Origin of the sequence: Chroococcidiopsis sp. TS-821, from assembly GCF_002939305.1 — a bacterium.
In the GTDB taxonomy this organism is placed as follows: Bacteria; Cyanobacteriota; Cyanobacteriia; order Cyanobacteriales; family Chroococcidiopsidaceae; genus Chroogloeocystis.
On record NZ_MVDI01000004.1, the window covers coordinates 230,686 to 286,443 of the forward strand.

General features: G+C 42.2%; 51 protein-coding genes (1 of these 51 only partly in view). 31 read left to right on the plus strand and 20 right to left on the minus strand.

All coding sequences use genetic code 11. From position 1 onward, the window contains the following. From B1A85_RS13990 to B1A85_RS14065, 17 genes are all read left to right on the plus strand, one after another. Positions 1 to 233 carry the 3' portion of a glycosyltransferase gene (locus tag B1A85_RS13990; protein ID WP_104547518.1) on the plus strand. Its footprint begins 808 nt before the window's first position, so the window shows 233 of its 1,041 coding nt (coding positions 809–1,041); the start codon falls outside the window, past its left edge; the stop codon is at positions 231 to 233. Between the two features lie 50 nt (positions 234 to 283). After that, positions 284 to 427: a glycosyltransferase family 2 protein gene (locus B1A85_RS23635; RefSeq protein WP_146087180.1), complete on the plus strand. Its 144-nt coding sequence runs from the start codon at positions 284 to 286 to the stop codon at positions 425 to 427. A gap of 19 nt (positions 428 to 446) precedes the next feature. Further along, entirely contained in the window at positions 447 to 1,214 is a 768-nt protein-coding gene (locus B1A85_RS13995; protein ID WP_146087181.1) for a hypothetical protein, read from the plus strand. A 75-nt stretch (positions 1,215 to 1,289) separates the two neighbouring features. Then, positions 1,290 to 2,198 carry a glycosyltransferase gene (locus B1A85_RS14000; RefSeq protein ID WP_104547520.1) on the plus strand — a complete coding sequence of 303 codons (909 nt, stop codon included), beginning with the start codon at positions 1,290 to 1,292 and terminating at the stop codon, positions 2,196 to 2,198. Positions 2,199 to 2,248: 50 nt separating this feature from the next. Continuing rightward, entirely contained in the window at positions 2,249 to 3,301 is a 1,053-nt protein-coding gene (locus B1A85_RS14005) for a glycosyltransferase family 2 protein (RefSeq protein WP_104547521.1), read from the plus strand. 50 nt (positions 3,302 to 3,351) lie between these two features. Continuing rightward, positions 3,352 to 4,530 (plus strand): glycosyltransferase family 4 protein, encoded by a 1,179-nt coding sequence (locus tag B1A85_RS14010; protein WP_104547522.1) that lies wholly within the window; start codon positions 3,352 to 3,354, stop codon positions 4,528 to 4,530. A 404-nt stretch (positions 4,531 to 4,934) separates the two neighbouring features. Further along, positions 4,935 to 6,140 carry a glycosyltransferase gene (locus B1A85_RS14015; RefSeq protein ID WP_104547523.1) on the plus strand — a complete coding sequence of 402 codons (1,206 nt, stop codon included), beginning with the start codon at positions 4,935 to 4,937 and terminating at the stop codon, positions 6,138 to 6,140. After that, the gene (locus B1A85_RS14020) at positions 6,137 to 7,156 is read left to right on the plus strand and encodes a glycosyltransferase family 4 protein (RefSeq protein WP_104547524.1); all 1,020 of its coding nucleotides are present in this window, start codon (positions 6,137 to 6,139) and stop codon (positions 7,154 to 7,156) included. The genes B1A85_RS14015 and B1A85_RS14020 overlap by 4 nt, the downstream gene beginning before the upstream one ends. After that, positions 7,153 to 8,382 carry a glycosyltransferase family 4 protein gene (locus B1A85_RS14025; RefSeq protein WP_104547525.1) on the plus strand — a complete coding sequence of 410 codons (1,230 nt, stop codon included), beginning with the start codon at positions 7,153 to 7,155 and terminating at the stop codon, positions 8,380 to 8,382. The genes B1A85_RS14020 and B1A85_RS14025 overlap by 4 nt, the downstream gene beginning before the upstream one ends. Positions 8,383 to 8,402: 20 nt before the next feature. Then, the gene (locus B1A85_RS14030; protein ID WP_146087182.1) at positions 8,403 to 9,737 is read left to right on the plus strand and encodes a hypothetical protein; all 1,335 of its coding nucleotides are present in this window, start codon (positions 8,403 to 8,405) and stop codon (positions 9,735 to 9,737) included. A gap of 1 nt (position 9,738) precedes the next feature. Continuing rightward, on the plus strand, positions 9,739 to 10,848 hold the full coding sequence (locus tag B1A85_RS14035; protein ID WP_104547527.1) for a glycosyltransferase family 1 protein: 1,110 nt from the start codon (positions 9,739 to 9,741) through the stop codon (positions 10,846 to 10,848). Further along, positions 10,845 to 12,005 carry a glycosyltransferase gene (locus B1A85_RS14040; protein WP_104547528.1) on the plus strand — a complete coding sequence of 387 codons (1,161 nt, stop codon included), beginning with the start codon at positions 10,845 to 10,847 and terminating at the stop codon, positions 12,003 to 12,005. The genes B1A85_RS14035 and B1A85_RS14040 overlap by 4 nt, the downstream gene beginning before the upstream one ends. A 61-nt stretch (positions 12,006 to 12,066) precedes the next feature. Then, entirely contained in the window at positions 12,067 to 13,194 is a 1,128-nt protein-coding gene (locus B1A85_RS14045) for a glycosyltransferase family 4 protein (protein WP_104547529.1), read from the plus strand. Next, positions 13,191 to 13,760 (plus strand): DapH/DapD/GlmU-related protein, encoded by a 570-nt coding sequence (locus B1A85_RS14050; protein WP_104547530.1) that lies wholly within the window; start codon positions 13,191 to 13,193, stop codon positions 13,758 to 13,760. The genes B1A85_RS14045 and B1A85_RS14050 overlap by 4 nt, the downstream gene beginning before the upstream one ends. Before the next feature lie 57 nt (positions 13,761 to 13,817). Then, positions 13,818 to 14,723: a glycosyltransferase family 2 protein gene (locus B1A85_RS14055; protein ID WP_104547531.1), complete on the plus strand. Its 906-nt coding sequence runs from the start codon at positions 13,818 to 13,820 to the stop codon at positions 14,721 to 14,723. Between the two features lie 239 nt (positions 14,724 to 14,962). Then, on the plus strand, positions 14,963 to 16,876 hold the full coding sequence (locus tag B1A85_RS14060; RefSeq protein ID WP_104547532.1) for a hypothetical protein: 1,914 nt from the start codon (positions 14,963 to 14,965) through the stop codon (positions 16,874 to 16,876). Between the two features lie 529 nt (positions 16,877 to 17,405). Further along, positions 17,406 to 18,692 (plus strand): glycosyltransferase WbuB, encoded by a 1,287-nt coding sequence (locus tag B1A85_RS14065; RefSeq protein ID WP_210404445.1) that lies wholly within the window; start codon positions 17,406 to 17,408, stop codon positions 18,690 to 18,692. A gap of 267 nt (positions 18,693 to 18,959) precedes the next feature. On the opposite strand, the gene B1A85_RS14070 is transcribed toward B1A85_RS14065, so the two are convergent. Beyond that, a complete protein-coding gene (locus tag B1A85_RS14070; RefSeq protein WP_104547533.1) occupies positions 18,960 to 20,372 on the minus strand; it encodes an NB-ARC domain-containing protein in 1,413 nt (470 codons plus the stop codon). Between the two features lie 1,106 nt (positions 20,373 to 21,478). Here B1A85_RS14070 and B1A85_RS14075 point away from each other — a divergent pair. Together B1A85_RS14075 and B1A85_RS14080 are read left to right on the plus strand one after the other, a co-directional pair. Beyond that, positions 21,479 to 22,849: a MurT ligase domain-containing protein gene (locus B1A85_RS14075; RefSeq protein WP_371681668.1), complete on the plus strand. Its 1,371-nt coding sequence runs from the start codon at positions 21,479 to 21,481 to the stop codon at positions 22,847 to 22,849. Positions 22,850 to 22,913: 64 nt separating this feature from the next. Continuing rightward, positions 22,914 to 23,717 (plus strand): type 1 glutamine amidotransferase, encoded by an 804-nt coding sequence (locus B1A85_RS14080; RefSeq protein WP_104547534.1) that lies wholly within the window; start codon positions 22,914 to 22,916, stop codon positions 23,715 to 23,717. Between the two features lie 825 nt (positions 23,718 to 24,542). Here B1A85_RS14080 and B1A85_RS14085 read toward each other — a convergent pair. Beyond that, the gene (locus B1A85_RS14085; protein WP_104547535.1) at positions 24,543 to 24,749 is read right to left on the minus strand and encodes a hypothetical protein; all 207 of its coding nucleotides are present in this window, start codon (positions 24,747 to 24,749) and stop codon (positions 24,543 to 24,545) included. A gap of 264 nt (positions 24,750 to 25,013) precedes the next feature. Between B1A85_RS14085 and B1A85_RS14090 the strand changes: the two genes are divergently transcribed. The 3 genes from B1A85_RS14090 (at position 25,014) to B1A85_RS14100 (ending at position 26,845) form a co-directional block, all read left to right on the plus strand. Then, complete coding sequence (locus B1A85_RS14090) at positions 25,014 to 25,397, plus strand: helix-turn-helix transcriptional regulator (protein ID WP_104547536.1); 384 nt, start codon at positions 25,014 to 25,016, stop codon at positions 25,395 to 25,397. Between the two features lie 162 nt (positions 25,398 to 25,559). Then, positions 25,560 to 26,252, plus strand: coding sequence for an MBL fold metallo-hydrolase (locus tag B1A85_RS14095; protein WP_104547537.1), 693 nt, complete (start codon positions 25,560 to 25,562; stop codon positions 26,250 to 26,252). 38 nt (positions 26,253 to 26,290) lie between these two features. Then, positions 26,291 to 26,845 (plus strand): rhodanese-like domain-containing protein, encoded by a 555-nt coding sequence (locus B1A85_RS14100; protein ID WP_104547538.1) that lies wholly within the window; start codon positions 26,291 to 26,293, stop codon positions 26,843 to 26,845. Positions 26,846 to 27,101: 256 nt separating this feature from the next. On the opposite strand, the gene B1A85_RS14105 is transcribed toward B1A85_RS14100, so the two are convergent. Beyond that, positions 27,102 to 27,767 carry a Fe2+-dependent dioxygenase gene (locus tag B1A85_RS14105; protein WP_104547539.1) on the minus strand — a complete coding sequence of 222 codons (666 nt, stop codon included), beginning with the start codon at positions 27,765 to 27,767 and terminating at the stop codon, positions 27,102 to 27,104. A gap of 99 nt (positions 27,768 to 27,866) precedes the next feature. Beyond that, entirely contained in the window at positions 27,867 to 28,061 is a 195-nt protein-coding gene (locus B1A85_RS14110; protein ID WP_104547540.1) for a hypothetical protein, read from the minus strand. A 532-nt stretch (positions 28,062 to 28,593) separates the two neighbouring features. On the opposite strand from B1A85_RS14110, the gene dnaK reads away from it, so the two are divergent. The 6 genes from dnaK (at position 28,594) to B1A85_RS14135 (ending at position 33,299) form a co-directional block, all read left to right on the plus strand. Beyond that, positions 28,594 to 30,483, plus strand: coding sequence for a molecular chaperone DnaK (gene dnaK, locus B1A85_RS14115; RefSeq protein ID WP_104547541.1), 1,890 nt, complete (start codon positions 28,594 to 28,596; stop codon positions 30,481 to 30,483). Positions 30,484 to 30,603: 120 nt separating this feature from the next. Next, positions 30,604 to 30,795 (plus strand): hypothetical protein, encoded by a 192-nt coding sequence (locus B1A85_RS23640; protein WP_146087183.1) that lies wholly within the window; start codon positions 30,604 to 30,606, stop codon positions 30,793 to 30,795. Beyond that, positions 30,776 to 31,777: a DnaJ C-terminal domain-containing protein gene (locus B1A85_RS14120; protein WP_104547542.1), complete on the plus strand. Its 1,002-nt coding sequence runs from the start codon at positions 30,776 to 30,778 to the stop codon at positions 31,775 to 31,777. Before B1A85_RS23640 ends, B1A85_RS14120 begins: the two co-directional genes overlap by 20 nt. Further along, entirely contained in the window at positions 31,774 to 32,109 is a 336-nt protein-coding gene (locus tag B1A85_RS14125) for a chaperone modulator CbpM (RefSeq protein WP_104547543.1), read from the plus strand. The genes B1A85_RS14120 and B1A85_RS14125 overlap by 4 nt, the downstream gene beginning before the upstream one ends. A gap of 78 nt (positions 32,110 to 32,187) precedes the next feature. Continuing rightward, on the plus strand, positions 32,188 to 32,586 hold the full coding sequence (locus B1A85_RS14130; RefSeq protein WP_104547544.1) for a hypothetical protein: 399 nt from the start codon (positions 32,188 to 32,190) through the stop codon (positions 32,584 to 32,586). A gap of 479 nt (positions 32,587 to 33,065) precedes the next feature. After that, positions 33,066 to 33,299 (plus strand): DUF2905 domain-containing protein, encoded by a 234-nt coding sequence (locus B1A85_RS14135; RefSeq protein WP_104547545.1) that lies wholly within the window; start codon positions 33,066 to 33,068, stop codon positions 33,297 to 33,299. A gap of 330 nt (positions 33,300 to 33,629) precedes the next feature. On the opposite strand, the gene B1A85_RS14140 is transcribed toward B1A85_RS14135, so the two are convergent. The 5 genes from B1A85_RS14140 to B1A85_RS14160 form a co-directional block, all read right to left on the minus strand. After that, positions 33,630 to 35,492, minus strand: coding sequence for a chloride channel protein (locus tag B1A85_RS14140; RefSeq protein ID WP_104547546.1), 1,863 nt, complete (start codon positions 35,490 to 35,492; stop codon positions 33,630 to 33,632). A gap of 153 nt (positions 35,493 to 35,645) precedes the next feature. Next, positions 35,646 to 36,860 carry an HhoA/HhoB/HtrA family serine endopeptidase gene (locus B1A85_RS14145; protein WP_104547547.1) on the minus strand — a complete coding sequence of 405 codons (1,215 nt, stop codon included), beginning with the start codon at positions 36,858 to 36,860 and terminating at the stop codon, positions 35,646 to 35,648. 674 nt (positions 36,861 to 37,534) lie between these two features. After that, entirely contained in the window at positions 37,535 to 39,172 is a 1,638-nt protein-coding gene (groL, locus tag B1A85_RS14150; RefSeq protein WP_104547548.1) for a chaperonin GroEL, read from the minus strand. 105 nt (positions 39,173 to 39,277) lie between these two features. Beyond that, on the minus strand, positions 39,278 to 39,589 hold the full coding sequence (gene groES, locus B1A85_RS14155) for a co-chaperone GroES (protein ID WP_104547549.1): 312 nt from the start codon (positions 39,587 to 39,589) through the stop codon (positions 39,278 to 39,280). Between the two features lie 165 nt (positions 39,590 to 39,754). Continuing rightward, the gene (locus B1A85_RS14160) at positions 39,755 to 40,273 is read right to left on the minus strand and encodes an Hsp20/alpha crystallin family protein (RefSeq protein ID WP_104547550.1); all 519 of its coding nucleotides are present in this window, start codon (positions 40,271 to 40,273) and stop codon (positions 39,755 to 39,757) included. A gap of 620 nt (positions 40,274 to 40,893) precedes the next feature. On the opposite strand from B1A85_RS14160, the gene B1A85_RS14165 reads away from it, so the two are divergent. After that, complete coding sequence (locus tag B1A85_RS14165; protein ID WP_104547551.1) at positions 40,894 to 41,964, plus strand: glycosyltransferase family 4 protein; 1,071 nt, start codon at positions 40,894 to 40,896, stop codon at positions 41,962 to 41,964. Between the two features lie 647 nt (positions 41,965 to 42,611). Here the strand turns inward: B1A85_RS14165 and B1A85_RS14170 are convergent. Beyond that, entirely contained in the window at positions 42,612 to 43,373 is a 762-nt protein-coding gene (locus tag B1A85_RS14170; RefSeq protein WP_104547552.1) for a photosystem reaction center subunit H, read from the minus strand. Positions 43,374 to 43,956: 583 nt separating this feature from the next. On the opposite strand from B1A85_RS14170, the gene B1A85_RS14175 reads away from it, so the two are divergent. Next, positions 43,957 to 44,478, plus strand: a complete 522-nt coding sequence (locus tag B1A85_RS14175; protein ID WP_104547553.1) for a phosphate-starvation-inducible PsiE family protein — start codon at positions 43,957 to 43,959, stop codon at positions 44,476 to 44,478. A gap of 18 nt (positions 44,479 to 44,496) precedes the next feature. On the opposite strand, the gene ftsH is transcribed toward B1A85_RS14175, so the two are convergent. The 4 genes from ftsH to B1A85_RS14195 all read right to left on the minus strand — a co-directional run bounded on the left by ftsH (position 44,497) and on the right by B1A85_RS14195 (position 51,175). Further along, a complete protein-coding gene (gene ftsH, locus B1A85_RS14180; RefSeq protein WP_104547554.1) occupies positions 44,497 to 46,449 on the minus strand; it encodes an ATP-dependent zinc metalloprotease FtsH in 1,953 nt (650 codons plus the stop codon). Positions 46,450 to 46,620: 171 nt separating this feature from the next. Beyond that, the gene (locus tag B1A85_RS14185; RefSeq protein WP_104547555.1) at positions 46,621 to 47,073 is read right to left on the minus strand and encodes an Hsp20/alpha crystallin family protein; all 453 of its coding nucleotides are present in this window, start codon (positions 47,071 to 47,073) and stop codon (positions 46,621 to 46,623) included. 230 nt (positions 47,074 to 47,303) lie between these two features. Further along, a complete protein-coding gene (gene sbcC / locus B1A85_RS14190; RefSeq protein WP_104547556.1) occupies positions 47,304 to 50,327 on the minus strand; it encodes an exonuclease subunit SbcC in 3,024 nt (1,007 codons plus the stop codon). A 602-nt stretch (positions 50,328 to 50,929) separates the two neighbouring features. Next, complete coding sequence (locus B1A85_RS14195; RefSeq protein WP_104547557.1) at positions 50,930 to 51,175, minus strand: hypothetical protein; 246 nt, start codon at positions 51,173 to 51,175, stop codon at positions 50,930 to 50,932. A 65-nt stretch (positions 51,176 to 51,240) separates the two neighbouring features. On the opposite strand from B1A85_RS14195, the gene B1A85_RS14200 reads away from it, so the two are divergent. Beyond that, entirely contained in the window at positions 51,241 to 52,404 is a 1,164-nt protein-coding gene (locus tag B1A85_RS14200) for a hypothetical protein (RefSeq protein WP_104547558.1), read from the plus strand. Positions 52,405 to 52,567: 163 nt separating this feature from the next. Here B1A85_RS14200 and B1A85_RS14205 read toward each other — a convergent pair whose 3' ends face one another. The 6 genes from B1A85_RS14205 to B1A85_RS14230 form a co-directional block, all read right to left on the minus strand. Beyond that, entirely contained in the window at positions 52,568 to 53,230 is a 663-nt protein-coding gene (locus tag B1A85_RS14205; RefSeq protein ID WP_104547559.1) for a Na(+)/H(+) antiporter subunit B, read from the minus strand. Continuing rightward, positions 53,227 to 53,790, minus strand: coding sequence for a DUF4040 domain-containing protein (locus B1A85_RS14210; RefSeq protein WP_104547560.1), 564 nt, complete (start codon positions 53,788 to 53,790; stop codon positions 53,227 to 53,229). The genes B1A85_RS14205 and B1A85_RS14210 overlap by 4 nt, the downstream gene beginning before the upstream one ends. Further along, on the minus strand, positions 53,783 to 54,061 hold the full coding sequence (locus tag B1A85_RS14215) for a monovalent cation/H(+) antiporter subunit G (protein WP_104547561.1): 279 nt from the start codon (positions 54,059 to 54,061) through the stop codon (positions 53,783 to 53,785). Before B1A85_RS14215 ends, B1A85_RS14210 begins: the two co-directional genes overlap by 8 nt. A gap of 2 nt (positions 54,062 to 54,063) precedes the next feature. After that, positions 54,064 to 54,324, minus strand: a complete 261-nt coding sequence (locus B1A85_RS14220; RefSeq protein WP_104547562.1) for a hypothetical protein — start codon at positions 54,322 to 54,324, stop codon at positions 54,064 to 54,066. Further along, positions 54,321 to 54,710 (minus strand): Na+/H+ antiporter subunit E, encoded by a 390-nt coding sequence (locus B1A85_RS14225; RefSeq protein WP_104547563.1) that lies wholly within the window; start codon positions 54,708 to 54,710, stop codon positions 54,321 to 54,323. Before B1A85_RS14225 ends, B1A85_RS14220 begins: the two co-directional genes overlap by 4 nt. Further along, the coding region (locus B1A85_RS14230; RefSeq protein ID WP_104547564.1) for a cation:proton antiporter at positions 54,707 to 55,758 on the minus strand (1,052 nt) is incomplete at its 5' end. The genes B1A85_RS14225 and B1A85_RS14230, both read right to left, overlap by 4 nt.

Consider the following 55,758-nt stretch of genomic DNA (forward strand, 5'->3'; position numbering starts at 1 on the left):
CCAAAGAAAAATGGGCAATATATGCTTTAGATAACTGGACTTATCAAATTGTTGCCACACAAGATTTTAGTACTGTAAAGAGTCATGTTCGTGAAATATTCAAGTGCAGCCATTCTCCACAAGTATTTCAGCGCTTGGCAAAAACTTTTATTATGCTAGGACTTCGGTACTTTCAGCAAGCATACACCAAGGTAGTACCTCAGACAGGACAACAAGATACAGTAACAAGTTAATGTGATGAGTCAGCATTCAGAGCAAGTTAAACTTTCTCCTTTGGTCAGTCATGGTTCCCACCTACAACCGTGCTAACTATTTACGCGAAACCTTCGCTAACATGTTGGCGCCAAATCTTAGTCCAGAAGCTATGCAAATTGAGGTAGTAGACGATAGTGCTAATAAACTTGCAAAAACAGCATTAAAAAACTAGAAGTATAAGGATATAGCTTATGTCTATGGGAGTCATTTACGTTGCTATTGGCAGTAAATATGTTACTGAAGCACTTAATTCAGCATCAAGCTTAAAGGACAAAGTACCCGGATTGGATGTTACCATCTTTTCAGATGAAAGCGTAAAAGCTCAGTGTATTGATAAATGCATAGTTATAGAAAGTTCTAAGAATGGATATCTAGATAAGATCGTGGGTATGTCTAAGTCACCATACGAGTTTACCCTATATTTAGATTGTGATACATATATATGCGATGATTTTTCTGAATTATTTACACTACTTAAAAAATATGATATAGGCGCAGCCGAAGCAGAAATAAGAGCAGGAAGTAATCTACTTGGTGAAGTTTATAATTATCAGGAAATTAAAGACATCGATGGTCAATTTGTCTTTCCAATATACAATTCTGGTGTGATTTTATATAAAAAGTCTCCTCAAGTCGACCAATTCTTTGCTGATTGGTTAACTTTAGCTGAGAGGCAAATGCAGGAAAAAGGAGTCGCTTATGGCGATCAACCTGCCTTTCAAACAACCCTTCACAAAAGTAATCTTAGGGAAGTCATTCTAACTCCTGAATATAACTGTCGATTCATTTTTCCTGTGTGTGTTTCTGGAAGAGTTAAAATACTTCATGGAAGACATTTAGATATAAAAACGGTAGCTAAAGAAATAAATAGCAGAATTAGTACTAGGATTTTTCATCCAAGGTGGGGATTAATTCCAGACGAAAAGGTGCAGTTGATAACAAAGGTCTTGAGTAAGTAAATTATAAAATTTGTAAAGCTTGCTGTGTACAAAATCTAGAGGTCTCTTCTTAAAGGAAGATTCAGGAATTAAGTTATGGAAATAGCTATAAGTGTCATCATTTGCACCCACAATCCTAATTTGTACTATCTTGATAAAGTATTAATGGCGCTAAAGTCTCAAACACTGGTGCTTGAGCAATGGGAGCTACTATTAGTTGATAATGCCAATAGACAGTTACTTTCTAAAGAAATTGACCTTACTTGGCATCCTCAAGCTCGTCACATTCGGGAAGAAGAATTAGGACTTACCCCAGCACGACTACGTGGAATTAAGGAAGCTCGTGGTCATCTACTAGTTTTTGTTGATGACGATAATGTTTTAGAGCAAAACTATCTAGAAGTAGCATTGCAGATTAGTAAAAATTGGTCTAATTTGGGTGCTTGGGGGGGAATTATCCAACCTGAATTCGAGCAACAACCTCCTGAATGGACGAAGCCTTATTGGATTCACTTGGCTATTAGAGACTTCGATCGAGATAAGTGGTCTAACCTAGCATATCAAAATGAAACGACTCCTTGTGGAGCAGGAATGTGCGTTCGCAAGGTTGTAGCAGAAAAGTATGCTGAATTATTACACAACGATTCGAGGCGATCGCAGCTCGATCGTCGGGGTAAGCAACTTATTAGCTGCGGAGATACGGATCTCGCTTTAACCTCTTGTGATATTGGTCTTGGCACAGGAAATTTCACTGCCTTAAAGTTAACTCACTTAATACCATCAAACAGACTGCAAGAGGACTATCTCGTGAAATTGCTAGAAGGTATAGGGTATTCCGTAATTATATTAGATTTTCTCAGAGGTAAAGTTCCTACACCTTTATCGTGGAAACGCAAATTATTCGCGCAACTTCAGCTATGGCAAATGTCTCAAAAAGATAGATTGCTTATTCAAGCCTTTCAAAAAGGAGAAAGTCGGGCACTCAAAGAAGTTTTAAATACTTAAATTATAGATAAAAAGTCAAGATTTTAGCTTATTTTGTCGTAATAATATTTATGCCGAAGAATACTGCTTCTACTCTTAAAGAACTTCCACCTCCACCACCAGGAAAATCAGGATGGCCTTGGACAGAAGAAATACAATCACTGCCAAAAAATACGTTAGCTCATACTAATTTACCTTTAATTAGTATTGTGACACCAAGCTATAACTACGGACATTTTATTGAAGAAACAATTCGCTCAGTCTTACTCCAAGGTTATCCTAACCTAGAATATATTATTATTGATGGTGGATCTACAGATAATACTATTGAAATTATTCGGAAATATGAGAATTATCTAACTTATTGGGTAAGCGAACCTGATAATGGTCAAACAGATGCTATTAATAAAGGATATCGATATTGCCACGGACAAATATTTACTTGGTTGAATGCAGACGATGCATATTTGAGTCCATATTGTTTACAAGAAGTCAGCCAACTGTACAATCAAGGTTATAACTTCATTGTTGGCGAATGTATTTATGAAAACTTAACTCAAAACCAAGTTAATATTGACGGTTTTAAAGGTAAGTCTACTCCCACTAATTTTAATCAATACTTAAAGTTTTGGTTAGGTAATTTTTTACCGCAACCCTCTGTTTTTTTATCTAAAAACTTTGCAGATAAGGGTTTCCCCCTAGATTTGAGTTTGTACTTTGTCATGGACTACCAATTCTTTTTAAGAGTTTTGAGTCAGAAACCAAAGACAATTTGGGTAGATCAAAAGTGGGTTAAAGCAAGCTTGCATGGCGATAATAAAACAATGCTTCCTCCTCACCAGAAAAAAGCTGAACTATTAGAATTCAGTAAAGTAGCAATAGCAGAGTCGAGTCGACTTCCTTGGATGGCTCGCCAAATAATTCAGATTGATATAAAAGATTATTTAATGCTCAGAGAGTTATTAGATCGAGACCCATCTCCAAATTTTCAGCAAGTAGTTACATTACTACAAAATAGACCTACATTATTACGATGGATTCTGGTTTGGAAAATTTTACTTAAATCTCTTGTTGGTTCGGTAGCTTATTCAAAAATTAAATCGCTTGCTCAAACAGGTAAATAGGAATCGAACCAACCAATTAAGATATTTTAATTAACTTAAAAGCTATTTTTATGAAAATTCTTTTTTGTAGTCAATGTAATTTAACTCGTTCTCTTGGTGGTGCTAAAGTTCTTGTGGAGCTAAGCGAAGAACTCAGTAAACTCGGTTGGGAATGTAAAGCAATTAGTCCATTGGATGTCAGTTCAGTCTCAGGCAAACAATTAACTTGGACTGCAAGACTGAAGCAGTATCCTGAATTTCTGCGGCAATATTTACAAGCACACGCTACGGAGTATGATGTTATAGACTACGATCACGAGTATCTGCCTTATCCTAGAAGTGAATTTTCTAGCCAAACTCTCTTCGTTGCTAGGTCAGTATTACTATTACATCACTTTGGGAAAATTCAAATACCTGAAGAGAGAACTTGGAAATCTAAACTACGCTCTTTTATCAAGAAAAAAGACAATAGCTATTTTGATAAAAGAATAAAAGCGGCACACACAACAATGTGCGAAGCTGATATTATCAATGTATCAAACAACCAAGACTATGATGAGCTAGTTCAAGCAGGTATCGCAAAAGAAAAAATTTATATACTCCCCTTTGGAATCAGCAGTAGTCGTAGGCAACTATTCGATGAAATATCTAGTTTTCCTCCCACAACTCCAACAGTAGCTTTTGTTGGTACATTTGATCCTCGCAAAGGTTCAGTTGAATTTCCAGAAATTGTTAAAGCAATTTGTACTCAGATACCTCAAGTCAAATTTCGCTTATTAGGAACTGCTGGATTGTATCAAACAAAAGCCGAAGTCTTGTCACAATTTCCTGCACACCTAAGAAATAAGCTCGAAATTATTCCTCATTTTTCCCCAGAAACCTTACCTAATCTTTTAGCCCCTTGTTCTGTTGGAATATTTCCCTCTTATGTTGAGGGGTTTCCCTTTGGCGTTCTAGAAATGCTAGCAGCATCTATTCCTGTAATTGCATATAACTCACCTGGTGCACCTATGATGCTACCGTCTGAATATTTAGTTCCACGTGGGGATAGTAAAAGTATGAGTGAGAAGGTCATTCATTTATTGTCGGATAGAGACAAGCTAATCAGTGCGCGAATTTGGGCTAAGCAACACTCTCAGCAGTTTAGTTGGCAAAAAGTTGCAGACCAAACTAGTCAAATTTATCTTGAGCAGTGGCATAAAAAGCAAGTTACAGGTGGCAACTGTACTCTCTTACCCATGAGTTCGTAAGATTTAAATAATACTCTTAAACTTGTTTTACTGATTAATTTACTTAACTATAACTAATCAAAAGGCGAGTGGTTATATGCAATTGCTATAGCATTGGAAGCTCGACAATAATATAGCGTCGCCAGTAGTTTCTCAAAACTATACCAATTTATAGATTTGTTGATAAAATTTAGCAATTGTTAGCAGGAGTCTTTGAGCGATCGCCTTTCATTAACTTATGCATCGCATTAGCTAAAAATGACTTTTTCATAACTTATATACGATCTTTTGGGGAATGAGAAGAATTGTATTTTTTTTGTTTATAAGCTAATTTTATACAAGATAAAAATAATAAGATCCTTTATCCACCTCCTGAGAAGTAGGCAACAAAAAACTAAAGTAAACACGATTAACCGCTGAGCAGCATGAAAATTGCTTTCATTACCGGCTGTCTAGAACCTGGTAGGGATGGAGTTGGTGACTACACGCGTTTATTAGCAGAGGAATGCATGCGGCAAAAGCATCAGTGCTGTCTAATTGCATTGAGCGATCGCTATTTACAACAACTCAATACAAATTCTCAGGAAACGGCTGAGTTTATGCTACGCTTACCTGCAAACATGCCTTGGGAAAACCGCGCTAAATACGCTCAACAGTTTTTAGCTAAATTCAATCCTGATTGGGTAAGTTTACAATTTGTACCGTACGGCTATCAAGACAAAGGAATTGTTGCAGAGTTCAGTCGTTGGCTACGTCTTATAGTGCAAGGGCGTAAGTTGCACGTCATGTTCCATGAATTATGGATAGGGGAAAACGTTGGCGCACCATTAAAAGAGAAGTTAGTCGGCAAAATTCAACGTTTTTTTATTTCTCGTGTAATAAAGAATCTTCAACCAGCAGTTATTCACACAAGTAATCCAGCCTACGTAATAATGTTGCAGCAGCTTGGAGTTTCAGCAAAATGTTTACCGCTGTTTAGCAATATTCCAATTTCAGCAAGGAACGCTGATGACTGGCTTTTGCCACAATTACGCGGTCTAGGATTAAAAATTTATCCAGGAAATCGAGATCAATTTTGGTTATTTGGGCTTTTTGGTACCATACATCCAGTGTGGTCAGCAGAACCATTATTTACTTACTTAAATCAAGCAGCAGTCCAACACGATCGCCAGATTATTATTCTCTCAATTGGACGATTAGGTTATGGCGAAATGCTTTGGAAACAAATATCTCAAAAGTATTGTCATCAGTTTAGCTTCTTACAATTAAATGAGCAACCACCTAGCAAAATATCAGAATTCCTTAACTCGATTGACTTTGGAATTTCTACTTCACCATATCTACTAGTTGGTAAAAGTGGTACGACTACTGCCATGCTAGAACACGGAATACCAGTGATCGTGAATCGCGATGATTTTAAACTATCATCAAATTTTGCAATTCATTATGAAGATCCACTTTTATACAGGATGGACGCTAATTTACCTAACGTCTTGATGAATCAGCTTAAGCGAAAAGCACCTTGTTTAAGATTGCGAGATATTACAAATAACTTTATCAGTGATTTAACTAGGATGAATGATTTGAAACCAGACGATTTGCCAAATTTAGTAACCAGTTTAACTACATGAAAATTTTGTTGGCATCTCATGTATTTTACCCAAGTATAGGGGGAATTGAAACGGTTTCCTCAATGCTTGCTCATGAGTTTGTAGAACTAGGACATGAAGTAAAATTAGTGACGCAAACTCCAGCGAGCGCCGAAAGTAACAAAAAATTTTCTTTTGAAATCATCCGCAAACCAAAACCACACCAACTTATTCAACTACTGAGATGGTGTGATGTTTTTTTCCAAAATAATATTAGCCTCCAAACCTGGTGGGCTACCCTCTTTGTTCGCAAACCCTGGTTTGTAACCCATCAAACTTGGATTAGGCGTGTTAATGGTAGTGTGGGTTGGCAAGATCGCGTTAAGTGCTTTCTGCTCGAGTTCGCTACTTGTATATCAATTAGCCAAAGTATTGCCAAGCACTTAAAAACACCGTCTATTGTTATCGGTAATCCATATCAGGATGACTTATTTTATGAACTACCAGAAGTAAGTCGCGATCGCGAACTTGTTTTTCTCGGTCGTTTAGTTTCTGACAAAGGCGTCGATTTACTAATTACTGCGTTAGGTAACTTAAAGAAAGAGTATAGCTTAACTCCTCGTTTAACTATCATTGGTGCAGGTCCAGAAGAAAACTTATTACGTAATTTAGCTGCAACATTAGAGGTATCTAGCCAAGTTAACTTTGTTGGGACTAAAACTGGTACAGAGTTAGTAAAGCTTTTAAACTCTCACAAAATTATGGTAGTACCTTCACGATGGAGTGAACCATTCGGTGTTGTAGCGTTAGAGGGAATTGCTTGTGGATGTGTGGTTGTTGGTTCAGAAGGAGGAGGCTTAAAAGATGCAATTGGTCCTTGTGGGATAACATTTCCTAATGGTGACGTGAAAGCCCTCACTCAAATACTCGCTAAATTATTAACTGATCGCCAGGCGTTAGCCGTTTATAGATCTCACTCTCATACACATTTATCGCAATTTAAAAAACAGTCTGTAGCCCAAGCATACCTAAAACTATTTGAGGGTGCTATTAAGTGATATTTGTAAGCCATCCAACAGGAAATACAAATGTTAGATCGGTACTAACAGCTTTAGAACAAGCAGAAATGTTAAGCTGTTTTCAAACAACAGTAGCCGCACAAACGTCCGATTGGTATCTACATTTGCTACCAAAGAAATTATGCAGCGAGCTACTAAGACGTAGTTACGATGTTCCCAAATCAAAAATAGTTACACGACCTTATAGAGAGTTAATTCGCCTTGGAGCGTCAAAATTACAAATTAATTTTTTTACACAACACGAGATAGGTTGGGCATCAATTGATTCAGTTTATCGCAGTTTAGATAGCTATGTTGCTAGGAGACTTTCTATTCGTCACAGTCAAAGTCGTCTCTCTGCTGTTTATTGCTACGAAGATGCTGCACTGCAAACTTTTAAAGCAGCCAAAACTTTAGGCTTGAAATGTTTTTACGACCTACCCATAGGTTATTGGCGCACGGGTCATATGATTCAACAAGAAGAAGCCAAGTTAAACCCAGAATGGGCATCAACGCTACAAGCAAATTTTGATAGTCCAGAGAAACTAGCTCGTAAAGATATTGAGCTACAACTATCAGACGTTATTTTTGTTGCTAGTAGTTTTACTAAACAAACATTACAGTTAGCTTTTAACTTAAAAGCGCCTATAATTTGTATTCCTTATGGAGCACCGCCAGTTAAGAGTATAGAAATGTCCAAACCAAGCTCGCAAAAGCTACGCGTTTTATTTGTAGGTAGTCTTAGTCAGCGTAAGGGTATTTCTTACTTACTTGATGCAGTAAACTTACTGGGGTCTCGAATAGAGTTGACATTGATCGGTAGAACGACAGGTTATTGCCCTCCTCTAGAAAAAGCCTTAAAAACTCATCACTGGATTCCATCGTTACCACACTACAAGATCTTAGAGGAAATGCAGCGTCATGATGTGTTCGTATTTCCTTCATTGTTTGAAGGCTTCGGTTTAGTGATATTAGAAGCTATGTCACAAGGATTACCTGTAATTACAACACCACACACTGCAGGACCTGATGTCATCACAGATGCTAAGGATGGGTTTATTGTACCAATTCGCTCAGCAGAAGCGATCGCCGCAAAATTAGATTTACTCGCCTCTGATAGAACATTACTCTTAGAAATGAGCCAAGCAGCTCAACAGAAAGCATCTCAATTTTCTTGGAAGAAGTATGGAGAGTCTTTAGTAGAAACTATTAATACTTGTTTGTAAATACCATTACAGTAATCAAAATGGCTAGCAGTGTTAATTTTTATCCCAAAATCAATTCAGACACTAAAAGCATTCAAATTTTAGTTTGGTTGTATTTTTGGTTACTTATATTTGAAGGCGCTTTAAGAAAGTGGATAGTCCCTCAATTGTCTACACCTTTACTAATCATTAGAGATCCAGTTCTGATAGGAGTTTATTTTCTTGCGCTCCGACAAGGGCTTTTCAAAAAAAATATTTTTATAAAAATTATTATTTTTATTGCTTTTATTACATTTTTAGGAGGGTTACTTACAGTTATAACTTCCGGTAGCAATTTATTTGCAACTCTCTATGGAGTCAGGACAAATTTTCTTCACTTACCATTAATCTTTTTAATGGCTAAAGTCTTTAACAAAGACGACTCACTTAAAATTGGTAAATGGATATTACTATTATCTCTGCCAATGGCAGTGTTAATGGTTTTTCAATTCAACGCCCCACCAGATGCTTTTATTAATAGAACTGCTGGAATGGGAGAAGGACAGCAACTGAGCTCAGCAATGGGAAGAATTCGCCCTCCAGGCACTTTCTCTTTTATTACTGGAGTTGCTCAATATTTTGCGCTTGTTGCCGCTTTTCTTTTCTATGGATTATTTGAAAGAAAAGTATATTCTAATTTATTACTTACTCTTGCTGGATTTGGCTTAGTTATTGGCTTAGCTGTGTCAGGTAGTCGCATAGCAGTTGCAGCAGTAGGAGTTGTGCTTTTATTTTTATTAGCTATTTTAATAATTAAGCCTCGCTTAGCTGCAAAATCCTACCAGTTTTTCCTCATAGCTGGTGTAATAGCTGTTAGTTTAAACTTTATTCCTATTTTCAGTGAAGGTATTGAAGTTCTAAGTTCAAGAGCTGAAATAGCTGGAGCACATGAGGCTAAAACTGGTGGTTTTATGGCTAGGTTTTTGAGGAGCTTCTTAAAACCATTTGAAAATATTGAACAAATTCCCTTACTCGGACACGGGCTAGGTATGGGAACAAATGTAGGAGCAGTTTTATCAACTGGAAAATTACAGTTTCTCTTAGCAGAAGGAGAATGGGAAAGGATAGTTCTTGAAAGTGGATTATTTTTAGGTTTACTGTATATTATGTTAAGGATATTAATTGCTTTTTGGCTTGGTAAAGTTTGTATTGAAAGTGTCTATACTAATAACAATATTTTACCCTTACTGATTTTTGGAAGCTGCATCATTGATATTTTAATAGGACAATTTGGAACGCCATCAACCTTAGGTTTTGCTGTATTCGGAGGCGGTTTGTGTTTAGCAGCTTGTCGCGATCCTTTGTCAAAAAGAATGGCGAAAGAATCTAAAAACTAAAATGAAAATTTTATTAATTGGTAACTATTTACCCGATTGTCAAGAAAGTATGCAGCGGTTTGCAGATATGTTGCATACTGGTTTGATCCAACTAAATTATGAAGTACGCCTGCTTAAACCACAGCCTTTTTTTGGGAAACTAAAAGTATCTAATCAAGGATTAAGTAAATGGTTGGGCTATGTAGATAAGTTTGTGTTGTTTCCTCAAACAATACAGCAAGCAATAACGTGGGCAGATATTGTCCACATCTGCGATCACTCCAATTCAATTTATACGAAGTACTTACAGCGCGTACCACACGTAGTAACTTGTCATGACTTATTAGCAGTTCGCTCTGCGCTTGGTGAAATTAAAGAAAACCCCACAAAGTGGAGTGGTAGGAAATTACAGCAGATGATTCTAAGAGGACTTGAGCGATCGCAGCGGATAGTTTGCGTTTCTCAACAAACAAAAAAAGATTTGTTACGTATAACTTCTATTGAGCCGAGTACTATTTCTGTGATCTACGATGGTCTAAACTATCCATACGCCCCTGTACCCAAGGTCGAGATGTTTGCGCGTTGTCAGGCGCTGGGTATTGATATCAATTTCCCATTTTTGTTGCATGTTGGCGGAAACCATTGGTATAAAAACCGCTTAGGTGTTTTAGCAGTATTTCACCATCTCAAGCAACATAACTCAAATATATTTTTAGTTATGGTTGGCAAGCCCTTTACTTGGGAAATGCAGCAATTTATTCAAGAGCGAGGTTTAGAAACTCACGTCAAAGAATTAGTGGCAATAGAAAATAACGACTTACGAGCACTATATTCGGCGGCGACAGCTTTACTATTTCCTTCACTACAAGAGGGTTTTGGTTGGCCAATAGCTGAAGCGCAAGCATGTGGTTGTCCTGTAATCACCTCGAATCGTCCACCAATGACAGAAGTCGCTGGTAATGCAGCAATTTATATTGATCCAGAAAATCCCAAAGCAGCAGCTCAGGAGATAGCTCAACACCTACCAACTATATCAAAACTCAAGCAAGCCGGATTCGTTAATGTACAACGATTTGCACCACAAAAAATGCTTGAGTCTTACATTGATGTTTATCAGGAGATTTGCAAGTGAAAATTCTGCAAATCATATCGTCCGTAGAGCCTAGCGGCGGGGGACCAGTAGAGGCGATCGCCCAACTCGGTCAAGTTTTCTTGCATCAAGGACACGCGGTCGAAGTTGCTTGTCTCGATCCGCCAGATGCACCTTGGTTGAAGACGTTTCCTTTAAAAGTTCACGCTTTAGGACCAGGAATAACAGGCTATGGCTATTCGCCAAATTTTGTACCGTGGTTAAAACACAATGCTGGTAATTATGATTGTGCGATCGCCAACGGTATTTGGCAATATTCAAGCTTTGGTACGTGGTTAGCCCTACAGAAAACAAGCACGCCTTACTATGTCTTTACCCACGGAATGCTCGATCCCTGGTTTAAGCGTACCTATCCACTCAAACATCTCAAAAAATGGTTTTACTGGCCTTGGGCAGAATACAAAGTTCTGCGCGATGCACAAGCTGTATTATTCACTTGTGAAGAAGAACGCATTCTAGCTCGCCAATCGTTTTGGTTATACAAATGTCGCGAGATAGTTGTTAACTTTGGTACTGCTGCGCCTGAAGGAAATCCTCTAACCCAGCGCCAATTTTTTCTTAATCGGTTTCCCCAGCTACGCGGTAAACGTTTATTATTGTTTCTGAGTAGAATTCACGTCAAAAAGGGCTGCGATCTTCTCATTAAATCTTTTGCCAAAGTAGCCCACTTAGATAATTCACTACATTTAGTCATTGCAGGTCCCGATCAAACAGGCTGGCAATCCGAATTACAAAAAATAGCTGAAACTCTAGGTATACAACAAAAAATCACCTGGACAGGAATGCTCTCAGGAGATCTAAAATGGGGAGCCTTCTATGCATCTGAGGTTCTCGTACTTCCTTCCCACCAAGAAAACTTTGGCATTGTTGTTGCAGAAGCATTAGCTTGTGGTGTTCCAGTGCTAATTTCTAACAAAGTTAACATCTGGCGAGAAGTAGTTACAGAAGGCGCGGGCTTAGCTGCAAATGACGATTTAGAAGGTACTACTCAGCTACTTCAGGATTGGTTAGCCCTGTCACCAAACCAACAGCAAGTAATGCAGCAAAATGCGCAAAGATGCTTTCTCAAGCATTTTGAAGTCAACCAGTCTGCACAATCACTGATAAAAATCTGGAAGAGTCAAGGTACTCAACGGTGAGAAAACTCAATTTTTCACTTAGAGAAGTTATAAACGATACTAATATGGAGAATAATTAGTTATGCGAATCACCATTGTCCAAGGAGCTTTTTTACCAGTTCCTCCGCTCATGGGCGGTGCAGTGGAAAAAGTTTGGTTTGCGCTAGGTAAAGAATTTGCCCAAAGAGGACATCAAGTCACTCATATTTCACGTTGTTATGAAAATCTACCTCAAGACGAAATAATCGATGGCGTACGCTATTTACGCGTCGCAGGATTTGATACTCCTAAATCAATAACAACTTTAAAGTTTTTCGATTTCATCTATTCTTTACGAGTACTAAAAATTTTACCAAAAGCTGATATTTTAGTAACAAATACTTTTTGGTTACCAATTTTATCAAGAAATCTAGCACATGGTCTAGTTTACGTTCATGTAGCCCGCTACCCTAAAGGTCAAATGAAACTTTACAAGCACGTTGCACGACTACAAACTGTTTCAAGTCCAATTGCTGAAGCTATCAAACAAGAAGCTCCACAAAGTATTTCAAAGGTTCGTGTTATTCCTTACCCGCGACAAGAAAATATTGGTATTCATCAGCAGCAACCTTTAAATAAGCAAGAAAAAAATATTTTATATGTTGGAAGAATTCATCCAGAAAAAGGAATAGAAATCTTAATTCATGCTTTTCAAAAACTTGTTAGTTTTGGTTGTCATGACTGGAAATTAGTTGTTGTTGGTCCTTGGGAGACCAAACTAGGAGGAGGTGGCAATACCTATTATCAACATTTAAGAAACCAGGCTCAAGCGCTAGGTGATAAGATAGAATGGGTTGGTTCAGTTTTTGACCCTCTAAAATTACAGTCTTATTATCGTCAAGCGAAATTATTTGTTTATCCCTCACTTGCTGAGCGAGGAGAGACATTTGGTTTGGCAGCTCTAGAAGCAATGTCTCATGAATGTGCTACTCTTGTTTCTAATTTAAAGTGTTTTCAAGATTATATTACAGACGGTAAAACAGGATTCATTTTTGACCATCAGTCTAAAGATCCAGTGGCAACATTAGCTGAAAAGATAAAAATGCTAATTAGTTCACAAAGCCAACTTGAAAAGATAGGTCATAACGGTTATAAAAAATCTTTAGAATATACTCTCCCTCGCATAGCTGACCTTTATCTTTCTGACTTTACATCCTTAATTCAAGTATGACTACCACAGATATTAAAGTACATCAACAAACTTCTCCTTATAATTCACCTTGGTCTTTCTCAGAGCGAGTTGGTCTACTAATTTGGCATATTTGTTGGACACTTTTTTGTAGTTGGACTCCTAAACCCTTAAATTCATGGAGATTATTATGGTTACGTCTATTTGGATGTAAAATCTCTGGAAAACCTTTTGTTCATCAGCGGGCAAGAATTCAAATACCTTGGAATCTGAGTTTAGGCGATCGCGCTTGTCTTGGAGATAGAGCTAATGCTTATTCGTTAGGCTTAATCGAGATTAAAAATGCAGCTACCGTAGCTCAAGAAGCTTACCTTTGTACAGGAACTCATGATTTTTCCAAGCCAAATTTACCACTAGTAACTGCAAAAATAATCATTGAAGAAGATGCTTTTATTGGTGCTCGTGCTTTTATTATGCCTGGCATAAAAATCGGTAAAAAAGTAGTTGTTGGTGCTTGTTCTGTTGTGACAAAAGACCTTCCAGAGAACACAATTTGTGTAGGACAGCCATGTCAACCAATAAAGTATAGACCAACAAATGATAGTTAATGATTCTATTCGTCTAGCTGGCGAATTATTTAAATAGACTATATATCTAAGAAATATATGAAAAAGCAAATTGTATTAAATAATATCGTGCAAGCAAAGCATGAATATTCAAAATTAGTAATCATTATTTTAACATTTAACTCAGAAAATTCAATTGGTGAAGTAGTAAATTCGTGTTACGAAATTGCTTCTAAGATTTTAGTAGTAGATTCTTATAGCTCTGACAATACAGTTGAAATTGCCAAAGATTTAGGTTGTGAAGTAGTACAACATGAATTTGAGAACTATTCTAAGCAAAGAAATTGGGCACAATCCTATGCATCATTATCTCCAGAAGAGTGGGTATTACACATAGATAGTGACGAGGTTGTATCTCCAGAATTAGCTAGTAGCATCCGTACAGTTATGAGTAGTCCCGATAAAGAATATGACGGATATTTAGTACGCAGACTCTCTTACTTTTTGGGTCATCCCATTAGATTTGGACATATTAATCCTAGTTGGCACTTAAGACTGTATAAAGCAGGAAAAGGAATTTGTGAAGATAGGCTTTACGACCAACATTTTATAGTTCCTGGTAAGACTGGTAAGTTACAAGGAATGCTTTTAGATTTACAGTTAACCACGATTGAAAAATGGACAGCCTCACATAATAAGTGGTCAAGTGCTGAGGCTTTAGAATTTATCTATTCTCGTAATGTTGATAAAACTCAGACACTTCCTGCTTCATTGCAGGGAGATTTAAGGATGCAAAAAAGATGGTTGAAGAATAACCTATACTATCGCAGCCCTGTTTTATTAAGAGCATTTGCGTTCTTTATTTATAGTTATTTTCTCCGCTTAGGATTCCTAGATGGAAAAGTAGGATTAATTTATCATGTATTACAAGCATTCTGGTTTAGGTTTTTGACAGACGCTAAAATTGTTGAGAGGCAAATGTCTATATCTAAAAAAGACAATTAAATTTCAGCAAAATAATTCATAAGTGTATCTACTGAAATAAGATTGAAGAAAATATCAAATAGTTTTGATTTTTAAGTAGAACTACAGTTACACAGACTTGCTTATAATTATTAAGCTTGGCTGACAAAGTCAAGTTCTTAATTTTGTGTTCTATTGCTTGCATGGATGTTATGGCGATCGCTTGTATTGCCAAACCTTGAATAGAACATAAATCTTAAATTGTTAGTTTCTAAAAGCACATGTCTGTTTCTCGTCGTCAAATTATTAAGTTAGCTAGTAGTTTTGTTGCTGGAGCAGCCGTTTTTGGTGTACAAAAAAGAGGAACTGCGATTGATTTACAAAGCTGGCAGCGCAAGGCGATTGCAAAAAGACCTATGCAATCTCACAATAAATGGGTTGAAAAAATTCTTAATAGTGACGGCACGATAAACTGGCAGATGTACACTTATGTTGCCAATAATTACAATCGTCGCGACATAATCGACTATAGGCTTGGTCCCGACTATAACTTTTATCACTCTAGTTCGGAAAACATACCTAAACTATGGGGAGCAACTAACGACGGTTTTATTGGTAACTGCAGCACTGTCAAAGCTGGTAGTAGTATCGGTAATAGCGACTGGTTTGCTATGTCCGGTCAGTTAATATTTTCGCCAGATTCTACTGCCCCAAGCGAATACCAGCCAGGAGTAATGCGGGCACGAAATGGTTCGATTTATCTTTTTGCTGGTGCCAGCCCTGAATATTGCTTTGATATGCGCGTTCAATGGACTCCTGATGCTGGTAATTATTACAACACTAACCCAGATGTGGCTGTGCAACAGCAATCGTGGAAAAAAGCTTCTGGTGGTAGTGTACCCGCACCGCCCATTGCCACAGTCCGGACAAAAGCATCAGCTGGGGTAACTGGCTTTTTACTTTTTACAAATGGATTAATCGGTGCCACTGGTACAGGCAATGATGGATATATCGGTTGCTGTAGTAATCCCTTGCCATATCCATTTGTCAGGTTACCTAAAGGTAAAGTACCAACATCTGGAGCGATTACACCCAATAATGAATTTTTACTTGTGACCGTTTGGGATACGGTTAATCGTAAAGGTCAAGTTGCTGTTATTGCCATCAAAGGTTTTGTTGTCACGTCTAATAATTTATATCTTTGGGGATTCCCTAACTGGCCTACGATCGAGAAGATGAAGATCCTTGGTTACGTAGACTTGCCCTTTGCTGCCCCAACAGCAATTCAAACCTCCATAGATATGCCGAGTAATTCCGGTCGCGGTCACGGCGATAACTACTTTATGGATCTGAACTCTCAAGCCGAGCGCGATACCTGGTACAACTGGAGTGGTAGCTTCTACAAAAAAACTGCACGCTGCGGTTACGCAGTGGTCATTTCGCGTGCAGAAAATCGAGCAGCTTTTATAGACTTACAACCGCTATTGCAGTACTACCGCAAAATGTACTTTACCACTCAAGCAAACTACGACCAGACGAAGAATGAAGGTGCGGCTTTTGATCGATGGCCTTACACATTCTCGCACGCACCTGAGCAAAAACCAAAAGTGGTCTCAACAATTGTTGTGAACAAACCGACTGCAGTTGCTGCAGGGTTACCTTGGTGTACCATGTACTGGCGCGATCGCAACCATGTTTTTCAGGAAAATGCTTACATTGCAACAATGGATGGTGAGTTGCGTATTTACAAAGTAGGCAATCTCATGACTACTGCTCCTGCGGGTACCATTGGTCAGCCTTTTAAGATTGTAAAAATTGGCAAAAACCCAACTAACATTGACTATGGTCGGGGTGGGGAAGTTGGTAACGACCTGTTTGTGAACTGTCGAGGAGACAAAACCATTTACTATCTATATTACGACGGTAGAATTCATGCCCGCCTCCGCGATGCTCGATTGCAAGACCCAGTATATGTTGCCGTATCGAGTAATGGTCGGGATAAATACAATAGTCCAATTTTATCAATTATGGATTTTCGCGGAAAACAGGTAGTGAACTATCGGTATCAAAATGATGTACCTGAAGCACTTCGCACTCCAGTAGGCAATCCTCCTGGTACTTCTGTCTTTGAATATGGCTATGCAACGCCTTTACCTGGTCAACCCTTTATGTTTACTTCGGCAGAGGTAATTTGACACTAAGGACTGTTAATAGTTAATAGTCAAGGCATTAAATTTTAACTGAATTGTAGGAGTTACTCAGCGATCCCACACCACCGCGTGTGGGATTTTTAGTTAAGTTTTTTTAAATTAGTCATAGAAATAGATCTCTGATGCGCAGAGAAAGTCTTGGATGACTAACATCTGATCTTCCTATGATCTAATAATGAGATTGCCTACTTGTATAAATTAGTAAAGCAAAATAAGCTTTTTAACAGTTGAAAACTACTCCTTCTGTACAGTTATTTAGCGATCGCTACTACACAAGTCTTTATAGTTTGCGCTTGATAAATAATTGCTCAAAGCAGAACGTCGCAGAACGGCTTAAGCATCACCTACCCATAACGAAAAAGCTTGCCTTGAGAACATTTTGGACATCCATGTGCAGCCGACCAATCACTTTTAGTTACGCACAGCAACTTTATTCGCCATCAACATAAGACGATGAGCTAGGCAGAAACCTCTGCGTTGATTTATGCAAATTTTCACAAATTGACGAAAATCTATGATGCGTATACTTATATACGGACTTAACTATACCCCTGAATTGACCGGTGTTGGAAAATATACAGGAGAGATGGCGGAGTGGCTTGCAGCGCAAGGACATGAAGTTCGAGTGGTGACAGCATTACCTTATTATCCAGCATGGCAAATAGACCCCCGTTTTTCCCCTTGGCGTTACTGTACTGAGTCTATTAAAGATGTCAAGGTATGGCGCTGTCCTTTATGGGTTCCGCAAAAACCAACAGGATTGAAAAGAATTTTACATCTAGCCTCTTTTGCGCTCTCCAGTCTTCCTGTTGTTTTGTGGCAAGGATTAACCTGGCAACCTGACATTGTGTTTGTGGTGGAGCCTGCTTTTTTCTGTGTCGTAGGTGCATTGCTTGCTAGTCGTATCAGCGGTGCTAAGGCGTGGCTGCACATTCAAGATTTTGAAATTGATGCAGGCTTCGACTTGGGACTTTTACCATCTTCAGGAATAATTCGCTCCTCGATATCAATCATCGAGCGTTGGCTGACAAATCGCTTCGATCGCGTCTCTACAATCTCTGAACGGATGCTGGAAAGACTCAAGTCTAAAGGAGTGTTCGCACAAAAATGCGTTTATTTTCCTAATTGGGTAGATACAACAAAAATTTATCCTCTACCAAACTCGAGTCTCCTGCGCCAAAAATTGGGGATCGCATCAGATACGTTCGTTGCCTTGTACTCCGGTAGTATGGGAGAAAAGCAAGGGCTAGAAATTTTACTAGCTGCTGCACAACTACTCGCTACTGACTATCCCAATATACTGTTTGTCTTATGCGGCGAAGGCTCTGCTAAAGAGCAACTACAAAAATCGGCAAAAAAATTGCCAAATGTGCGTTTTTTGAATCTACAACCTGTTGATAAACTTAACGATTTATTAAATCTTGCCGACGTTCACTTATTGCCTCAGTTATGTAATGCTGCAGACTTAGTCATGCCTTCCAAACTGCAAGGTATGTGTGCTTCAGGAAGACCAGTAATCGCTACTGTACTTCCAGATACTCAAATTGCTCAAGTTCTACAAAATTGTGGTCTTACAGTTATGCCAGGAGATACTACAGCTTTAACTGAGTCAATCATTTATCTTGCAACACACCCAAAACGATGTCTAGAATTAGGTAAAGCTGCACGTAAGTTTACCATTAATAATTGGCAACAAGCAAAAATTTTGCAACAGCTAGAACAAAAGTTTGATTTGCTATGCTTGACGCCAAAGCTTGAGATCGATGGCGCGCGGCTAGAGCAATCCTTAAAATCTGATTAATTAGTCTACCGTTAAACCTGGAATACGGTTAAGTTCTCATAGACATTCTTCTCAACTTTACAATCAGGGTGATTATGACATACACTACGAGCTGTCGAACTATCGTAAAAAGTCATCGCATTTCTGAATTAGTTGGTAAATACCTTCTATCCAGAAATAATATTGATTGTTAAAATTTTAGCTAAAAATAACTCTAAATATTCTACTGTAGGAAAAAAACATTGAGACTTAAATGATAATTACCCAATTTAAACACCGTATAAACTTTTAACTTTGATTTTTGGTAAAAACCGGTAAATGACTTAAACCTGAAGACACAGTAGCAAATTTAAGTATACTGGATTCATTTTTATAGTGCGTAACTTCCCTAATGTATTCTAAAATCATGTTCGGATGAGTGAAATATAGAGAGTCATTTTTAATGAGCGATCGCCGTTGCAAGGATTGTAAAGCTTCTAATACAACTCTTGTCGATAATCCAGGCAAGTGCTTTTCATCTAGCTTGAGTAAATGCCATTGTTCTTGATAATTTGTTAACCACAGTAGTACTTGCTTTTCGTGGTTTGACAGGCGATTAAACTGCTGTTCTAACAAATCCCAAATTTCACCAAAGACGATTCGACCTTGAGACAAAAACTCAGAAACGCCTTGTTTATATATGGATTGAATTGATGTTGCTGCAATTTTTAAGGCAAGTGGATTACCTGAATAGCAATTACTTAACTTTTGTAATTCTTCATCAGTACAAACCAAACCTTTTGCTTTTAAAACTTCGCAAACTGGCTCCAAAGATAAACCACCCAACTGTAGCGATCGTACTGGTAAACTATAACCTTCTTTGACATTCAAACTACTAGGCATTTCCCTAGTTGTCAGTAACAAGCAGCTTTGATGTTTTTCATCTGCTATTTGTCTTAATAGTTGACCATATCCTTCGTATTTACAGCGATAGTGTCCAGCTTTTTTGCCACTTTCTAATACCGATTCATAGTTATCTAGGATCAGTAAACAACGATGTTGTCTAAAGTAATTCATTAAAGTTGCTAGTAATCCATCTACTGTTTGGGGTAAATTTACTGTTGGCTGTGGCGATAAAAATAAGATAATTTCTGTTAACAGTTCTTTAATAGGTTGAGCATTGCGTATATTGCGCCAAATAAGATACTCAAACTCATTTTGCATCTGTTCCACACAAACTGCAGCTAAAGATGTTTTGCCAATACCTGGCATACCATAAAGCGAGACTAAACGACAGCGATCGCCAATAATCCACTGCTTGATAATACCTATTTCACTGGTACGACCAAAAAAACTAGAAATGTCGATAACTTCTTTCCGATCTTGCTTTTGATGTGTTAAGTGCTGTTGGCAAGTAGCTAAATTTAATTCAGGTAACTGGTTTTCTAACTTTGGATATGTTTTAGTTAATTTGTATTGATTGATAACTCGCTGGAAGTTAGTTTTTGTAATCTTTTGACCAAAAGCTTTTGAAAGCAATTGCCACAGTTTATGCCCGACATCTCTTATGTATCCTAGTTGATATCCAGAGTTTTTGGCAATTTCTTGGTAAGAGCAACCCTCCCAGCATTGACGAAATACAATTTCTTGTACTTTACTTAAACCACCTTGCTGGGTAACTCTGTCGACTATTTCTAATGCTTCTTCTACTGATATTTTCATTGTCTTCAAGGATATTTTTTAAGTTTTCAGTACTTATTTAGTAGAATTTTCTTAACTTAACAAAACTTTACAATTAGGCAGGCTAGACGACAAGCAGTAGTGTTCGCTAGCTTTTGAAGATAAAAGTCTTACATCCTAGCACGTCGCTCCTAATGTAAATTTTCTTACGCAACTAAATATTTATTAACCCAAGTCAATTGATAAACATTTATTTATTATTCAAGTCACTCAAATTCAAATTGCTGAGATTTGAATTTCAATTAAGCTAGATAAAGTCATACAACAATTAAAAAGTATCGCGGTTTATCTATACAGCATATAAGTAAATCCTATAAATTTAATAAAGACATCTTAACTTTACATTTGCTAATCTCTTTCTAGTTTACTTGTACTAAATGCACAAGTACTGCAAAGATAGTTTATTCCTTTGCAACATACTTTTTTTTAAAATGTTATTTTTAGTATGTTTTATATCTTGTCTTTATCACATATATTAATATGTTGTCAAATCTATTATGTTAAAGATTACATCACAAAACCTAAAGAATGTTGTATTACAAAATACGAAAAGTATGATAACTGTAAACAAATAAATAGAAATAAATTTCAATAGAACTTTTCCTATCAATATATACTAAAGTAGTACCTAGTAGCTATTTTCCTAAAAAAACTCTATAGCGCGTTGTTGAAACATTTACAACAGCTAGTAATTTATTATTGACAGTCGACGTTTACCAAATTACACAAAAGATGATTTTTTGACTGGCGATACGATTGCTCTCGAAAGTCAATTTTTCTCAGGATAGGGGAATTTTAGCACTAAACCATATGTTGTTGACTGCAGAACGCAGTGTACTGTTCCCAGGTATTACCAATATATCGTTTTTATATATTTGCTTTGCAGTCGACCGATACATATCCATAGTCAGTTATGAGCTATCCTTAGTAGATATTCCTAACTCAAAAACCTCAACAATTGAGCGAACAATACACAGAAGTTCAACTCTGATGGAAGAGCGTTCGCCGCATAAAGGCAATCAACTATCAGATATCTCAAGAAAGTGCAAAAATATAAGCGCGAGTGAAGTTTAGCTGTGGTTGCTTCTATGGATGTAGTGGGAGAAATGGCAAAAATTCAGATTAAGGATAGACTGCAACTTGGTTTAGCAGTATTAAGCGCAAAGGCAGTTACCTTTGGAGTGCGATCGCTGAAACTTGGTGCAGCAAGTGTCTTACCAGGCGAAATCGCTCGTCGCCTACAACCGCAGCTACTACAATTACTCAGTCGCCAAGTTAAGCAGGGAGTGATTTTGATCGCCGGAACCAACGGTAAAACGACAACATCGCTACTGTTGCGCACAATGCTAGAACGTCAAGGGAAGCGCGTTGCGCACAATGCAACTGGTGCAAATTTAGAAAATGGCTTAATCAGTGCTTTACTTGCAAACACTAATTTGGTAGGTACGCTCGATGTCGATTATGCAATTTTAGAAGTCGATGAAAACGTTGTTCCTAGAGTTTTAGCAGCAATTGAACCGAAGATCATTTTGTGCTTAAACTTATTTCGCGACCAACTCGATCGCTATGGTGAAGTAGACGCGATTAGTCAGCGCTGGAGTAAGGCGATCGCCACGCTACCGCCAGATACAATCATTATTCCGAATGCCGACGATCCAACGCTTTCTTACCTAGGTCAACAACTGCCGCAAAAAGTCCTTTTCTTCGGTTTAAGCGAACCCGAACAGTATCTTGAGGAGATTCCCCACGCTGTAGACTCGATTTACTGTCCTAACTGCGGGCATTCGCTCGATTACAAAGGAGTTTATCTATCGCATTTAGGAGATTTTCACTGTCCCAACTGCGGCTTTCACAAAGCACCTGTTGCAATTAACAGCCAAGAATATCCCCAAATTTTAATTGGATTATATAACAAGTACAACACTTTAGCCGCAGTCTTAGCCGCGCAACAACTTGGCGTTGATGAAGCAACAATCCGCGATACAATCAACAATTTTCAAGCAGCCTTTGGACGCGCCGAAGAATTACACGTTAACGGCAAACACGTACGCATTCTGTTATCTAAGAATCCTGTAGGAATGAACGAAACAATTCGCGCGGTGAACCAAGTACGGCAACAAACGCCCTCCGCACAACTAGCACCAGTGTTGTTCGTACTAAATGATCGCATTCCTGATGGCACAGATGTCTCGTGGATTTGGGATGTCGATACCGAAAAACTCGTCGCCCAAGGCGGAACATTCATTGTGAGCGGCGATCGCGTTTATGACATGGCGCTACGATTGCGCTACTCACAGCCAGAAGATAACAGTCTGCAACTCATCGTCAAGGAAGATTTACGCGAAGCGATCGCAACTGCATTAGAGCATACCCCACGCGATCGAACACTGCACATTCTCCCCACCTACTCAGCAATGCTTGAAGTGCGAGAAATCCTCACAGGGCGTAAGATTCTATAAGTCATTACTATATTTCACCAATTACCCATTACCGATTACCATCCCACAACGTAGCCTGAATTTTATGAACCAAGAACAAATCGAACTGACAATCGGCTGGTTGTATCCCACCTTGATGAGTACTTACGGCGACCGGGGTAACGTGATTTGTCTGCAAAAACGCTGTGAATGGCGTGGATACACAGTTAAAATCTTACCACTAGATGAAAATGCCACAGCCGCAGACTTTCAGCGCGTTGATATCATTGTCGGTGGTGGTGCGCAAGACCGACAACAAGAAATTGTCATGCGCGATTTACAAGGTACGAAAGCCGCAGCACTCCGCGAAAGAATTGATAGTGGAACTCCTGGCGTGTTTACCTGCGGTGCGCCGCAATTACTCGGACACTACTACGAACCTGCACTAGGACAACGAATCGAAGGCTTAGGATTATTTGATTTTGTCTCTGTACATCCTGGTGCAAACGCCCGCCGTTGTATTGGTAATCTCGTTGTCGAAGTCACTGCTCAACGATTAGCACAAGAACTCGCAGCCATTTGCGGTTCCCCTACATACCTAATCGGCTTTGAAAATCACGGGGGACGCACCAAGTTAGGACAAGTCGAACCTTTAGGGCGCGTTGTCCAAGGTTTAGGTAACAACGGCGAAGATGGAACAGAAGGTGCATTTTACCAAAATGCGATCGCTACTTATTCACACGGTCCATTATTGCCCAAAAATCCCTTTGTCGCCGACTGGCTGATTCAAACTGCATTGCGGCAAAAATATCAAGCTCCAATCGTGCTGAAACCTCTCGAAGATCCTTTTGCTACCCAAGCAAGACAAGCAATGTTTCAACGCTTACGTATTAATGTCCCTACTGGATAAGAGTGGTTAGAAATCTCAATGAAAATTTTGGTGACAATATCACAATAATCAAAGGAAAAGTTAGGACGATCGAAAAGCCTAGAAACCTTGCTTTAGCTTTTAGCCCTGACTTCTGCTATACTTTACATTCTTGGGGAAGCGGAAAATAATTTGAGTTAGAGTTGATAAGCTTTATTACCACTTTGCAAAGTTATAAATTGGGTCAACTCAAAACTCTCAAGATGACAATGTACAAAGTGTCACCCTTGCTCCTCTTGCTCATAATTAAAAATCTTAGACTTATTTGTGTGAGGAGTGAACTGGATTGAAAAGGCTCTTGGGATCGAAACACGGAAAGTTCCCAAGAGCTTACTCTTTTGTTTTATGCGTTTTATGCAGTGGCTGCTACGGGTAATTTTGTCACTTTCTACGCTATCCACGACCCAGGAATTTTCGTTACTTCCTCAAATCCATGCTTTTTAAGCAGACTCGCTGTAATTGAAGCACGGAAACCGCTACCGCAATATGTTGCTATTTCTTATATTCCTCTAAATGAGCTACAAAGATATGCTTTGCTCTTGGAGCAGTACCATTTTGATATTCATCATCACCGGGAACATCTAGCACCAAGATACCAAGATTGTCTATGTGTTGGTGCAACTCGTGTACTATCCGCTCAACAACGTACTGTAAAGGTGAACCCACATTCGCCAAGTTGTCATGCCATCATGCAGATAACCACCTAAACGAGCGTACCCAAGGCGAAACCATGTTCAGTCGCAAGTTTTACATCACATTCGCTTTCCATAACCAGTAACACAGTTTTGTCAGGATCGATCGTCTAGTCTAGCTAGTTGGAAAACTCTGAACCCAGTGCAATATCGAACGCGCATCGATTACCGTAACGTTTGGTTGTTGCATCGCGTGTTGAAATTCTTTCGGTGTTAATGGTTGCAATCTAGGAACGCAGACCATCACTTCAGCACCTTTAGCGTTTACTTTCTTAAGACGTGCATAGTAATGTGGTGGTTCTGGTATGTCCCGACCGCCCACTCCACAAATTCAGTTTAGCTACGTTCCTGCAACGCAGGATTGTAAATAGCACTCGTTACTAATTATACTATGGCAGCGATCGCTGATTGACTTAACGTACGCTAAACCTGCACCATGTAATCATATAGTGAGATATATCTCAGGTAAGGTTCGTACCAAACGAGCCAGGCGGTTAAACTTGCGGTTGTGGAGATTTACGCGATCGCTGCATCAAAATCGTGTTATTATATGAGTAATTGGCTATATAACAATTTCTAATTTACTATGACACAGCAATCAAGCAAAGCAAAGCAAATTACAGATGAAACCTCTTTGCTATCGCCAGCAGCGTTAGGGCTAGTCGCTGAGTTCTTTAAGGTTCTATCTGAAGTGAGCCGTTTGCAAATTGTTTGCTCGCTCAAGTCAGGAGCCAAAAATGTCAGCGAGATAATTGAAGCAACAGGGTTAGGACAAGCTAACGTCTCCAAGCACCTAAGAATCCTTACGCAAGCAGGTATTGTCTCCCGCGAGCAGCAGGGTGTATGCGTTTACTACGAAATCGCTAATCCCATTTTATTTGACCTTTGCGAGATGGTTTGTGACGCACTCTCAACTCAAATCTCTCAGCAAAGCGAACAACTAGAGCAGTTAAGTTTGCTTCGCTCTTGATACAGCGTTAGTACGTACAAAAATTACCAGTATGGTAAAGTTGCTATTTTTGTCTTTTTTGTTTACTATATAGTAATATAATAATTGATCGAAAGATATTGCCAATGGTTTTTATAATCTAGGCGCACAGTACTGAATTCTCAACAATCGGAGTCAACGCAGATGCTATTTCGTCAACTATTCGATCAAAATACTGGAACCTATACTTATCTAATTGCCTCTCAATCAAAAGACGCAGTACTTGTCGATCCCGTTGTGGAGCAAGTCGAGCGCGATCGCAAGCTGATTGAGGAACTCGGTCTAACATTACGCTATTGTCTCGAAACTCACATTCACGCTGACCATATCACGGGGACTGCAAAACTTCGCGAACTCACAGGTTGTCAGGGAGTTGTCCCCGAAAACGCAAATGCAACTTGTGCAGATCGCTTTATTCGAGACGGAGAAACATTGCAGATTGGTGATGTTCGCATTCAGGCGATTGCAACTCCTGGACATACCGATAGCCACTTCGCCTATCTCATCAACGACACGCATTTATTAACCGGCGATGCACTGTTTATTCGCGGTTGTGGGCGCACCGATTTTCAAAGTGGTAATGCAGGAACGTTGTACGACTCGGTAACACAGCGACTATTCACTTTACCAGACGACACGTTAGTTTATCCAGGACACGATTATCGCGGACACACAGTATCCACGATTGGAGAAGAAAAGCAGTGGAACCCGCGATTTGTAGGACGCACGCGCGATAGTTTCATCGAGTTTATGAATAATCTCAACTTGCCTAATCCTCAAAAGATTATGGAAGCAGTTCCCGCAAACGAACGCTGCGGTAATTTACTAGCAGTATAAAAATACACGCTCAACTTGTATACACTTAGGAGAAATTTATGATTACAACTAAAAGAGTAGGCGATCGCCTACAAACCGTTGACGCTCAAACTTTAAAACATTGGCTGGACGCAGGTACAGTCGATCTCATTGATGTCCGCGAACCAGCAGAATATGCAGGCGAACACATTCCTGGTGCTATCCTCCTTCCTCTATCCAAATTTGACATTAGTCAAATACCAACAAACACTCACAAAAAATTAGTTTTACATTGTCAATCAGGCAATCGTTCAGCGCAAGCTGCACAAAAATTACTTGCAAACGGGGTTGAGCAAGTGACTCATCTTGAAGGCGGACTTACAGCTTGGAAACAAGCTGGTTATCCCACAGAAGTAAACAAAAACGCACCAATTAGCCTCATGCGACAAGTTCAAATTGTTGCAGGATCGCTAGTCTTACTTGGCACTTTACTGGGTGCATTCGTTTCTCCCTGGTTTTTAATTCTCAGTGGCTTCGTTGGTGCAGGATTAACATTTGCGGGAATCACAGGAAACTGCACGCTAGCAATGCTCCTAAGTAAACTTCCCTACAACCGTAATATTCCATCCAGTTGAATAGTGATAACAAAAACGGTCAGTAAAGGTGAAGAGTGTCTGGTGACTAGTCACTAGTAGATAACCAATAATCTGGTTATCTAGCCGAAGATGATACGATGAAAGACTAATAGCAATGGTCTGGACAATCGGGCAGTTGACTATTTTCATTCGCGATCGCTGCTATAGCAATCGAACAGAAGGTTATGACATTCTAAAAGCTCAAAAACCTTCTCTAGTTGGCTTTTCACCCTGACCTCTGACCCCTGCCATAACATTAAACCTCAACCCATTTGCGAAGCAAGTTTGCATGCGATTTACAAATAAGATCGAATTCTGGTGTTTTACCGTATTTCTCATACATAACTTGTTTGACCGTATTCAACTCAAATAAAATCTCGCGTTCGCCAGGATCGCGGATGAAGCTTTGTATCCAGGTTACCGCAGCCAGTCGAATTCCAGTTTTCACAACTTCAACGCGATGTAAAGTTGTAGAAGGATAAGCGATCGCTGAACCCGCAGCCAGTTTAAAAGCCTGTTCGCCTAATGAAGTTTCAATGACAAGTTCGCCACCTTCATAGGTGTCTGGAGGATTCAGAAACAGAGTTAACGATACATCTGAACGCATTGACGGTGTCCCCATTAATGCATTATCAATGTGATAACCGTAGTACATCCCTGGCTCGTAACAACTAAATAATACGGGACGTATTGCTTTTGGATGTACCGCAGCTTGAAACAACTGATTGCGTTGTAGTGCTTGCTCGACGATTGACCGCAATTCCTGTGTTATTGCGGTTTTCCCTAAAAGTTGCGTATTATTTTTTACTTCTTTTGCGTGCCATCCCGCTGTGAGTTTACCATCAACAAACTCAGCATCTTTCAGTTTAGCGTTGATTTGTGCAAGTTCTTCAGGAGTAAGAACATCGATACATAAAATCATAGCGAATATAATGCGCGATCGCAGACATTAACATGTTATGCAGGACAATTATGCATAAGTATCAAAGATAACTGCCCTGCATCAGCTGGTTATTTTCGGTTAGTTTTCGCCGCCTTCACCAGCTTCACCCGCTTCACCAGCCTCTCCACCAGGAGTTGGTTGCGTTTGTGTTGGTTGTGGTGTTCCTACTTCACCCGCTTCACCACCAGGAGTTGTTGTTGTACCACCGTTACAAGCTGAAACAGTAGCAGCAAGCCCTAGTGCAAGAAACATTTCAATTGCTCTGGAACGCACGATCGATACTCCTCAAATTCAAAACTACCTGCTTTATTATCCTAGTGGAGTGCAAGATTTTAACGGTGTTGCATAATAAACGATAAAAATAACGCTACAGAACCAGCCATGCTGTACCCTTATTGTCATAGAGATTGCTACAGTACTGTCGTTGATTAGAAATAATCTCTTCAATAGACTGGCTGTATAAATACTTAGCGAATTTACTCGCGACTAAATAAGCTTTATCCATCGTTGTGGACTTCCTCATCTCTACAGTAGAACAAGCATCGCGAGTTCGGGAACAGGAACCTATCGCATCTGAAAAACCGATCCCTTTCACTTTTTCAAAGTCTTACTATTGATGGATAGACACTGGTATTTAATGATGGTGCTTTTCCAATATTATTTTTTTTGTCATCGGATGCCGCATTGATATCAGGAGTTGACACAATTTTAGATAACCTGCATTTTTCTGCATACAAATCGGGTGGGAGTGACCAAACCAAGTTCAGCAAGATTCAATTGATGAATTTTCAGGAGGTTACTAACGATGGCAAAAGTCGTTGGAATCGACTTAGGAACAACAAATTCCTGTGTTGCCGTCATGGAAGGCGGGCACCCCGTTGTGATTGCTAACGCTGAAGGTAGCCGTACGACTCCATCGGTAGTTGCTTATACCAAAACGGGTGATAAGTTGGTAGGGCAAATTGCTAAACGGCAAGCCGTGATGAACCCTGAAAACACGTTTTATTCAGTAAAGCGGTTCATTGGGCGCAAGTATGATGAAGTCACAGGCGAATCCAAACAAGTTTCTTACAAGGTGCTGCGCGATAGCAACGGCAACGTCAAACTCGACTGCCCAATTCTCAAGAAACAGTTTGCTCCCGAAGAAATCTCAGCAGAGGTACTGCGAAAACTAGTAGATGACGCGAGCAAATATATAGGCGAACCCGTCAAGCAAGCCGTAATTACTGTTCCTGCATATTTCAACGATTCACAGCGGCAAGCTACCAAAGACGCCGGACGCATTGCGGGAATTGAAGTATTGCGAATCATCAACGAACCAACTGCTGCGGCGCTAGCCTATGGACTCGATAAAAAGAGCAACGAGACTATTTTAGTCTTCGACTTAGGAGGCGGTACTTTTGACGTGTCCATCTTAGAAGTGGGTGAAGGTGTATTTGAGGTGAAATCCACCAGTGGCGATACCCACTTGGGTGGCGATGACTTTGATAAAAAGATTGTTGATTGGCTAGCAACAGAATTTCAGCGCAACGAAGGTGTTGACCTGCGCAAAGATAAGCAAGCTTTGCAACGTCTTACTGAAGCTGCCGAAAAAGCCAAGATTGAACTGTCAGGGGCAACACAAACAAACATTAACTTGCCCTTCATCACAGCAACGCAAGAAGGTCCTAAACATCTAGACATGACGCTGACGCGATCGCAGTTTGAGCAAATGTGCAGTGACTTGCTCGATCGCTGCCGGATACCCGTCAATCAGGCTCTGCGCGATGCTAACCTCACAGCTGCTGACATTGATGAAGTCGTATTAGTTGGTGGTTCAACGCGCATTCCGGCTGTACAGCAATTGGTACGGCAAATCACAAATAAAGAACCGTGCCAGGGCGTGAACCCAGATGAAGTCGTTGCAGTAGGTGCAGCAATTCAAGCGGGAGTATTGGCAGGCGATGTGAAAGACATCTTGCTGTTAGACGTGACGCCCCTATCACTAGGTGTAGAAACGTTGGGCGGCGTGATGACCAAAATCATTTCCCGCAACACGACAATTCCCGTCAAAAAATCCGAAATCTTTTCCACGGCAGCCGACGGGCAAACGAACGTAGAAATTCACGTCTTGCAAGGCGAGCGGGAAATGGCAGCCGATAACAAGAGTCTGGGCACCTTCCGGCTCGATGGCATTCCCCCAGCACCGCGCGGTATCCCGCAAATTGAGGTGACATTTGACATTGATGCCAATGGCATTTTGTCCGTGTCTGCAAAAGATAAAGCTAGTGGTAAAGAGCAATCAATTACCATCACAGGTGCATCAACGCTCGATAAAGCTGAGGTTGAACGCATGGTCAAAGATGCAGAACGCAATGCCGCAGAAGACCGCAGACGACGCGATCGCGTGGATACAAAGAACACCGCAGATTCTGTTGCCTACCAAGCCGAGAAGCAACTCAAAGACTTGGGCGACAAGGTGCCAAGTGCCGACAAAACTCGTCTAGAAGGTATGATCCAAGACCTGCGGCAGGCGATCGCACAAGAAAACTACGACCGCATGAAATCGCTCACTAACGATATCCAACAAGCCCTCATGCAGATTGGCAGTGCCGTTTATGCTCAAGCAGGTAGCACCTCCACAAGCAGTAGCAGTTCTACCAACGGCAAAGGCGGTGACGATGTCATCGATGCTGACTTTGTCGAACACAAGTAAGCTGTGAAACATTTAAGTTGCGAGTTTAGGCGGCAGAAAAGCTTCAGATGCAGGAGTTGACCCCAATTCCCGCTGCGTTCAGCAAATTTGCAGCCAACAGCCTCGAACTTCGACTAGAACTTGTCGATAGATATCAGGCGATCGGTGGGAGCCTGGCTAGAAGCTGCTAGTTACTGTGTTTGTGCGGTAAATGCAGGCACTGCCGATCGTCGGCAGTGTACCGTTTACTTCAGCTTTTCCAGAAAGCGAGCCACCCGTCTTAAGTATCCAACTCTAATCTCAGGAGGTGTCGATGGCTGCAACGGATTTTAAAGACTATTACGCAATTCTAGGCGTAAGTAAAACTGCAACGCCAGAGGAAATCAAGAAAGCCTACCGGAAATTAGCGCGGAAATATCACCCCGATCTCAATCCAGGCGATCGCGAGGCGGAAGCACGGTTTAAGGAAATCAACGAAGCCCACGAAGTTCTCTCTGACCCAGAAAAACGCCAGAAATACGATCAGTTTGGTCAATACTGGAAGCAAGCCGCAGCTGGTGCAGCTCCTCCGACAGGCGCAGCTGGCTTTGAAACGATGGATTTTGGTCAGTACGGCAGCTTTGATGATTTCATTAATGAGCTGCTAGGACGGTTTGGTCGCGGCGATCGTCGCACGGGACGGCGAGTGTATACCTACCGCACCACCACAGAACCAGAGAGCTTCCGGTATGTAGAATTTGGCGGTGAAGATCCTTTTAGTCGCTTCACTGATATTTCTACACAGGATACAGAAGCCGCGATCGCGCTTACCTTTGCCGAAGCGTTTCACGGCACCCAAAAACGTCTCCAAATCGATAGTGAAACTATCACCGTTCGCATTCCTCCGGGAGCCAAATCCGGCAGTCGCGTCCGCGTCAAAGGTAAAGGGCAGATGAGTCCCTTCAGTCAGCAACGAGGCGATTTGTATCTGACGATCGAGTTATTACCTCACCGGTTCTTCAGATTTGAAGGTGACAATATTACCTGTGAAATCCCGATCAGTCCAGAGGAAGCAGTACTCGGCACCCAAATTGACGTACCCACGCCCGATGGCAAGGTGACGATGACTATTCCTTCCGGGGTAGACTCTGGACAAACTCTACGGTTGCGAGGTAAGGGCTGGCGCGATCCTCAAGGCAAGCGGACAGACTTGCTGGTGCGGCTGAAAATTGTCACCCCTAAAGACCTCAGTTCCAAAGAACGAGAGTGTTATGAAAAATTACGGCAAGCTAGCAGTTTTAATCCCCGTTCTGGGTTAGCGGAGGTACAATTATGAGTTCCAACCCCAGTTTGTCTCTTGTCGTATCGTTGCCAAGAGGCGCGATCGCAGTTTCTCCACAAAAGGAAGTTCGCCTTTATAGCTTCGAGCAAGCTGCGTACTTTACCAAAACTTCCGTTGCCCTGCTTGAGCGGTTTGCCGCTCTCGGACTGATTGAACCTACCGAATCGATGCTGCGTCGCCAAGATCTGATTCGGGTGGTGAAAATTCAACGACTGCGTCGCGATCTGGGTTTGAACCTGGTAGGTGCAGCAATGGTGTTGGATATGGCATCTGAAATTGCACAACTCAAAGCTCAATTACGTGCCTATCGCACGGCTCAAAGTTAAACAAATTAAACAAGCTTCTTTTGTGTATTTCCTCTGTACAGTTTTTCCACTTAGCATCCCGCGCGGAGGATTAAAATTATGAATGAAAACACTCAAAACCAGCAATCTAGTATTGTTGTTAGTCCAGAGACAGATGCTCTAGTCGAACAAGCACAAGCAATAGCTGAACAAGATGCCGATCTCAAACAAGAAACAAAAGCTCTGGTAGAGGCAATCAAAAAGCGCGCCCAGGCAGAGATTCAAGCAGCTGAAGAACTCACTCGCGAGGCTTATCTATCGGCAGTGCGTCGAGCTAAAGAAGCGATCGCGCAAACACAACTTATTGCTCCCGATCGCATCGAACAATCGGTACAACGCATTCAACGAGAAACGCAGCAAAACTGGCAGTCAATTGTAAATGAAATTCATCAATTAGGCGATCGCCTTGGTGATGCAGCGAAAGCTGCTTGGGCAGCGCTAACGCGTTCTAAATCTTAGTTTCAACTTGGCAATCCGCATCCACTAGTTAGCAACTGTATTGCTGTCAATGTATTGAGGATGGAATTCTAGCAGCGATCGCCCAAATTGGACTCGCTCTTCTGCCGACTGCAGTGGCGATCGCTATACAGAACACTGGTATTTTGCCCACAAATCATGAATGGCGAAGAAGCAATTCCTTACATCCTGTTTTAGATTAGAAGTGGCGCTCATCAGCTGTGGAAAATTTTCTTGATACTGGCAATCTGGTAGTTCCGGCACTAAAAATTAGCAACTAACGTTTTGCAAATTCAAACCGAAATAAGTTTTATAATCTACATCTTTTCTGATTGTGTTCGCCTACTTATTTCTCATAGATACTTTGACATCGCTGTCAGCTTTAAAAATTGCATTATTTTATCCACAGGCAATTATCTTCAAGAGTCCTGAATTAACTATTATGGCAAATCGAAGACTCAAACTTTAGAGGAGACCCAGATATGATGTCTGAATTGGGCAAAACACTTGTTGTTATTGGATTAGGCATTTTTCTTCTAGGTGGCTTACTTTGGCTTAGCGGTGGGACGCTGAAAAACTTCCCTATTGGTCGCTTACCAGGAGATATTTTGATTCAAAACGGGCACTTTACCTTCTATTTTCCCCTGACTACTTGCATTTTGCTGAGCATTGGCTTGAGTGCTTTACTTTGGCTTGGGCAAGCTATCACCCGTTAGTTTCCTTATCTACTAGTGAGTTTATAAATAAAGGAGACGCAATGTCACTTATAGCTAGTATGTCAACGAGGTAATTCTTACCGAAGACTACTTAGGTTTATTATTTTGTTACTGACTAGAAACTCTCTTTGGATTTTCACCTTCCAAGCAAATAAATTAAAATTAAAAGCTCATCGTAAGAGTAAGCTACCAATTGTAGTGCAAGTTGACTCAATTAAGATCATGCTACCGCTAAATAAGACTTGATATGGCGGCAGCGCTCGTTATGGAACAGTGAAGTTTTTGTTTATCTACATGTTCCAGTATTTTAGGCAACGCGGTCATCTTCCACTAACTATTTGCTAAATAAGGTTGAAGCGCGGCTTCTGTCATTGCTAAATTGCTAGCCAAGGCAATTCGATGTTGCTCAATGACACCTAAAACTTTTCGAGGATTATCCCGTGCCACGACAGGTAACAGATAAAGTCCTCTGGCTCCCATTCGCTCTAATGCTTCTAAGACCGGCTCATCTTCGTAAGCATAGAGAACCTCTGCGGTACAAATGTCGTTAAGGGTTTGGGTAATTTCATTCTTTTGATGCGATTCACTGGCAGTTTGGACGACTGCCCGTCTAATATCAGCTAGGGTTACAATTCCAAGCAGTTGCTCAGTTTCATCTAGGACTAAAGCAGTATGGCATTTATTTTGAAGCATTGTCTTTCCTGCCTGCAGCAATGACATTGATGCTGGCAGTGCTAGATACGATCGCTCCATCACAACTGCAATTGACACTTGCTGCAATACCTCAAATTCATTCTGGGGTTGCAAGTTTACGCCCATCTGCTGTAGGTTCAATCCCTGAATTGCTTGGCTAGATTTGAACAATTCCACACCCCAAACACTGACCCCAACAGCTGCCATCAAGGGTAAAACAATTAGGTAATTCTGCGTCAATTCAAATAGTAAGAGAATCGAGGTAAGAGGAGCTTTGACGCTGCCAGCTAATACGGCTGCCATTCCTACCATGGCATACGCAGGAGGTGGAGCAATTTCTGACAGTTCAGGAGGTAAGATCGCGAGCAAGCAATTTCCGTAGATTGCTCCTAGGCACGCTCCTAAAAACATTGCCGGAGCAAAAACTCCCCCAACTAAGCCACTGCCCAAACTAATCGATGTCGCGATCAGTTTTGCTACGAGTAACACACCTAACAATGACAAGGGAAAGCGATCGCCGCACAGAATAGCTTCGAGCACTCCGTAGCCAATTCCTAGAATTTGAGGCAATTGCAGCGCTATAACGCCAATGCAAGCACCGCCAACAACAGGATGCAGTGCTTTAGGAAGCTTTCCCAGCCAAGCAAAACCCACCACTTCCCCTTGGAAACACGCCTGAACTAATTTGATCGCTTGGGTGTAAATGGTGGAAACAACGCTAGCCAGCAATCCTAAGCCAACGTAATATATCCATTCCCAATGACTTAAAACTTGATAGACAGGTAGCTCGAATGCAGGGTGAATGCCCAAGAGAGTCTGAGCAATCAGCGCAGAAATCACTGCAGACAGCAAGATGAGGCTGGCGGCTGGTGTTGTAAATGCGGTGCCAAGAACGACCTCTAGCGCAAAGAAAACTCCAGCAATGGGCGCATTAAAGCCCGCGGCTAAACCTGCTGCTGCACCTGCACCAATCAGCAATCGATATCGATCTTTGGAAACTTGAAACGATTGCCCCAACAGAATGCCGATATTTGAGCCAAGCTCCACGCTCGGTCCTTCAGGACCCAAAGAAGCTCCTGTTCCTAAAGAGACAGCAGCTGCTAATAGTTTGATTGCAGGTCGCAGCGGTGAAATTTTCTGTACCCTAGTGCTACTAAGTAGCGCAGAAAACTCTTGCCCTAAAAAGTCTGGAAAACGCCAACGCAGAAATCCAACAACCAAGCCGCCTAAGATAGGAATAAAGGCTAATGTCCAGCTTCCCCAAACCAACATTTGCCCCATGAGGGTTTTAAACGTTAGGCTTTGGCAAAGCTCGATAGAGTATTTGAACAAGACGATCGCTAACCCTGAACCACCCCCAATTAACAGAGCAGAAGCGATCGCTAAAACTTCTGACGATGGTTGTAGACGATTGAGAAGACTCGTCAGGCGATCGCTTATAGAAGGAGGTTTGAATCGTTGGGGCTGTAGCACCCTTGAGGTAGAAACTGTTGTTGTCATTGGCAAGTAGAAGCTATCAGGGCTAAAAAGTCCTCTCAAATAGGGGGTGGTTAATCCTCCGGCTTTTTTGCGTTGCCACAGGATGACAGCCTGCCCTTGTAGTTAATTGTCAATTAAGAACTCAAGTTTTGTCTGCTTAATTATGTTGACCTTTTACAGACGAGGTGCATCCTGTAACTCTCCTGGACGAACAGTTAATGACAAGATTTGTTCGCCGCGTTGCACTTGAAACCGCAATGGTTGACCAATACGGCTGTTTTCGACTGCGACTTGTAACTGTTCAGCCGTCGTTACAGGTTTGCCATCGATTTCGACAATGACATCCCCTCGGCGCAAGCCTGCCGCAGCAGCTGGACTTGAAGGCATGACTTGTACTACAAGCACTCCTCTAATTTCTGGTACGGTGAAAGGCGTATTGGGGTCGCGGTTTGACTGTTTCGCTAACTCTGGGGTAAGCGTCAGCATCCGAATCCCAATGTAAGGGTGAGGGATTTTTTCGCCGCGAGCGAGTGCGTCTTTAATTGCCTTGGCTTTATCAATCGGAATCGCAAACCCAATTCCTTGAGCTTCTGCGCGAATCGCGGTGTTGATGCCAATGACTTCGCCGCGAGCATTCAAAAGTGGACCGCCAGAGTTACCAGGATTGATTGCGGCATCAGTTTGTATGAAGTCTAGACGCTTGTCAGGTATACCTGCCTGAGCGCTGGAACGATTGAGGGTACTGATAATTCCTAAAGTTACAGTATTGTCTAAACCTAAAGGGTTACCAACCGCGATCGCCCAGTCTCCTACCTGCACTGACTGCGAATTTCCCAAGGGAGCTGTAGGCAGGTTTTGTCCGTCAATTTTGACGACGGCTAAGTCTGAAGGTTCGTCAATTCCCCGAACATCTCCTCTAAAGCTGCGCCCATCCTTGAGCGTCACTTTCACTGTGTCGGCACCGCTGACAACATGAGCGTTGGTGAGTATCATACCGTTGCGGTCAATAATAAAGCCTGACCCCTGCCCCCGCAGGTGATACTCTTGTGGCAGTCTAGGAAAAATGTCCTCGCCGAAGAAACGGCGAAAGAAAGGGTCGTCAAAGAAGGGATCGGGGTAATTTGTTGCAATCGTGCGCTCGGTGTCGATTCGCACTACAGCCGGTCCAACTCGATTGACAGCAGTAGTCACAAAGCTGCGGTTATTGTCGTCGGATTGCACCTCAGACGCAACTGCTTGCACCTCAGGAGTATTGACGAGATAGTTGGCAATTAATGGTGTAGGAAAGACCCGTACTGCAAGCAAAGTCAAGGCAATACTCAAAAGAGCAGTAAAAACATAGTTAGCAATTTGGCGCAGTGGTGGAAAGCGTTGTTTAGAGACTGACATAAAAAAGCGACCTCCGATTTATAGAGTCTTTAGCAAATAGCAGCAGATGTTGAGCATCAAGTGCGATCGCCTCGTGAATCCCCCATCTTAGGCACTTCAACTTTTGTTTTTTCAGATCGTAATGGATACAAAAAGTTTTATTGAGCCAATAGTATAAATGAGCTACCGCGTTTGCGATCGCCAGGACAATAATTAGGATTTGCAACAAGTACGAATATAAGCGCCAAAAAAGCCAATTAGGGTAATGCGAAAGTTCACCTTTCCAAACAAGGTAAAACTTCTAACATTACCCAATCCTGGAGAAAATTGAGTTAGACTCAACGTCTACCCATCAATTCACCTAGAGCGACTAGAACATTAAATTAACCGCGCTCCAATAAGCTCCAAGAAACATAAAAGTAGCAAGCCAAAGGATAAACTTGTTTGGACGTTGGAGATTAAAAGTCTTCATAGTTCGCCTCACTTATGTGTTTTATAGCGTCTGAGCTTCCTCGCTACAATTGCTATACGCAGTCAGTTGAGAACAAATTTGTGAAAACTCCTCACACCAACTCACAAATGAGAACGCTTTGTTAGAAGAAGGGGAAGATTAAGTTTTCCCCTATTTTCAACTTTCTAGTGACAGCACGACGACTGCATTGCTGTTTTCGTCTAGATGGAATGTTCAGTAATAATTAGTAATCGAGATCTTCGCCACCCATGCCAGCACCAGCAGGTGATTTAGCTTTGGGAGGTTCTGGTTTGTCTACAACAATGCACTCAGTCGTTAGTACCATACCAGCAATCGAAGCTGCGTTCTGTAGCGCGCTGCGCGTCACCTTAGCGGGGTCAACGATACCAGCTTCAAACATATCAACGAAGCGATCGTTCGCAGCATCATAGCCAACATTAAACTCTTTCTCCTTGAGACGCTCTGCGATAATCGCACCGTTTTGACCAGCATTTTCTGCAATGCGGATGAGCGGAGCATACAAAGCGCGAGTAACAATCATCGCACCAATGAGTTCTTCACTTTGTAAGTGATCCGCTGCCCAATTTTCCAATTGTGGAGCTAAGTGTACCAAAGTTGTACCGCCACCAGGAACGATGCCTTCCTCCACAGCAGCTTTGGTTGCGTTGATCGCATCTTCTAAGCGCAGCTTGCGGTCTTTCATTTCGGTTTCTGTCGCTGCACCTACTTTCACTACGGCAACACCACCAGCGAGTTTCGCAAGGCGCTCTTGCAGTTTTTCCTTATCGTAGGAAGAATCAGTTTCTTCGATTTGACGGCGGATTTGTTCGCAACGCGCCTTAACTGCCTTTTCGTTGCCCTCAGCAACAATCGTGGTGTGCTCTTTCGTAATCGTGACACGACGGGCTTTGCCCAGCATCTCCAGCTTGACGTTTTCTAGCTTCAAACCAGCGTCTTCTGTAATCACTTGACCGCCAGTGAGTACAGCAATATCTTCGAGCATCGCTTTGCGGCGATCGCCAAAGCCAGGAGCTTTTACCGCAGCAACGTTGAGGACACCACGCAGCTTGTTCACCACCAAAGTAGCCAAGGCTTCTTTTTCGATGTCTTCGGCAATAATCAGCAGCGGCTTACCACTCCGCGCCACTTGCTCTAGCACTGGTACTAAGTCTTGTACCAAGGTAATTTTCTTATCTGTAAGCAGGACGTACGGCTCTTCTAAAGATGCTTCCATCCGCTCAGTATCGGTAGCGAAGTAAGGCGAGATATAGCCTTTATCAAAGCGCATACCTTCGGTGATTTCAAGTTCGGTGGTCATCGACTTCCCTTCTTCAAGGGAAATCACGCCCTCTTTACCGACTTTATCCATCGCATCGGCAATCATCTGACCGACTTCTTCGTCGTTACCTGCACTGATTGCAGCAACTTGGGCGATCGCCTTCGAGTCATTGACAGGTTTAGCGTGTTCGGAGATGCGATCGAGTAAGTAATGAGTAGCTCGATCGATTCCTCGTTTCAGTGCAATGGGATTAGCGCCGGCGGCTACATTACGCAGTCCCGCCTTCACCATCGCATGCGCTAGAACCGTCGCTGTAGTAGTTCCGTCGCCCGCTGCATCATTGGTTTTTGCAGCTGCTTGGCGAATGAGGGATACACCGGTGTTTTCAATATGGTCTTCGAGTTCAATTTCTTTAGCGATCGTCACGCCATCATTAATAATCTGGGGTGCACCAAATTTCTTCTCTAGAACCACGTTGCGCCCTTTAGGACCAAGGGTAACGGCTACAGCTTCTGCTAAAATATCCATTCCTTTCTCTAGAGCACGACGTGCCTGTTCGTCATAAACAATTTGCTTAGCCATGAATTTCCTCCAGAACTCAAGAATTTTGATGCTGAAGACGACTTACGGAGTTTTATGACTTAATCAACAGCGAGTTAGAAGCTGGAAACTTCTCACTCTCAACTTTTAAGCAAGCGTTGCTAGAATGTCCTTTTCTGAAAGCAGAACGTATTCTTCGCTACCTAGCTTGATGTCGGTTCCGGCATATTTGGAGTAAAGGACTTTATCGCCAATTTGAACTTCCATCGTTTGGCGCGAACCATCGTCATTCCGTTTGCCAGGACCAACCGCAACGACTTCTCCGATTTGGGGCTTTTCTTTTGCAGTGTCAGGTAGAAGAATGCCACCAGCAGTTTTTTCTTCGGCTTCGTGTACTTTCACGAATACGCGATCGCCAAGCGGTTTTACCGTAGAAACGCTTAAAGCTACAGTTGCCATTTTCTATTTTCCCTTCTTACTTTAAATGTCAAGTTTTCCCAAAGTGACTCACTCTCATCGCACCGGGGCTGGGCAAGTTAGGATTCTACACAAGGATTGGTTTGACAAAAACTCAAGCGCTTCCCTGTCGCTTCCAGCCCCAAAACGCTGACTTTGATGATTACATCAAGTAGCAGTTGCCATAGCAGCGCTGCTCTCGCTTGACATTGACTCACTAGAAGCTTCTAAAGTAGTCGTTGGTGCTGCTGATGCCATCTCGCCGAGGTTGATTTTGACAACCCGATGACGATACTCTTCCGACTTAGGTAAAATTAAGGTCAGGATCCCATTAGAGAACTGTGCGTTAGCTTGCTCGTGCTGTACGGGTAAAGGCAGCGACACAACCCGATGAAACTTGCCGTAAGGAAATTCAGAACGGAAGTAGCCTCGATCTTCAGCACCTGCGGGATAATGACGCTCCCCTGCGATTGAGACAGTGTCGCGGGTTACTTGAATATCGATATCGTTGCGATCGATACCAGGAAGTAGTGCTCGCAAAATGAGATTCTCTGGGGTATCCTGCAACTCAACTGCTGGTACCCAATTAGAATACTCGTTACTTAATCTGAACTCATCAAATACTTGGTCAATTTGACGACGCAGGTTTTCCATTGCTTCTATTGGTTGCCAACGCCGGATCATCATAGATTTTCACCTCTACAACAATCTTGAGTTTCAAGTGAATTTAGGGATAGCAGGTTTAATACATTTGACCTTTCAACCAAACAACGTGATGAGTTAAATACTAAAAATTTATAGTGAGGTTGAAAGACTATCTCAAGTTGCTGCTTTTCGACATCTGCGTTTTGGTGATTTGTCACCTGTTCTTCTCAAAGAAATAGAGGAATACACCTTTTCAGAGTATCTAATTGAGCAGGTAACAGAAGCACCTTTACCAGATGTCATCATTTAGATTTGGATTAGCACTCTCCATATCTAGGTGCTAATCTAGCGAAGGAATTTGCGAAATGGCAAGCTACTTTCGTGTGTAGTTTTCCGAACAAAATATTTTTCGGATCTCCGTACTGCTAGGGAATTTTCAAAACTCTAAAGTTTTTATTAAATTTGATTAGAATCTTCTATGAATTTTTTTTATAAGTACAAAAAAAGAAAAAGCTTTGATGGTTAATCGTGAAGACTGCAAGACTAGTGGTAGTGAAGCCTGCTGCCGGAATTGAGCTGTGTTTACTTAATGAGTATTGAAGAGTAGCTAAAGAGCGTTCTCGATCTAATTTTACCCAGATTTGCAACAGGAGGAACGTGCAATGCGGATTGCCCAAGTAGCTCCGTTGTGGGAGCGAGTCCCACCTCCAGCCTATGGAGGAATTGAACTAGTTGTTGGATTGCTTACCGATGAGCTTGTCAGGCGCGGACATGAAGTCACCTTGTTTGCGAGTGGAGATTCGATTACGCTTGCTAAACTAGAATCCGTCCATCCCCAAGCACTGCGCCTAGATACCACAGTCAAGGAGTATGATGTCTATGCAATGCTACAACTGAGTAAGGTGTACGAGCGAGCATCAGAGTTTGACATTATTCACTCTCACATGGGTCATGCCGCGTTGCCTTACGCTAATCTGGTGAAAACGCCTACTGTCCACACGCTGCATGGCGTTTTTACTCCGGACAATGAGAAGTTATTTATGCATGCCCGCCATCAGCCTTTCGTCAGTATCTCTAACGCCCAGCGGGAACCAAAACTAAATCTGAACTATATCGCTACAGTCTACAACGGTATTGACTTAAATAACTACGAATTTTACCCGCGATCGCAAGATCCTCCTTATTTAGCGTTTCTGGGGCGACTATCTCCAGAAAAAGGACCGCATATAGCAATCGAAATCGCCAAGCGTTCTGGTTGGCGCTTGAAAATGGCAGGTAAGATAGATGTCGTCGATCGCGACTACTTTGAGCGCGAAATCAAACCTCACATAGATGGCAAACAGATTGAGTATCTTGGCGAGGCGAACCACGCTCAAAAATGCGAACTGATGGGCGGTGCAGTCGCTACCCTGTTTCCGATTACTTGGCGCGAACCGTTTGGCTTAGTAATGATTGAGTCAATGGCAACAGGAACGCCAGTAATTGCTATGGAACTCGGCTCGACACCAGAAATCATTGTTCGCGGACAGACAGGCTTTTTGTGTCGAACGATTGATGAGTGCATTGCAGCGATCGATAAAGCACCGCAGTTGAATCGTTTTGTTTGTCGAGAGCATGTCGTCAAAAACTTCAGCGTGCAGCGCATGACGGATGGTTACGAAGCAGTTTATCAGCAAATCCTTGCCGAGCGTTTTGCCCAAAATGGACGCGTTCAGAGTACGATTCGAGTGTAATTGCGTAGGTGGAGCCAGATGGTATCCACCCTATTTCTGATCTAGATATGTGGAGTTTGTGCAAGCACATAACTCTACACTTAGTTTGCTAAGGAAGATGTAAATACTTAGCGTACGACAAGCATATTCTTTTTGAGATTAGGCGAGGGAATTCTCAGAAGAATTAGCTTGCTTATATCAGCCGATAGCGATCGCAAAAGGCAAAACTTTCTTCAAGGTATAGCAGGGGTCAGAGGTCAGAGATCGGGGTTAACCCCCCTCAGAGGGATCGTTATAAGCTTCTACAATGTCCTAACTTTACTGACTAGGGCTATAACAACAGCGTAACGATGAGGAATACTGTTACGCAGCAAAGTTAGCGGCATCTTTGCTAAGAGTTATGAAGAATACTAGGTGAATCAACAGCAGTTTAGCACGAGAGTTCTACTACTGTAGAATGTACTATTCAGCTCCCGCAGGCAGCCTTACTGTTATTCATCCCGGTGAAATTCATGCTGTACGCAATTTATAAAGATTGCATGTCCTGCATTTTTGTCACAGGAATAGCAGCAGAAAATCTTAGGCACAGTGATGCCCAACCCCTCGTTGGATTTGGATAATATTGCGTTCTGCCTTTGGATAACAGGAAATCGCCTCAGCAATAGCTTTTATGATTTTTTGCTAGTGCGGTTCCATGCAGCATCGAGGGCGCGTTTGACACGCTCGCTTGCTCGGTTGAGACTCTGCTGAAAGCTTTCCCATTCGTCTTGCAGAAACTCGGTTGCTTGTTGCAAGGCATTTTTATCGTGCTGTCCAGACGCTGCAAGTTCGTCACTTACTTCTTTTATCTTCACGCGCACGACTTCTGGTCGATCGTGAGGTGATACTAGCGATTGAAGGCGGTGTGCGATCGTCTTGACCAAGTTTTTAACCTGTTGCGATTTTTCGCTCAAAAACCCCTTCAGTCCTTCTGGTTCGCTCTTGAGGCGTTCTTGCGCCCCTTCACGTAGCACGACCGCTTCTGCTTCAATGACTTCCACATCTTCTGGATACAACACTGCCCGTCCGCCAAAAGGAGCGGCAATATCTCCACTCAAGATAAATGCAGCGATGTTGCCAGTCTCCCAATCAAACAAAAAATCTTCTACCCATCCCAAAGCATCTGTCATCGACAAGCGGACTGGCAATCGGTACAGGCGGCGGAGATTGAGCGCGGTTTGAGGCAAGAGTGTAGGGCTGTAAGTTAATACCGCATCAGGACCAATAACAGACACTTGTTCGAGCGGCGTATATCCTTCGCTGGTGCCTAGGTAAACTACCTGACCGCGATCGTCAATCCAAACCTCTTCAACTGTACCGAACCGAGAGGCAGTGGCACTGTCTAATTCCATTAAACCAAGTATTTGGCTGCGACGTACAACATTAATCATGGCTTTGTTTTCCTCAAAATTCTCGTTGCTTTAGTTTGGTATACTTGCAAATCGAAGCTCTTACAGGTCTATCTAGCCATACCAATGCGCTACATTTACTACCTCATTATTCAAAGATGAGAGTTTATCAAAGGAATTGTTTTTCTCGGGTAATTCAAATATTGTTGAGTTGTGTAAAGAACGCTGTTTTTAGCCAAGTGTAAGCCAGGCAACAATCAGGAAGAAACATGCTAAATCGACTAAGGAGTTATTATTTTGTGTCAGCTAGGATTGTGAATTTTGTAGCAACATACTGCCGCTACCTTTTAGTTTAAAACTGTTAAGATTCTAGCAGATAGAGGGGTTTTCTTTATTTTCCTCCTTAAATAACTAAAGTAATTTTAGCATTATTTAGAAACTCAAATGCAATTATAATTGCGGTCATGCATGCTTGAAGCAAAACCAAGTAAATTACAACAAAATATGTAACATTCTGCGTACAATTTCTTAGAAATTAATTGCTATAACAAGCAGAGCAATATGTTTTTGAGAAGCCCCTTGGATTGAATTTTGGCGGAGAACGCTTTAGATAGGAGAAAACATTATGTCTACAAGCATTGATAGACAGCATAAGCAACGGCATCCGTGGTTTGAGTTAGAGCAAGTTATTCAGCGTTTAGAAACAATTCAGAATGTCATCGTAGTCATACTATCCATTGCTCTATTTTGTTTTATGGTCATTCGACTAGGAGATCTATTTCTCTCTATGCTGGTTCCGCTTGGATTCCAAAAAGTTACCTCTGACATTTTATTTATTTTGATTTTGGTAGAGTTATTCCGGCTACTGATTATTTATTTAAAAGAGCAACGAATATCTGTAGGAGTAGCGGTGGAAGTTTCAATTGTATCTGTGCTGCGAGAAGTTATTATTCGAGGAGCACTGGAGATTGCTTGGCAACAAATCTTGGCAATTTGCGCTTTTTTATTAGTTTTGGGAGGGTTGTTATTAATTCGCGCTTGGATGGCACGAATTTTCAATAGAATAGAAATGGAAAAAAAACAAGCTGTACGAGACAATCAAGTCGTTGAGGAAGATCGTTTACTGTTCGACGATATGGTTCGCTAAATCTATTAGGATAGATTTTCAATGATGTAGGGTGTGGTGAAGACTGTCTACTTGTAAGTGGGCAACACTTTCTAAGAGTTTACCTGCGTGCAGATACTGTGTTAATTCAGCTGGAGCGATCGCTAATTTAAGTTGTTCTTGTAGTTCAGATCCTTCCAAGACTTCCTTGTGTAAGAGAAGTTGGGCTGTTTCTTCTAGTAAGTTCTGGTTCGTCCTCAAAATCAATAAAGCCATCTGATGGGCACTTTCCACAATTTCCTGCACTTCTCGGTCAATCTCCTCAGCCGTTTTGGGACTGACTGGACGACGCGGGTTGCTAAAACCATCAAGAAACTGGCTTTGTTGAATTTTCTCAAAGGCTACAGGACCTAAATCATCACTCATACCATAAAGAGTGACAAACCGTTCAGCTAAGTCAGTTGCCTTCTGAATATCATCGCTAGCTCCTGTAGATATTCTGCGAAAAATCAGTTCTTCTGCTGCGCGACCAGCTAATAGAGTTGCAATTCGTCCGCGAATTTCATCCTCCATCATTAAAAAGCGGTCTTCCTCTGGCATCTGCACAGTGTAGCCTAAAGCACCCACTCCACGAGGCACAACCGAGATCTTCTCGACTTTTCCCGCACCAGGCATCAAGCTGGCGACGATCGCATGACCCACTTCATGATATGCAACGGTTTTTTTCTCAGTTTCATTCAAAACGCGAGATTTTTTCTCCAGTCCTGCGACAACACGCTCGATCGCTTCATTAAAATCTGCCATTGTCACCGCAGTGCGATTCTGACGCGCCGCCAGTAAAGCTGCCTCGTTGACAAGATTAGCCAAATCTGCTCCAGCAAAACCTGGGGTTCGCGCTGCAATCTTTGCCAGATCGACATCATCAGCAAGCTTCACATTCTTAACATGGACTTTCAAAATAGCTTCTCGTCCGTTTTTGTCAGGGCGATCGACAACAACCTGACGGTCAAAACGACCAGGGCGACGTAAGGCTGGGTCAAGGACATCTGGACGGTTAGTAGCAGCAAGGATAATGACACCTGTATTAGCATCAAAACCATCCATTTCTGTTAATAACTGGTTGAGAGTTTGTTCGCGTTCGTCATTCCCACCCATAAAGGGACTATTACCGCCACGAGACTTACCCAACGCATCTAATTCGTCAATAAACACAATACAAGGGGCTTGTTGCTTCGCCTGTTCAAACAAATCGCGCACCCGCGCTGCACCTACCCCAACGAATAATTCGATAAACTCGGAACCAGAAATACTAAAAAATGGCACCCCCGCTTCTCCAGCAATTGCTTTAGCAAGTAACGTCTTACCAGTACCTGGTGGTCCAACAAGTAACACCCCCTTGGGAATTTTGGCACCTATGCGGATATATTTATTCGGGTTTTTGAGGAACTCAACAATTTCTTGGAGTTCCACTTTGGCTTCATCGACTCCAGCAACATCGTCAAACTTGACTCCAGTACTGCCTTCTGAATAGATACGTGCTTTGCTCTTGCCTACGGTTAAAGCCGCTGGACCGCCAGCTTGACTGCGGCTAATCAGCCATCCCCAAATGCCAAAGAAGACCAAAGGAGGCACAATCCAACTCAGCAAAGTTGTAATCCATCCAGTATTATCAGGAGGTGGGGCGGCAAACTTGACTTGGTTCTCGCGCAGAATTCTTGGCAAATCAAGATCTAAAGCTATTGGTGTTGTTGTGAATACTCTAGGAGATTCTGATGGGTTATCGGATTTGAGCACGTACTGAATCCGATCCGACCCGATAATTGCACGGTCAACTTTCCCTGCTTCTACTTGATCGATAAAATCACTATAAGCAACTTCTGGATAGCGAGTGCCTAGACTGGGAATAATAGCTAAGTTAAATAGTAAAAGCGCCGTTAAAAAGATCAGAAAGCTCTCGCCGATCTGCCTTGGCTTTGGTAATTTTGGTGCATTGCGGCTGTTTTCTACTGGCATTTAGATCCGCTCCTGAAGTAATTAGTGTATATAGGACAAATGACACTGCCAAGTTCTGAATTGTCGTGCAACTGGATGAAATTGATCGCGCTAGTGAGGGCGATCGCCCTCACTCACGAGCAGCGATCGCCTTTGCTAGCTGCTTTTCTAGCTTTGGTGAGTTTGAATAGCTTATTGACTATTTGCCAAGTTGACCTTAACAACTCGGCGGCGAGCTTCTTCTGCCTTCGGCATTGTTAGCGTCAAAATACCATTCTTAAACTCAGCTTGCACTTGGTCGTGCTTCACAGGTGCAGGTAAATCGATCTGACGCTGGAACTTGCCGTAGCGCAATTCCGAACGGAAATATCCTTGCTCTGCAATGCGGTTTTCATGACGGTGTTCGCCCGCAATAGAAACGCCTTCCCGACTGACTTGAATGTCGAGATCCTTGCCTTCGACACCAGGAATTTCTGCCTTCAAAATTACGTTCTCGTCCGTCTCTTCAAGTTCAATCGCGGGCATCCAATTCAACTTGCGCCGCCTGGAATCGTCGTTGAACTCAACTAATTCATCAAATAATTCGTTTATCTGGCGACGCAGAGTTTCCATTTCTTGAAATGGTTGCCAACGTACTAATGCCATATAGGTTTCACCTCCAAGTTAAAACATGGAAGATATGAAGCGTCAGTTTTTCTCAAAGGGTATACTCAGAAAATCGCGCTAGCTAACTTGGCTCATTAACCTCTATCTGTAGTATCTATAGATTTGCTTTTAAATCAACCATTTCGTCAGTAGGGAAAACCATACTGATGTAGTAGTACTTTCTTCCAGATAGAGATTCTCTATGCTTCTGGGTTACCTTATGACGTTATTTAACTTGCTAAACTGAGACGCGAACCGTTTTGGGTTTTAGCAACTTCAATTCGGGCTTGGAAAGCTTCTTTGAAGTAGGGCATATGCGTCACAGTGAGAATGCACGCAAAATCGCTTGCGATCGCATTGATCGCTGCAATTAAGCGATCGCATCCTTCTTGATCTTGAGTACCAAATCCTTCATCAATAATCAGTAACTGTAGTGCGGCTCCGGCGCGTTGCGCAAGCAGTTTAGCTAACGCCAAACGAATCGCAAAGTTAATCCGAAACGCTTCCCCTCCTGAGTAAGTTTCATAAGGTCTTGTGCCGCGTGCATCAGCGATGAGAATATCAAGCGTATCGATCATTTTAGTCGCTTTTTTGCGCGTTCCACTCCGCCCTGCTTTTTGCGTGACAAATTGCACGTGCAATTGATTCGCACTCAACCGCGCCAAGAGGTGATTCGTTTCAGCTTCGAGTTGTGGCAAGACATTCTCAATCATTAATGCCTGAATGCCATTTTTGCCAAAGGCTTGCGCTAATTCTTGATAAATGCGGTACTGCTGTTTGGTTGCTTGTAGTTGTTGTTTTCCTTGTTCGTATTGTGTTTGTAGGGCTTCGAGTTGGTTAAGCTGTTGCTGAAGTTGTCCTAAATGACTGAGTTGTTCGTCAAGCTGTCGCCGACGAAACGCTAGCTGCTGTTCTAAGGCTTGAATTTCTGCTATTGGTAAAGGTGTTTGTTCGAGTTGCTGCGTCAGGGACTCGATTTGCGCAACCAGAACTTGACGTTCCGCGCTTCTTGCTTGAATCGCTTCTTTGAGGTCTTGCGATCGCGCTTGCAATTGTGGATACTGCTCTTGCGCATTTTTTAGCTGTTGATAGCGAATTTGCCATGTTTGCGCCTGACGCAAGGCGACACGGAGCGCGTTATGCTGTTCAGGTGCATAATTAATGGTTTTGATTTTTGCGTCTAAAGCCGCAATTTGGCGCGCGCATTCAGAATGCGTTTGCTGCTCGACGATTTTTTGATTTAACTGTGCAATTTGTGTTTCGATCTGTGGTTTTCGCTGTAAAATTTGTGACAAACGCTTTTGTGCATCTTTTAATTGTCCTTGGCGAATCTCTGCCCAGCGCCACCGCTCAATTTCACTGCGAGCTAAGGCATGATCTTGCTCGTTGTAATTTAACTGTTGTAGTTGTTGTTCAATTTGTTGCAGTTCTGCTTGTCGATCGAGTGCGTAGTCACCTTCAGCTAGCGATCGCTCAAGTTGCTGTTTTTCTGCAATAATCTGTTGCAAATGGCGCTGCAAGTCATCGGTTGCTTCGAGTTGCGCGGCGAGTTGTCCGCGTTGTTCTCTTAACGCATCGTAGCCTGCAAGTTGTTGCGAGATTTCGCGATATTCTTGACGCAGTACTTGAATTTCGCGTTCAGATACTGCCATTTGCTCGCGGATGACCCACAACTGTTGTTGAATTTCTTGCTGTTCGGTTTGGGTTTTTTCGACGACACGTTGCCAATGATGTTCTGTTAAAGGGCGATCGCATAACGGACACTTTGCATCGGGGTTTTGCAACATTTGCAGCTTTTGCTCTAATTCCCCCATCTGTTTTTCGTAGTCGCGTTGATGCGCTTGTAGGCGTTCCATAAAATGACGCCGTTCTTGTCCTTTTTCGCGGACTCGTTCGAGGTAAACGCGCTTTTTCTCGAGTTGTTCGAGTTGAATGGCGACATCCATCACCGCTTGTTGAAGTTGCGGTTGGCGTTGCTGTTGATGAGTAAGTTGATTTTGAGAAGCTTGCAGTTCTTCAAGTCGTGCTTGCATTCGTGCTTGAACGCGTTCGAGTTGCGTTTGCAGCGATGTGCGGTATTGCAGTAGCGGTGTCACTTGCAATTGCAGTTGATCCAACTGTTTTAACCGATCGCGCGCGACCTCTAGTTGTGCTAACGCTGCTTCAACTTCGCTCGATTTTTGCAATGTTTGCTGAATTTCTTGTTCTTGCTGCTGTAAGGCGACAAGTTGTCCTTCAGCGTGTTGGAGTGAGGAGCGAATTTCATTGACTTGCTGCGTGAGTTGCTGCTGTAAGTGCTGAAGTTGCACGGTAGCGCGGGAATGTTCTTGGAATTTGGCAGAAAGCGTTTCTTCCTCAGTTTGCAAGCTTTCGTACTTAGCATAGCCTGCGTAAATTTCGTCGGTATGACTCAGCGTTTCTTCAATCGCTGATAGCTGTTCGTTAATAGCGCGACGTTCTTCCGCTAGGCGATCGCTATCTTGCGTCAAGTTTTGGTATTGCTGTTGTAAAAATCCTAACTGTTGTTCCCAAGTTTGTCGCTGGTGTTGAATGACTTGTAAGCTTTGCAGTTGAATTGTGTCAAATGCCTGCTGTTGTTGTAGCTGGTTGTGTTGTGCTTCTAACTCGGCGCGTTCTTGTGCGATCGCTTCTTTGTGCTGCAACTGGTTTTGCATTCCTTCTAAAGTGCGCTCTAGTTGTTCTGCTTGCGCTTTAAACGAGCGCGATAAGTCTTTTGCTCTTTCCTCTAGATCGTCGTATTGATTGAGTTTGAGCAACTCTGCTAATATTTCTTTGCGCTCGGTTGGACGCTTGAGCATAAATTCGTCAGCGCGTCCTTGGCGGAGGTACGCCGAATTAATAAACGTATCGTAGTCAAGTTTGATATGTTCTAAAATTAATTGCTGCGTAGCTCTTACACCGCGTTCTGTCAAAGCCCGAAATCCATTTGGTGTCGCAATCTGAAACTCTAGCAAACTACTTTGTCCGCGGTGGCGCGTCCGAATCACGCGGTATTGATGCTGGTTACTGATAAAGATAAAGTCTACCTGAACTTCTTTTGCACCTGTGTGGATAATATCGTCTTCGGATACCGCACGACTTTGTCCCCAGATTACCCAAGTAATCGCTTCGAGTAACGAAGACTTGCCTGCACCATTCGAGCCACAAATACAAGCAATATGCAATCCCGAAAAGTCAAGAGTTGCATCGCGGTAGCTTAAAAAATTTTTCAGCGTAAGTTGAACTGGAATCATCTAGGCTTTAGCGCCACACTTAAAATATATCTAAGGAATAACAGTACATTTGCACTGTTGCCTAGTCTATCCACGAGATATATCAGGTTTCCAGCATTCGAGCCGTTACCTATAAAATTCTTAATATAAAGGAAATTTCCACAATAAAAATGCCCTCTGCTGTATGTCAAGAAGGCATTGCTAGTCAGAACAAAAAGAAGCAGTAGATTTGTGGCTACCAACAAGAAGCATACTCGCTTGGTATGACGGCGTTATGACAGCGAGATGGTAATGTTGTCACACTTCGTTTAGTTTGTAAAAAACCTGGGCGTTACGAAGGATATTAAAACAGGTGTTTCTCATTTAGTAACTAAGTTGGCAAGTAAGATCTCTTATCTGCACCGCTAGAGCGATCATTGTGACAAATTTAAGTTACAGCGCGATCGCATTACAAATTTTGATTAGCTACTGAGCATTCTACTGTAGATAAGTTGGCAATAATTCCAACCAAGTAGGCAGTCGATTTTTGATATTTTTGGTGGAACTAATGCGCAATAATTTGGTAAAAATGCTACAAGCGTTCAGCTTTCTGCGTGAATGTGGCTGCAATTAAACTAACTTAGCTAACTCGTACTGCGACGTTTTTGTTGCTTGACTAGTACTGGTCTAGGTTTCTTCTTTTTAGCTACTTTAGTGCTACGAGTCATACTTGGACGACATCGTTCGCAATATAAAGGACGCGGGCCATAAGTCTCGCGTTCAACATCTTTGTTACACTGCTTACAGATGAACTTGTACACGCGCGTATGAATGACACGCTCGTGTGCTCTCACAGTGTATTCGCGGACGTGAACTTTCTTGGATGGCATAGGCTAAGAATAATATACTGCTGTAAACAATATGCTAGCGGCAAGCAGGAGTCCTATTTTGAAGAATGCATCAAAATCATCAATTCATTCACAACTTAGTTGAAATGCGCGAATACTACCAAGCGATTCTCCAAAAGTGCGATCGCGCGAGTGCTCATGCTAGCGCTCAAGTCAATGCGCTCAACGCCTTGTTAGCCGATCGCTTTTTTGAAGATCAGCACATAGAAAGCTTACTGCAACTGAGAGCGCACTATCAAACGCTATACGCACAGCAGCAACAACAAGCCCAAAATGCTAGAGAGCAGCTCGGACACGTCAATGCACTACTCGCAGACCAGCTAGCATTACAACACAACGAACAAATTGCTTTTCCATCAGCGACAATAGCACAAAAACAGCTTAACGAAGGATTAACACGCGTTACGGATCAGCATGACAGCTCATTGCCGCAACAACTAGAACAAGAAAAGTTAAAGTCATCAATACTTTCCAACTCTAGCCAAGCACAGCAAGACATACAAGAACTTCCACATCCACAGAGCCAAAGCTTTGTTTCTATTCCAGAAGCACAGCATTTGGAATCCAACATTCCGCTCAAGTCACCAGCGCCTCTCTCGCAATCGCGCTTCTTAAAAACACCACTAGTTCCAAAATATCAACATCTAACTAAGTCAGAAGCCGTTGAACAGCTACTACAAAAGAATGAAGGAAGGATATTACACGTTGATTACATTATTCGTGCTTTGCATGGAGAGCTTGATGCTGAAAAACTCAAAGCAGAAAAGTTAAGAATGAACGATACTCTCCGCAAAGGAGTGGAAAAAGGATTATGGGATAAAGTCCCTGATTCGCCTGGTTGTTACACTATTGACTTGACGTTAGTTGAACAAAGAAGTCGGGGCACAACACCAACAAATTCAAGCCAAAATCAAAAGAATCAACTTCCTAAGCGCACATCCAGTCAAGAATCAGAACCGCTACGCTTGCCACGTTATCGTGGAATGAGTTTCACTGGAGCAGTTACCACTGTTGTACAGGAAAAAGCTGGCGAGATTTTGACTCCAGAGATAGTAGCAAAAGAGTTGTACGGTGACATAACAGGAAAAGCTTTGACACAAGCTAAAGCCAAAGTCGGCAAAACATTATGGAATGGCGCGAAACAAGGACGCTGGCAAAGTATTCCAGGTCAGCTAGGAATGTATACATTGCCATTGAACTCTTTGAGTTAGACTTGCTGCTCAAATCGTTACCTAATATAGCAGCGTTCAGAGGTCAGGAGGTGCGGGGGTCAGCGAATTAGACGTTATAGGTGTTGAGTTAACAAAACTTCCCACAATCCAAGACCTTAAGAACTCAATATTCAAAAATGATGTCCTAACTATTGCCCTCGATTTACAATAGTCCGCGATAACGAATAAACAGTAAAATAGCCGCCCAAGAACCCAACGCAACTTTGACTGCAACGAGAACATTGAGTAAAGGAATAGCCCCGCCACTGACAAGTGTGCCTAACTGTCCGTGTGGTAATTCGATGCCGCTGAGCGTAACAACTGCTAGCACAATAAAAATTACAACGGAAATTTTTTCCCATGTAGCAGCGTGCCAACGTTTATAGAGTGCTTGCATCCACACTGATGGTGAAGTAATCGCCACAAGACCGATCGCTGTTCCACCTGCTACCCCAGCAGCAAAGCCGCCACCTGGACTTAAATGTCCCCGAATCGCCAGTTCGATACTCACCAATGCTGTAATCGTTGCACCCAGACGCGCTAGCACGATTGATGGTTGATCTGTAAATTGATAGATTTTCGTGGTTGGCTTTTCGTTGGCTAGTAGATAATAGGCTCCTAAGATAGCGATTGAAAATACAACCACCTCGAAAATCGTGTCATACAAACGATTTCGGAAAATGATACCTGATACGGCATTAGGTACTCCACTATCTTGCACAACTAATTCAACAATCGAGACCTCCGTCACGTCGAGTGCTGGATTAGGGATGAGCAGCATTTTGACAAACATGGCAATACCTGCCACAATGTAAATCCACTTCACGAGTGCTTCTCCTTAGCGTCTAATGGATTGACATAAGTGAGACTAGTTTCTGGCGAGGCAAGTTCAGTTTGCATAATTTCATAAAGTCGTTGAACTCTGGTTACAGTGTGATAAGGTTGCGCGTGCGGATGCGATCGCTGAACGCACGTTGTATGAACTTCTTTGTCAACCAGCGCTTGCTCTAGAGATTGCATATCGGGGTAGGGAAATACTTCAAGCCGCATGTGACGTTTGCGTAAAATTGTACGTAACTCATCGAGGAGTTGTGCAAACTGCTCGCTTTGTGCTGCACTCCATTCTTCTTTGAGAACGCCAAGACGCATAACCAGGGACGAGCGTACCGCAACTGCATACAGCGTAATTGCCAGCATAGTACCGACTAGTGCTTCGGTCAAAGCCACATCTGCCGCACCCAAAACCGCGTATACCAAAGCGGCGATCGCGCCGAGTATACCGCGAATCACTAAAGCATGATATGGATTGACCTGAAACACCAGCATAAACGCACTTAATGGCAACAAAGCCGCGATCGCATAAATATAGAAATCATTTTCATTCATAGCTGTCTCCGCGACTCGAACAGTATGCCAGCACGTATCCCAGCACGGTGTTCCAAATTGCTAAGGAGATAATCGCCAAGATCAGCAACGGCCATTCACTGGGAATTTTCAGCAATAACCCAAAAATGATACTCATTGACCCCAGCGTATCCGCAACTGAAAGGCTATGCAACTTAAACAATATAGAGCGCCTACCTAATAGGTGCGAAGTTCCCCAAAACCAAAAAAGAAGTCCTAAACTAATGCAGATATAACTCAGTAAGTCAATCATTTTTACGAATTTGAAACATCAATCATGCGTTTAATCACGTGTGCTAGTAGCATTAAGGCGGCGTTGCCCACACTCAAGATGATGACAGCGACAATCCCGATCATCCAATCATCGCGAAAGACCGATACAACAAGTGCCATAATTGCCGTTTTAGTTGCAATACTCGCAAAGGCTAACATTCGCTGCCAGACTTCATCATCGCGCCACGCTGCGTAAGTTGGTATGAGTAACGCCAGAATCATTGCTATGAGTACCAAGTTCATGCTTTTTTCCTCCGTTGCACGCGGTGAACTTCGTACCAGCCGTCTTCGTGATATTTCAAGACAATCGTTTTGGGTGTAAAAGTGATCAAAAAGATATCGAGAAATATCAGTCCTGGCGTTCGTCGTGGCGGAACTCGTTCCATTGTCACGACTTCTTGGGTATGCGGGCGAAGCATAATCTCAAAAGCCTCGATATAAGCTTGTGGAATCGCGATGACGATTTCCCAAAGCGCCCGCAGCCAATCTTTTAATGCTGCGCGAGATTTGTGGTTATGTGGCAACAGCAGCGCGACGCTGACACCGATGATGATATTGACCGCGCTGAAATTAGCAGTGAGTAAAAACCAGATAGCCAGTCGTAAAATCAGGTTGAGATATCCAGTCATGTAAATACCATCCAAAACAGCAAAATCAACATCAGACTCATTCCACCAATCAGATGCTCAAATTGTTCAAGTACGCGCGGTAGCTTGAGTTCTAAGCGTCGAACACCCAAAAAATATGCTCCCCAGCCAGCACCAATAATCGCGAGGACTTTCGCAGTATTAGCGACAGTATACGTTTGGTAGTACGCAATATTGGCGATCGCCAGCGCTGCAATCAACGGTACAACTGCTAGCCACAAACCGAAGCGAATTTTTTCACTGCCTCCACGCGGCAGAAAGATGAATTTAGCATAGACGATCGCAGTTCCTGTGGCGGCAATGTTCATAGCGATCGCGTACGCGGGTGACAAATCTTTTAGCGTGAGAATCTTTGCTGCAAAACCCACCAACAAGGGAAAGCCTGAAATCGAAAGACTCGCTATCACTAAGGCAACCCACAGCGCTGTATTAACCGATTTTTGTTGGAGTTCCTTAAAGCTGCGGCTAGGTAAAGTACCTGCGATCAGAAACAACGTTGATTTAGCTAGCCCGTGTGCCAGTGCATACAAGCCTCCCGCACTTGGTGCAACGAGAATCCAGCCCAACTGAGAAACCGTACTCAACGCTAGCGTCCGCTTCGTATCTTTTTCCAAAATTGCATAAAACACGCCAAGTAGAGCTGCCCCAACGCCGAACAGCCGCACAATCGCATCCACCTCATCCAAAATTAGCGCACACCGTACCAGCGGAAAGACACCAGCTTTCACCACAACTCCTGATAGCAAGGCGGAAACGGGCGATTCTGATTCAGAATGCGTTAACGGTAGCCACAACCCTGATACAAAAACTCCTCCTTTGGTCAAGAGTCCAAGAAAGATCAACGCGAGTGCCTCAATTGGTGCGTTGCCTAACCCTGCAAACGCAAACGAATGATTTGCTTGATAAACCAACACTGCACCCACCAGATAAAACAGCATGGCTGTGTTGCTGACAAACAGATAGCGCAAGCCAACCCACAGCGAGCGTTCGGTTCGGGGGTAAGCAATCAACAGAAACGCCGCAATTCCTA

Excerpts from the sequence above, each read along its gene's own strand:
- B1A85_RS23635 (WP_146087180.1), top strand. The coding sequence starts at position 284 with ATGGTTCCCACCTACAACCGTGCTAACTATTTACGCGAAACCTTCGCT.
- B1A85_RS13995 (WP_146087181.1), top strand. The coding sequence starts at position 447 with ATGTCTATGGGAGTCATTTACGTTGCTATTGGCAGTAAATATGTTACT.
- B1A85_RS14000 (WP_104547520.1), top strand. The coding sequence starts at position 1,290 with ATGGAAATAGCTATAAGTGTCATCATTTGCACCCACAATCCTAATTTG.
- B1A85_RS14005 (WP_104547521.1), top strand. The coding sequence starts at position 2,249 with ATGCCGAAGAATACTGCTTCTACTCTTAAAGAACTTCCACCTCCACCA.
- B1A85_RS14010 (WP_104547522.1), top strand. The coding sequence starts at position 3,352 with ATGAAAATTCTTTTTTGTAGTCAATGTAATTTAACTCGTTCTCTTGGT.
- B1A85_RS14015 (WP_104547523.1), top strand. The coding sequence starts at position 4,935 with ATGAAAATTGCTTTCATTACCGGCTGTCTAGAACCTGGTAGGGATGGA.
- B1A85_RS14020 (WP_104547524.1), top strand. The coding sequence starts at position 6,137 with ATGAAAATTTTGTTGGCATCTCATGTATTTTACCCAAGTATAGGGGGA.
- B1A85_RS14030 (WP_146087182.1), top strand. The coding sequence starts at position 8,403 with ATGGCTAGCAGTGTTAATTTTTATCCCAAAATCAATTCAGACACTAAA.
- B1A85_RS14035 (WP_104547527.1), top strand. The coding sequence starts at position 9,739 with ATGAAAATTTTATTAATTGGTAACTATTTACCCGATTGTCAAGAAAGT.
- B1A85_RS14045 (WP_104547529.1), top strand. The coding sequence starts at position 12,067 with ATGCGAATCACCATTGTCCAAGGAGCTTTTTTACCAGTTCCTCCGCTC.
- B1A85_RS14050 (WP_104547530.1), top strand. The coding sequence starts at position 13,191 with ATGACTACCACAGATATTAAAGTACATCAACAAACTTCTCCTTATAAT.
- B1A85_RS14055 (WP_104547531.1), top strand. The coding sequence starts at position 13,818 with ATGAAAAAGCAAATTGTATTAAATAATATCGTGCAAGCAAAGCATGAA.
- B1A85_RS14060 (WP_104547532.1), top strand. The coding sequence starts at position 14,963 with ATGTCTGTTTCTCGTCGTCAAATTATTAAGTTAGCTAGTAGTTTTGTT.
- B1A85_RS14065 (WP_210404445.1), top strand. The coding sequence starts at position 17,406 with ATGATGCGTATACTTATATACGGACTTAACTATACCCCTGAATTGACC.
- B1A85_RS14070 (WP_104547533.1), bottom strand. The coding sequence starts at position 20,372 with ATGAAAATATCAGTAGAAGAAGCATTAGAAATAGTCGACAGAGTTACC.
- B1A85_RS14075 (WP_371681668.1), top strand. The coding sequence starts at position 21,479 with ATGGATGTAGTGGGAGAAATGGCAAAAATTCAGATTAAGGATAGACTG.
- B1A85_RS14080 (WP_104547534.1), top strand. The coding sequence starts at position 22,914 with ATGAACCAAGAACAAATCGAACTGACAATCGGCTGGTTGTATCCCACC.
- B1A85_RS14090 (WP_104547536.1), top strand. The coding sequence starts at position 25,014 with ATGACACAGCAATCAAGCAAAGCAAAGCAAATTACAGATGAAACCTCT.
- B1A85_RS14095 (WP_104547537.1), top strand. The coding sequence starts at position 25,560 with ATGCTATTTCGTCAACTATTCGATCAAAATACTGGAACCTATACTTAT.
- B1A85_RS14100 (WP_104547538.1), top strand. The coding sequence starts at position 26,291 with ATGATTACAACTAAAAGAGTAGGCGATCGCCTACAAACCGTTGACGCT.
- B1A85_RS14105 (WP_104547539.1), bottom strand. The coding sequence starts at position 27,767 with ATGATTTTATGTATCGATGTTCTTACTCCTGAAGAACTTGCACAAATC.
- dnaK (WP_104547541.1), top strand. The coding sequence starts at position 28,594 with ATGGCAAAAGTCGTTGGAATCGACTTAGGAACAACAAATTCCTGTGTT.
- B1A85_RS14120 (WP_104547542.1), top strand. The coding sequence starts at position 30,776 with ATGGCTGCAACGGATTTTAAAGACTATTACGCAATTCTAGGCGTAAGT.
- B1A85_RS14125 (WP_104547543.1), top strand. The coding sequence starts at position 31,774 with ATGAGTTCCAACCCCAGTTTGTCTCTTGTCGTATCGTTGCCAAGAGGC.
- B1A85_RS14130 (WP_104547544.1), top strand. The coding sequence starts at position 32,188 with ATGAATGAAAACACTCAAAACCAGCAATCTAGTATTGTTGTTAGTCCA.
- B1A85_RS14135 (WP_104547545.1), top strand. The coding sequence starts at position 33,066 with ATGATGTCTGAATTGGGCAAAACACTTGTTGTTATTGGATTAGGCATT.
- B1A85_RS14140 (WP_104547546.1), bottom strand. The coding sequence starts at position 35,492 with ATGACAACAACAGTTTCTACCTCAAGGGTGCTACAGCCCCAACGATTC.
- B1A85_RS14145 (WP_104547547.1), bottom strand. The coding sequence starts at position 36,860 with ATGTCAGTCTCTAAACAACGCTTTCCACCACTGCGCCAAATTGCTAAC.
- groL (WP_104547548.1), bottom strand. The coding sequence starts at position 39,172 with ATGGCTAAGCAAATTGTTTATGACGAACAGGCACGTCGTGCTCTAGAG.
- groES (WP_104547549.1), bottom strand. The coding sequence starts at position 39,589 with ATGGCAACTGTAGCTTTAAGCGTTTCTACGGTAAAACCGCTTGGCGAT.
- B1A85_RS14160 (WP_104547550.1), bottom strand. The coding sequence starts at position 40,273 with ATGATGATCCGGCGTTGGCAACCAATAGAAGCAATGGAAAACCTGCGT.
- B1A85_RS14165 (WP_104547551.1), top strand. The coding sequence starts at position 40,894 with ATGCGGATTGCCCAAGTAGCTCCGTTGTGGGAGCGAGTCCCACCTCCA.
- B1A85_RS14170 (WP_104547552.1), bottom strand. The coding sequence starts at position 43,373 with ATGATTAATGTTGTACGTCGCAGCCAAATACTTGGTTTAATGGAATTA.
- B1A85_RS14175 (WP_104547553.1), top strand. The coding sequence starts at position 43,957 with ATGTCTACAAGCATTGATAGACAGCATAAGCAACGGCATCCGTGGTTT.
- ftsH (WP_104547554.1), bottom strand. The coding sequence starts at position 46,449 with ATGCCAGTAGAAAACAGCCGCAATGCACCAAAATTACCAAAGCCAAGG.
- B1A85_RS14185 (WP_104547555.1), bottom strand. The coding sequence starts at position 47,073 with ATGGCATTAGTACGTTGGCAACCATTTCAAGAAATGGAAACTCTGCGT.
- sbcC (WP_104547556.1), bottom strand. The coding sequence starts at position 50,327 with ATGATTCCAGTTCAACTTACGCTGAAAAATTTTTTAAGCTACCGCGAT.
- B1A85_RS14195 (WP_104547557.1), bottom strand. The coding sequence starts at position 51,175 with ATGCCATCCAAGAAAGTTCACGTCCGCGAATACACTGTGAGAGCACAC.
- B1A85_RS14200 (WP_104547558.1), top strand. The coding sequence starts at position 51,241 with ATGCATCAAAATCATCAATTCATTCACAACTTAGTTGAAATGCGCGAA.
- B1A85_RS14210 (WP_104547560.1), bottom strand. The coding sequence starts at position 53,790 with ATGAATGAAAATGATTTCTATATTTATGCGATCGCGGCTTTGTTGCCA.
- B1A85_RS14215 (WP_104547561.1), bottom strand. The coding sequence starts at position 54,061 with ATGATTGACTTACTGAGTTATATCTGCATTAGTTTAGGACTTCTTTTT.
- B1A85_RS14220 (WP_104547562.1), bottom strand. The coding sequence starts at position 54,324 with ATGAACTTGGTACTCATAGCAATGATTCTGGCGTTACTCATACCAACT.
- B1A85_RS14225 (WP_104547563.1), bottom strand. The coding sequence starts at position 54,710 with ATGACTGGATATCTCAACCTGATTTTACGACTGGCTATCTGGTTTTTA.